Source organism: Amorphoplanes digitatis, assembly GCF_014205335.1.
Lineage (GTDB): Bacteria > Actinomycetota > Actinomycetes > Mycobacteriales > Micromonosporaceae > Actinoplanes > Actinoplanes digitatus.
Genome location: NZ_JACHNH010000001.1, coordinates 2,794,559 through 2,850,210, shown reverse-complemented (window position 1 = coordinate 2,850,210; position 55,652 = coordinate 2,794,559). Strand labels below are relative to the sequence as shown.

The following is a 55,652-nucleotide window of genomic DNA, read 5'->3' as shown; positions in this document are numbered from 1 at the left end:
GACGCGGCGGCCCTCGTCCGCGATGCCGCCGTTGAGCACGCCGATCTCCGTCGGCCGCCGGGCCAGCACGTCCTGAAGCATCGACGGCTTGTGCGCGAACGCCTCGCGGATCGCCTCCTCGACCGCCTCGGCGGGGTCGCGGGTGAGCACGATGCCGGCGGCCGCGCAGACCGCCGCGGCCTCCCGGATCAGCACCTCGACCTGGGCACGCAGGGCGGGATCGGTGCACACCTGGCCGACGGTCAGCCCGGTCAGCGCCGACAGCGGGCTGGTGGCCGCGTTGAAGACCACCTTCGTCCACTGCGGACCGCGGGCGTCCGCGACCGCGTGCGTCCGCAGGCCGCCCTCGTTGAGCAGGCGGGCCAGCAGCTCGATCTCGCCGGGCTCCGCCGGCCTCGGCTCGAACGGGCCGAGCCACGAGTCGCCGGGCGCGTCGTAGCGCACGACGCCCGGCCCGGTGACGGCGCCGGCCGTCACGATGGTGCCGCGCATGACCCTGGGCAGGACACCGGCGATGAGCTCCTCGTTGCCGACGCCGTTCTGCACGCTGACCACCGCGGCGTCGGCCAGCGCCTCGCGGGCGGCGGTCACCGCGTCCGCGGTGTGCAGCGACTTGGTCGCCACGATGCCCAGGTGGCAGCGCGGCAGGTCGCTCGCGTGCGTGCGGGCGTGCACCGGCGCGGTGAAGTCCGCCTGGCCGGTCACCCGCAGGCCGTCCCGTTCGATCGCCGCGACGTGCTCGCGCCACGGGTCGGCCGCCCAGACCTCGACGCCGGGCACCCGGGCCAGGTGGGCGGCGTAGAGGCTGCCGATCGCGCCGCAGCCGAGCACCGCGACGCGGACCGGGTCGTCACGCCTCACGGCCCCGCCACCTCGCGGACCAGGGCCGCGCACTCCGCCGGGCCGGCACCACCGACGCCGACGCCCGCCACGGTCCGGCCGTCGTCAAGCAGCGGCACGCCGCCCGCGACGCCGAGGACGGTCACCGGGTTGAGCCGGGTGACCGCGTCGCCGTACCACTGCGCGAGCCGTTCACTGGGCACGCCGAAGCGAGCGGCCGCCGCGGCGGTGCCGAGCGCGATGTCGACGCCGCCGGCCACGGCGCCGTCGGCACGGTCCTGCTGGATCGGATCGCCGCCGCTGTCCACCACGGCGACGCTGATGCTCAGGTTCCGGCGGCGGGCCTCGGCGAGTACCCGGTCGCACAGCTCCCGCGCCCAGGCCAGCTCGGGCTGCCCGGCGGCGGGCGGGGCGGGCTTCATGCCGAGGCTGTCGCCGGGCGACACCACCAGGTCGCCGAAGCGCGCCTGCCAGCGGACCGCGTCGTCGCCGTGCTGCCCCGCGTACGGGATGTCCAGGGCGTACGCGATCAGGAGGTCCTCGGGGTTGGCCGGCTCGCCGTCCGCGCTGAGCGCCTCTGGCGGCACGCCGTGCGGCAGGAACGGGCTGACCGTCGCGCCGGACGCGGCGATGCCGGCCACCACGACGCCGTCCTTGTCACGCACCGGAATCCCACCGGCGCCCGGGAAGGCCGCCTGCGGGCTCACCGCCACGAAGCCGGCCGAGATCGGCGCCGGCAGCGTGGTCATCCGGTGCAGGTGCTCGGTGCTGGTGATCTGCTGGGTCGCGGCGATCCACGCCTTGGAGCGGGCCCGGGCCATGCCGCCGGCGCCGCCGCGGTCGAGGCGCGAGGCGGTGATGAGCGCGCCGCTCGCGCCGACGACCGCGACGCCGCCGCGCAGCCCGAGCTGCTCGCCCTTGTCGACGGCCCGCCGCACCAGCGACCGGGCCTCCGCCAGGGAGAGATCCTGTGGGTGCATCAGGCGCCGACCATGTTGTAGCCGCCGTCGGCGACCAGGTAGCCGCCGGTCATGTGGCTCGCGTCGTCGGTGGCCAGGAAGAGCGCCGTGCCGGCCAGCTCCGCCGGGCCCGGGATGCGGCCCATCGGGGTCAGCTCGCGCAGCTTGTCGCCGCGGCCGGACCGCCAGTCCTCGCGGGCCAGCGTGGCGTCGGTCTCGATGAAGCCAGGCGCGAAGACGTTGACGCGGACCGTCGGCGCGAACGCGTGCGCGTAGGACTTGGTGGCGCCGAGCAGGCCGTACTTCGCGGCAGCGTACTGCGGTGCCCGGGCGCTGCCGCGCACGACGACGGTGGAGCCGATGTTGACGATGCTGCCGTGGCCCTGCTCCAGCATCAGCTTGCCGAACTCGTGGATGCAGGCCATCGTGCCCTTGATGTCGACCGCGAGGACGTGGTCGATCGACTCCTCGGTGATGTCCCGCCAGGACATCTGCTCGCGCGCCACGTCGCCGACGTTGTTCACCAGCGCGTCGACGCCGCCCAGCCGCGCGAACGCCTCGCCGGCCAGCGCGGCGACCTGCGCCCACTCGACGATGTCGGCACGCAGGAGCACGGCCTCCGCGCCGGCCGCGCGGACCCGCTCGGCGGTGGACTCGGCGCCGGCCTTGGAGGAGCGGTAGTGGACGCCGACCGCCCGGGCGCCCTCCTGCGCGGCCCGCACGGCGATCTCCGCGCCGAACCCGGTGCCGGCGCCGGTGACGACCACGGACCGGCCCTCGAAGCGGCGCGGGACGGGCAGGGGTTCCAGTGGCATGGATGGGCCTCCATCTTGTCCGATTTTCGGGGTGACTCTCTCAGACCAGGACCCTGCCGCCGTCGACGTAGAGGACCTGGCCGGTGATGAAGCGCGCGCGGTCCGACGACAGGAACGTCACCGCGTCGGCGATCTCCTCCGGCACGCCGAGCCGGCGGGCCGGTACCAGGCTCTCCAGCGCCTCGCGGTTGCCGTCCCGGTCGAGGTGGTCCCTGGTCAGGCCGGTCTCGATGTATCCCGGCGCCACCGCGTTGACCGTCACGCCGCGTGCCGCCCACTCCCTGGCCATCACCCGCAGGAGCTGGTTGAGCCCGCCCTTGGTGGCCGCGTACGCCGCGTGGTCGGCGTGGGCGAGCAGGCCGGAGACCGAGGACACGAACGTCATCCGGCCGTAGCCGGCCTCGACCATCAGCGCGCCGACCGCCCGGCCCAGCCAGTACGCGGTGGAGAGATTGAGCTCGACGATCGCGCGCCAGTCCTCGTCGCCCAGCTCGAGCACCGGCCGCCGGACGTTGCGCCCGACCGCGTGCACGAAGATCTGGGGCACGCCGGCCAGCCCGGACGCCTCGGCCACCACCTCGCGGCACCGCCGCGCCGACCGCAGGTCGGCGGCGATGGTCCGCACGCTGCCGCCGGCGTCCTTGGCCGCGCGCGACACCGACTCCAGCCGCTCCTCGTCCAGGTCGACGAGCACGACCGGGGCGCCCTGCGCGGCGAGCGCCACCGCACTGGCGCCGCCCAGGCCGCCGGCGCCGACCACGAGCGCCGGGCGGCCCGAGAGCGTCAACCAGTCCATGGCCACCTCACGCTAGTATTCTCGTTCTATGAAAGTCACTATCGAACAAGCTAGACCAGGCGCCCGCTGAGTGTCCAGGCGCGCCGTTGCGGGGCCCTAAGCTGGGCGTCGTCGATGAACACCACTTTCGAGAAGGTGATCCATGGCCGCCAGTCGGCGAAATCCGGCGCCCTCCGCGAGCCCCTCCGCCGCGAACGCAGCGCCGGAGAAGCCCGAGTACCGCGTCGAGGCTCTCGCCAAGGGGCTGCGCCTGCTGAGCCTCTTCGACGAGCAGCGGCCGACCTGGCGGGTGAGCGACCTGGCCACCGCGTCCGGGCTGCCGATGCCGACGGTGTACCGCGTGGTGATGACGCTGACCGCCGAGGGCTACCTCGACCACCTGCCGAACGGGGACTACCGGCCCGGCGTGCGGACGCTGACGCTCGGCGGTGCGGCGCTGCGCAGCCTCGACCTGGTCTCGCTCGCCACGCCGAAGTTGCAGCGCCTCGGCGAGGAGACCGGCGAGACCGTCAACCTGGCGGTGCTCACCGGCGACCGCGTGCTCTACCTGGTCCGGCTGCGCAACTCCGACCTGGTCACGGCCAACATCCAGGTCGGCTCGACGCTGCCGGCGGTGCACACCTCGATCGGCAAGCTCATGCTGGCGCACCTGAGCGAGCCCGAGCTGCAAACGCGGATCACCGAGAGCTCGTTCCCCGCCCAGCACGGCCCGAACGCCAAGGTGTCCCTCGAGGAGCTGAGCCAGGAGCTGACCCGGATCCGCGAGCAGGGCTGGGCGTTGCAGGACGAGGAGCTGGCGCACGGGCTGCGGTCGATGGCCGGGCCGGTGGTGGGCGCCGGCGGCCGGGTGATCGCCGGGATCAACCTCGCGGTGCAGGCCCGGGACTGGTCGACGCAGCGGATCGTGCGCGAGCTCAAACCGGTGCTGCTGGCCACCTGCGCGGAGGTCTCCCAGCTGGTCTCGGCGTCGTGACCGGCCGCCTGGCCCGGCTGGACCCCGCCGCGCTGGACGACGATCAGCGCGCCGTGTACGACGCCGTCACCGGCGGGCCGCGTGCGCGGGGGCCGCAGTTGTTCCGGCTGGTCGGCGCCGACGGCGGCCTCGAGGGGCCGTTCAACGCGTTCCTGCTGCAACCCCGGCTGGGGCTCGCGCTCCAGGCGCTCGGCGCGGCGGTGCGCTACGAGACCGGGCTGGCCGACCGGGCCCGCGAGATCGCCATCCTGGTCGTCTCGGCCGCCTCCGACTCCGCCTTCGAGCGGTACGCGCACGAGGCGGTCGGCCGGCACGCCGGGCTGACCGGCGAGGAGCTGGAGGCCCTGCGCACGGGCCGCTACGAGGCGCTGCCCGCCGGGCCGGAGCGGGTGGTCGCGGAGACCGCGCACGCGCTGGCCACCGGCGGCGACCTGGACGACGAGCAGTACGCCCGCGCCGTCGAGGCGCTCGGCGAGGCGACGCTGTTCGAGGTGCTCACCCTGGTCGGCTACTACCTCGCCCTCGCATTGCAGCTGCGGGTGTTCCGGGTCGGCGTCCCGCGTCCTTGACAGCGGCTTTCACCCGGGGCACGCTTCCGGGTGAAGAAATCCGCTTTCACAATCCGAGAGTCGCAGGTGGTTCCCGATGAAGCTGGTCACCTTCGATGACGGCCGGGTCGGCCGCCTGGACGGCGAGACGGTCATCGCGCTGGCGTGCGGCTCGACCCGGGAGTTCTTCGAGCGCGGCGGCGCGGTCGAGGAGACCGGCGAGCGGCTCGCGCTCTCGGCGGTGCGGCTGCGCGCGCCGATCGTGCCGAAGAAGTTCTTCCACACGGCCGGCAACTTCACCGAGCACCACACCGAGTTGCAGGCGGTGAACTGGTCACACCCCGTACACAAGGGGATCGTGTTCTTCCAGAACGTCGACGCGATCATCGGCCCGGAGGACGCGATCGTCTATCCGGAGGGGCTCACCCGCGAGCTGGACTACGAGCTGGAGCTCGGGATCGTCATCGGGCGCAGCGGGAAGTTCTTCTCGCCGGAGGAGGCCGAGGACCACATCGCCGGATATTTGATCTTCAACGACATCACCGCGCGCGACATCCAGCGGCGCGAGATGCGCTCCGGCGTCTTCTCGTTCTCCAAGGGCATCGACACGTTCTGCCCGATCGGTCCGTGGATCGTGACCAAGGACGAGGTGCCCGACCCGCAGCGGCTGGCGATGCGGCTGCGGGTCAACGGCGAGGTGCGCCAGCAGGGCAACACCTCGCAGATGGTCATCTCGATCCCGCACCTGGTCGCGTACCACTCCGCGCAGGGATACAGCGCCGGCGACATCATCACGACCGGCACGATCTCCGGCGTCGCCGCGGTGCAGAGCGACCCGTTCGCCTTCTACCTGCGGCCCGGCGACGTGGTCGAGGCGGAGATCGAGGGCATCGGCGTGCTGCGCAACCGCGTCGTGCCGTGGAGCGCGGCGCACGACACGCCGCCGTACACGAACGACCTCTACTCCTCGACGGCCGGCTGATGCGCTTCGGCACGCTGCGCGGCCGCTTCGTCCTGGTCTCCCCGGACGGCCGCGCCCTCGACGTGGCGTCCGCCTCCGGCGGCGCGCTGCCGGCGCAGGCCCGGGCCGCGCTGTCCCGGTGGGACGAGGTGCTCTCCTGGGCCGCGACCGCGGACTGGTCCGCGGCGACCGGCGTCACCGACGCCGAGCTCGGCCCGCCGGTGCCCGACCCGCGCCAGGTGTTCGCCGTCGCCCTGAACTACCGCCCGCACGCGGCGGAGGCCGGCTTCGTGGCGCCGGACGAGCCGCTGGTGTTCACCAAGTTTCCGAGCTGCCTCACCGGCCCGGTCACCACGGTCCGGCTGCCCGAGGGCAATGTCGACTGGGAGATCGAGGTGGTGGCGGTGATCGGCCGCGGCGGCCACCGGATACCGCGGTCGGCGGCGTGGGACGCGATCGCGGGCCTCACCTGCGGCCAGGACCTCTCCGAACGGCTCACCCAGCTGCGGGGCGCGCCGGCGCAGTTCGCGCTCGGCAAGTCCTTCCCCGGCTTCGGCCCGACCGGGCCGGTGGCGGTCACCCCGGACGCCTTCCCGGACCGCGACGACATCGGATTCTCCTCGCGGCTCACGTCGGGCACGGCCAGCGAGATCCTGCAGTCCGGCCGCACCTCCGAAATGATCTTCCCCATCGACGACCTGGTGGCGCGGCTCTCCGCGATCTGCACCCTGCTGCCCGGCGACCTGATCTTCACCGGCACGCCGGGCGGCGTGGGAAACCGGCGCACGCCGCCGCGTTTCCTGCGCCCGGGCGAGACCCTGACCAGCCGACTCGACATCGTGGGCGAGCTACGCCAGACCTTCGTCGCCTGAGGCACCCACGCGGGTACGGTATGTGGTGATGAGGGCATATTTCGTCAAGTAACGCAAGGGGGGCCTGGGGCCGCGCGCGAACGGCCGAGAGCCAGCCTGCGCGGGGGGACCGGCCATGTTCCAAATGTCAGCGCATTGGCGCCGTCTGCGACTCGCGATGGCCGGCGGCGCCCATCGCGTGATGTTCTCGTCGACATCCCTGCTGGTCATGGCCGTATTGGTGGTCACCGTGTCGGCGATCGTCGCCGTGATGGCGTCGAGGCAGACGGAGACGCTGGTCTTCGCCATGATGGCGGCGGCCGGACCGTGCCTGGCCGTGGGCTCCGCGAAGCCTCGCGCTGTCGCCGCCGTTTGCGCATACACACTGGTGCTGGCCGTGTGGATCTCCATGGTGACCGGCGGGTTGCCGACCTTCGGCGAGACAAGGCTGCTGGTGCTGATCACCTGCGTCTTCGTGCTGTGCGTCGTCCTGGCGCGTGGCCGGCAGATCGGAGAACAACAGCTGGCCGAGGGCCGGGCGAGGCTGGCGGAGATCGTCCGTTCGTCCGGCGACGCGATCATCACCGGCTCCCTGGACGGCACGATAACCGGATGGAATCCGGCCGCGGAACGGGTCTACGGATACACGGCAAAGGAGGCGATCGGGAACAGTGTCGCGATTGTCGGCGGCCCGGTGGACGAACAGGTACCGCTGGTGCAGTTGGTCCGCAACGGGTGGGCCGGCGACTTCGAGGCCGAGCGCAAACGCAAGGACGGCAGCCCCGTGCCCGTGTCCGTCAGCGTCGCGGGCCTGCGCGACCGCGACGGCGGTCTCTTCGAGGTCTGCGCCACCCACCGGGACCTCACCGGACAGCGAGCGGTGGAGGCCCGCGAACGCCTGCTCAGCGACCGGTCGGCACAGGCCGAACGACTCGAGAGCCTGGGCAAGCTCGCCGGCGGCGTGGCACACGACTTCAACAACCTGCTCTCGATCATCCTCAACTACACCGACTTCGCCATCGAACAGGGCGCCGGGGAAGGCACCGCGCAGGACGACCTCGCCCGGGTACGCGGTGCCGCCGACCGCGCCCGCATGCTCTGCCGCCAGCTACTGATCTTCGCCCGGTCCGAGCCGGCCAACGCCGAGGCCATCGACCTGAACCTGATCCTCGCCGACTCCCGCGACCTGCTCGCCCCGATGCTCGGCGAGCACATCGAGCTGTCCGTGAACCGGGCACAGCAGCCCCTCCTGGTGCACGCCGACCGGACCCAGCTGGACCAGGTCCTGCTCAACCTCATCATCAACGCCCGCGACGCCATGCCACAGGGCGGCGCCATCCTCGTGGAGGTCGGCGACACCGAGATCGACGAGGACCAGGCCGGCGCTCAGCCCGCGATCCGCCCCGGGCACTACGCCGAGCTGCTGGTCCGCGACACCGGCACGGGCATGCCCCCGGAGGTGGCCGCGCACATCTTCGAGCCGTTCTTCACCACCAAGTCCAACGACCGCGGCACCGGCCTGGGCCTGGCCACCGTCTACGGCATCGTCACCAAGGCCGGCGGCGCCATCAACGTCGAGTCCGAACCCGGTGCGGGCACCACCTTCCGGCTGCTGCTCCCGATCGCCGCCGAACCCGCCGGCCGGGACCACGGGGCGCCGCCGGCCCGCCCGCCCGTCGCGCACGGCCAGCACGTGCTCGTCGTCGAGGACGAGGACGGCGTGCGCGATCTCGTCGTGCGCATCCTCAGGGAACACGGCTACACCGTGAGCGCGGCCCGCGACGCCCCGGCGGCACTGGAGCAGGTCGAGCACAAGCGCTTCGACCTGCTCCTCACCGACGTCATCATGCCCAACATGCCCGGCCCGACCCTGGCCGAGCTCATCAGGCAGAGCCAACCCGGGCTGCCCGTGCTCTACATCTCCGGATACACCGAGGACCTGCTGGAAGCCCAGCACGGATTCGGCCACGGGATCGAGCTGATCGAGAAACCGTTCACCGCCGACGAGCTCCTCGACCGCATCCACCGCCTGCTGAGGCCCACCGCAAGACCCGTCGCCGACAGCCTGCCCAACCTCGAGGGTCTCGCCATTCGCCGAGGATGAGGGCGTAGCGGCGCGCGATTGCCCGGCTTCGTCCGGTAACGTCCGGGGCGGCGCGCCTCGCGGATCGAACGCCGATGACGCTGGACAATGGCCGGAGTCGCGGCGGCGCGGCGTCGATGACCGGAGCGGCGATGCTCGAGGACGTAAGGCTGGTGGACCACCACTGCCACAGCGTCGTGCGCGGGCCGCTGGACCGGGCCGGCTTCGAGCTGCTGGCCACCGAGGCCTGTCAGGCCGCGCCGCCCGGATGCACCACGCTCGACTCCCAGCTCGGCTTCGCCGTCCGGCGCTGGTGCGCGCCGCTGCTGGGGCTGGCGCCGCACGCGCCCGCCGACGACTATCTGGCCGAGCGGGCCCGGCTCGGGCCCGCGGAGGTCAACCGCCGGCTGCTGAGCGCCGCGAACGTCGCCACGTTCCTCGTCGACACCGGATTCCGGGCCGGGGAGCTGCTCACCCCGGCCGAGCTGGCCGCGCCGGCCGGGTCCGCCGCCGGCGAGGTGGTCCGGCTGGAGGCCGTCGCCGAGCGGGTCGCCGAGGGCGGGGCGAGCGCCGCGGGCTTCGCCGCCGCGTACGCCGACGCCCTGGCCGCCGCCACCGCGAGCGCGCACGCGGTCAAGTCCGTCCTCGCCTACCGGCACGGGCTGGCCATCGCGCCCGAGCCGCCGTCCGCCGCCGAGGTCCGCGCCGCGGCTGGTCGCTGGCTGCGCCGCGGCCCGGGTGCCGCGCTCGCACGCCTCGACGACCCGGTGCTGCTGCGGCACCTGCTCTGGGCCGGCGTCGAGCGCGGCCTGCCGGTGCAGATCCACACCGGATTCGGCGACTCCGATCTCGACCTGGCCGGCAGCGATCCGGCCCTGCTGACCGGGTTCCTGCGCGCGGTGCAGGGCCGCGGCACCCCGATCATGCTGCTGCACTGCTACCCGTACCACCGGCAGGCCGGCTACCTCGCGCAGGTCTTCCCGCACGTCTACCTCGACGTGGGGCTGGCGGTCAACCACGTCGGCGCGCGGGCCACCGCGGTGATCGCGGAGTCGCTGGAGCTGGCGCCGTTCCACAAGGTTCTCTACTCCTCCGACGCCTTCGGGCTGCCGGAGCTGCACGTGCTCGGCGCCGAGCTGTTCCGGCGAGGGCTCACCGAGGTGCTGGGCGGATGGGTGGCCGCGGGCTCGTGGTCGGCGCCCGACGCCGAGCGGGTGGCATGGATGATCGGCGCGGGAAACGCCGAGCGGGTGTACGGCCTGCGCGGCTGACGGGAGCGGAACATGTTCGGGGACCGGATTCCCGGCGGCGCCGAGGAGGCGACCGGCCGGCTGCACTACGCGGGGGTGCACGGCGTCGTGCTGTCGTACGTCGACACGGCCGGCGTCACGCGGATCAAGACCGTGCCCACCGCCAAGCTGGCACGGGCGGCACGCTGGGGCGTCGGGATGTCGCCGGTCTTCGACGTCTTCCTCGCCGACGACTCGATCACCGCCAGCGAGCAGCTCGGCGGCCCCGACGGCGACCTGCGCCTCGTGCCCGACCTGGACCGGCTGACCGTCCTGGCCGCACAGCCCGGCTGGGCGTGGGCACCGGTCGACCGCTACTCGCAGGACGGCGAACCCTGGCCCGCCTGCCAGCGCGGCTTCGCCCGGGCCATGACCGAGCGCGCCGCCGCGGCCGGGCTGACGTTCAAGGCGGCGATCGAGGTGGAGTGGGCGCTGGGCCGCGGCGGCACCGACGAGTTCGTGCCGGCCTGCGACGGCCCCGCGTACGGCGCGACCCGGCAGATCGAGCTGAGCGACTACTGCCGGGACCTGCTCGCCGCGCTGGACGCACAGGGCGTCGAGGTCGAGCAGCTGCACCCCGAGTACGCCGCCGCGCAGTTCGAGCTCTCCGTCGCCGCCCGCGACCCGGTCGGCGCCGCCGACGACAGCCTGCTGGTGCGCCAGACCGTCCGGGCGGTGGCGCACCGGCACGGCCTGCGCGCGTCGTTCGCCCCGGCGGTGCTGGCCGGCCGGGTGGGCAACGGCGGGCACGTGCACCTGTCCGCGGCGCGCGAGGGCCGCAACCTGTTCAGCGGCGGCACCGGGCCGCACGGGCTGACCGCCGAGGCGGAGGCCGCCACGGCCGGCATCCTCGACCTGCTGCCGGCCCTGCTGGCGATCGGCGCGCCGTCGGTCGCGAGCTACCTGCGGCTGGTGCCCTCGCACTGGGCCGGCGCGTACGCGTGCTGGGGTCACGAGACCCGGGAGGCCGCGCTGCGCCTGGTCACCGGCGACGCCGGGGAACGGGAGTCGGCGGCCAACCTCGAGGTGAAGTGCTTCGACCTGGCGGCGAACCCCTACCTGCTGTTCGGCGCGCTCATCGCCGCCGCGCTCGACGGCATCCGGCGCGGGCTGCGGCTGCCGCCGCCGATGACCGGCGACCCGGCCGGCCTCTCCCCCGACGAGCTGGCCGGGCGCGGCATCCGGCGGCTGCCGACGACGCTGGACGAGGCCGCGCGGGCGCTGTCGCAGGCACAGCCGCTGCGGGACGCGCTGGGCGAGACGCTGACCGGCGCGGTGCTGGCGGTGCGCCGGGCCGAGGCGGAGCGCCTCCGCAACGCCTCCGACGAGGATGTGGCGGCCGCCCTGCGCTGGGTCTACTAGCCCGGAAGAATCTTTTTGAAAATCTTCGGCGGACCTGTCGATCGGGGGCGGGCCGGTTCGTAGCCCTGGTGAGACACCGGCACGCAGCCGGCACTGACACCTACCGGAGGCCACGATGACCACCACGACCGCCACCACCACCCGCGCCGCCGTTTCGGGCCTCGGTGCCCTGACGAGGACCGGCCTCGCCGCCACCGCCGTCGCGAGCATCGCCACCATGGGGGTCGCCGCCGCCGGTCACGCCGCGGGCATCAGCCTCGACGTGAGCGGGGCCCCGATCCCGGTGACCGGATTCGGGACGCTGACGGCGGTGTTCTCGCTTGTCGGCCTGGTCCTCGCCGTCGTGCTGTCCCGCAAGGCCCGGCACCCGCGGCGCGCCTTCGTCCGTACTACGGTGGTGCTGACCGTGCTCTCGCTGGTCCCGGACGTGATCGCGGACGCCGGACCGGCCACCAAGGCCCTGCTCATGGTCACCCACCTGGTCGCCGCCGCGATCGTGATCCCGGCCGTCGCGCGCCGCCTGGCCGCCTGATCCGCACCACCACACCCAACCGGAGGAAGACGTCATGAAGCAGTACATGCTCGCCGTGCACAGCGTCGCGGGAGCGCCGACCAGGTCGGACGCGGACACCCAGATCGCGTACGCGCAGACCGACAAGATCAACAACGAGTTGCAGGCCGCCGGCGCCTGGGTCTTCGGCGGGGGCCTCCTGCCGCCGGAGAGCGCCACCGTCGTCCGGGTCGACGACGGCCGGGCCACCATGACCGACGGGCCGTTCGCCGAGACGAAGGAGCAGCTCGGCGGGTTCTGGGTGATCCAGTGCGCGGACCTGGACGAGGCGCTGGCCTGGGCGGAGAAGTGCGCGCAGGCCTGCATGGAGCCGGTCGAGGTGCGGCCGTTCCAGGGCCTGCCCGAGAACTGACCACATGGACCTGGGACTCGTCTACCGCGAGGAGTACGGCCGCTGCGTCGCGACGCTGGTCCGCCTCCTCGGCGACATCAACCTCGCCGAGGAGGCCGTGCAGGACGCGTTCGCGGTGGCCGTCGAGAAGTGGGAGACGCTCCCGCCGAACCCCGGCGCCTGGATCGTGACCACCGCCCGCAACCGGGCCATCGACCGGCTGCGCCGGGAGTCGACCCGCGAGGCCCGGCACGCGCAGGCGCTGCTGCTGTATCAGAAGGACGAGCCCGGGGAGGTGGGACCGGTGAAGGACGACCAGCTCCGGCTCATCTTCACCTGCTGCCACCCGGCGCTGGCGCCCGACGCGCGCACCGCGCTCACGCTGCGCCTGCTCGCCGGGCTCGAGGTTCCGGAGATCGCCCGGGCGTACCTGGTGCCGGAGCCGACCATCGCGCAGCGGATCGTGCGCGCCAAGAAGAAGATCCGGGACGCGCACATCCCCTACCGGGTGCCCCGCGCCGAGGAGCTGCCGGACCGGCTGCCGCCGGTGCTGACCGTGCTCTACCTGATGTTCAACGAGGGGTACACGGCCACCACGGGAACCCTGATCCGCACGGACCTGTGCGCGGAGGCGATCCGGCTCGCCCGGGAACTCGCCGCGCTGATGCCCGACGAGTTCGAGGCCCTCGGCCTGCTCGCCCTGCTGCTGCTCACCGAGGCGCGCCGGCCGGCCCGGCTCGGCCCGGCCGGCGAGCTGATCCTGCTCGCGGACCAGGACCGCTCGCTGTGGGACCGGGCCCTCATCGCCGAGGGACACGATCTGGTACGCCGCTGCCTGCGCCGCAACCGGCCGGGCCCGTACCAGATCCAGGCCGCGATCAACGCCGTGCACACCGACGGCGCCGCCACCGACTGGTCGCAGGTCCTGGCCCTTTACGACCAGCTCTGGCCCCTGATGCCGACCCCGATCGTCGCGCTCAACCGGGCGGTCGCGGTCGCCGAGGTGCACGGGCCCGCGGTGGCCCTCGCCGTGCTGGACGATGTGGATATTCCGGGCTACCACCGGCTGCCCGCCACCCGGGCCGACCTGCTGGTCAGGCTCGGGCGCGATGCGGAGGCCGCGGCCGCCTACGACCAGGCGATCGCACTGGCCGGCAACGAGACCGAGCGCGACTTCCTGCTGGCCCGCCGGGCCGGGCTCCACCGATGATCAGCCGCCGATGATCAGCGCGGTGCGGTGAGCTCGGCGAGCAGGGCGGCGCGGCCGGCCCGCTCGGCGTCGTCGGCGGCCGGATGCCACGGACAGGCGATGTCCACGGCGACCACCCGGCCGGTCGCCAGCAGCCGGCGGCAGGCGGCGACCACCGCGCTCGCCGGTGGCCCGCCGGGCGCGGGGAAAAGCAGCCCGGGCAGGTCGGCCGGGTCCACCACGTCCACGTCGACGTGCAGCACCAGCGGCCCGTCCGGCACGGTGTCCCCGTCGACCTCGTCCACCGGAATCCGCCGGACGGACCCGGGCGCGGCCAGGAAGTCGGCCTCCGCCGGGTCCAGGTCGCGCGCGTCCACCAGGACGGCACGTTCCGGCGTCACCGGACGCAGCCCAAGCGGCCCGGACCACAGGTCGGAGTGCGCGCCCAGCGCCAGCCGCAGGGACAGCCCGCCCAGGTAGCCCGACGTCGTGGTCTCCAGGGTGTGCAGGTCGCCGTGCGCGTCGAACCAGACGACCGCCGGGTCGGCCCCGCCGCGCTGGGCTCCCGCGAGCGTGCCGGAGAGCACCAGGCAGTCGCCGGACAGCACGGTCGGCACGGCGCCGGACGCCACCACCGGCGCGACCGCGTCGGCGGTCGCCGCGCACAGCGCGGTCAGCCGCTCCCAGCGGCCGGCGTCGGGGAAGTCGGGGTGGACCGTGACGTCCGCCCGCACGTCGATGCCGCCGTCCGGCAGCGGCTCGTCATGGTGGTACGGCACCAGGATCGTCGTCATGGCCCGACCCTAGCGCCGCTACAGCTCGAAGCTGTGCGGTCCATGATGGCCGGACGGCAGCAGGCAGTCGTCCGGAACATCCTCGTCCGTGGCCGTGCGCTCGCAGGGATCGAGCCGGATCAGGTGGCGGTGCCGCGCGTCCCAGCGAAGCCACCACCAGTGATCACCGTCCTCCGCGGCGACGACGAACGCGACGTGGCTGCCCGGGTGCCCGGCGGCAAGCTCGCAGGCGGCGACCGGGACCACGTGGCCCAACCGGTCCGGCAGCCCGTTCAGGGTCGCGTGCTCGGATGCGGTAATGGAGGACTGCCGACCACATTGCGGCCACGTTCGAGCGACGCCGGCGTTTTCGAAACACTCGAACATGCGCAGGGGATACCCGGATTTCGCGCGAGAGAACATCGAAATTTCCGCAAGTAAATACCCACCCGACTGCGCCTTATGCAACGAAGATGCAGAACGGGTGACCCGTCGGATCCGCGAACGCGTACATCGGCTCGGCGTGGCTGCCGGCCTGATCGTGCAGTAGTTCCGCGCCGAGGGCCTTCGCCCTGCCGCGTTGGCGCCGCAGCTCGGCGAGGTCCGGGACCGTGAGGTCGACGTGCGACTGCCACGGGAAGTCGTGCTGCGGCCAGGTCGTGCGGGGCTGGCGGTCGGCCAGCGGCGGCAGCCGATCGACGTGCAGGACGGCGAGCCTCCGCGCTCCGCCGGAGTCCACGAGCACGAGCCATTCGGGATCGTCGGCGGAATCGTCCGCGGGCGGTTCGTCACCGGGCCGGTAGCGCAGCCCGATGAGCCGCCGGTAGAACTCGGCGAGTTCCCGCGGTCTCACGGTCTCGAGAACGGCGTGCAACAGCTGGGGGTACCTCGCCACAGTCACTCCTAAAGGCGGAGTTTACCCGGAATGGACGGTTCCCAAACGTGAAGGCGGATCAATCACTGCCCATATCGATGGCGGCTGGCATGTAGGCGCCGGACATGTCACAGCACCGTGACATCGCATTAACCTCGGCGAAACAGACGACAGCTAGTCAGGCCGGAGGCTGCCATGGGACGGACGCTGGGTCAACACTTCGCCGCGGCGCTGCTCGCCGCCGTCGCCGTCGCCGGCGTGCCCTCGCCCGCCTCGGCGGCCACCCTCGACCAGGTGGCGTCGTTCGGCTCCAACCCGGGCAACCTGGCGATGTACGCCTACCGCCCCGACGGCCTGCCGGCCGGCGCGCCGGCCGTCGTGCTGCTGCACGGCTGCACGCAGAACGCCGCCGGCTACTTCGCCCGGTCCGGCTGGCGGACGTTCGCCGACCGGTGGCGCTTCGCGCTGGTGCTGCCGGAGCAGCGGCCGGGCAACAACGCCAACTCCTGCTTCAACTGGTTCGAGACCGGCGACACCCGCCGGGACGCCGGCGAGGCGCTGTCGGTACGCCAGATGGTCGGCCACGCCGTCGCGGCGTACGGCGTCGACGCGGGCCGGGTCTTCGTGTCGGGCCTGTCCGCGGGCGGCGCGATGAGCGCGGTGATGCTCGCGACCTACCCGGACGTGTTCGCCGCGGGTTCGGTGGTCGCCGGGCTGCCGTACCGCTGCGCGACCTCGCTGAGCACGGCCCTCACCTGCCAGTACGTGCCGCCGAACCGGTCACCCGGGTCCTGGGGCGACCTCGTCCGGGCCGCCTATCCGGGCTACGCCGGGCCGCGGCCGCGGGTGGCAATCTGGCACGGACAGTCGGACTACGCGGTGGCACCGGCGAACGGCGCCGAACTACGCGACCAGTTCACCGACGTGCTCGGCGTCCCCGACCGGCCGACCGCCACCTCGGCGCTACCCGGCGGCACGACGCTCGAGGTGTACGGCACTGACCAGGTCCGGCTCTACCGGATCGCCGGGATGGGGCACGGCCTGCCGGTCGACCCGGGCACCGCGCCCGACCAGTGCGGCACCGCGGCGCCGTACTTCCTGGACACGATCTGCTCGGCGTACCACGACGCCGTCTTCTTCGGCCTCGCCGCCGGGTGACCGGCAGGGCTCCAGGAGGTCAGGTACCGAGGTGTTCCTGGGCCGGAGGAGACCGGCGAGCCGCGGTCTCGTGCTGGTCGGTCTCGGGGTGGTCGACGGTCACGCCATGCCGGTGCAGCAGATCGCGCAGTCGTTCCGCCTGGCGGTGGTGCGCGCCGATCGCGGGCGGCACCGCGAAGCGGCGTCCGCCGATGACCTGCTCGTATGTCGGTTCGTCGCGGGTCCGCCGTGCCCGCGGGTGTGCGTCGAGCAGGCGGGCCACCTCCGGGCGGAGGTGATCGCCGGTGACGCCGATCCCGGCGAGCACCCGCGCGGCGACGCTGCCGGGCTGGGCGGTCAGGGAGAGCAGCAGATGATCGGTACCCACGTAGTGGTGGCCCATCGCGTCGGCCTCGCGCCGCGCCCGGTCGAGGACGGCGCTCGCGGCAGCCGACAAAGGTACGGACTTGCCGGGTACGCCCTGACCGGCGCCGGCGTGGGCCGGCACCCGGCCGCGGAGGTCGTCGAGCGGAACGCCGAGCGCCGCCAGCGCCATCGCGGCCGTGCCGTCGCCCGCGTCGACGACGGCCAGCAGTAGGTGCTCCGTGTCGATCTCCTCCCGGCGCGGCCGCCGGGCGCGGTCGCCGGCCAGCGCCACGACCCGCTGTACGCGGTGGGTGTAGCGCTCGAACGGGTCAGGGCTCACGATGCCGCACCGTACGTGATGCCGGCTCGCTTCACGCGAACAGGGCGCTGCCCCAGTGGTCGTCGGGGCCGGTGACGCCGGGCGGGCAGGCGAAGAGTCCGCTGGAGACGTGGCGGACGTACTCGTTCATCTCGTCCTGGGCGGCGAGGCTGCGCTGGACCGGGATGAACCCGGTGCGCGGGTCGCGCTGGTAGCCGATGAAGAACAGCCCGGCGTTGAGCCGGCCGAGCCCGTCGGATCCGTCGACGAAGTTGTACCCGCGCCGCAGGATCCGGGCGCCCTTGTTGGCGTCGGGGTGGGCGAGCCTGGCGTGGGCGGTGGTGGGGATCAGCGGCTCGCCGTCCGCGCCGACCGCGGTGAAGTCGGGCTCCTCGAACTCGTCGCTGAGGCCGAGGGGCGCGCCGGAGCCCTTGTGCCGGCCGATGATCGTCTCCTGCTCCGCGAGCGGCGAGCGGTCCCACGTCTCGACCAGCATGCGGATCTTGCGGGTGACCAGGTAGGAGCCGCCGGCCATCCAGTCCGGACCGTCGCCGGGCTGCACCCACAGGTGCTCGCGGAGCAGCTCCTCCTGCTCGGCCTTCAGGTTGCGGGTGCCGTCCTTGAAGCCGAACAGGTTGCGCGGGGTGGCCTGGGCGGTGGAGGTCGACGAGGTACGCCCGAAGCCGAGCTGCGACCAGCGGACGCTGACCGTGCCCATGCCGATGCGGGCCAGGTTGCGAATGGCGTGCACCGCGACCTGCGGGTCGTTGGCGCAGGCCTGAATGCCGATGTCGCCGCCGGAGAGCGCCTCGTCGAGGGTGTCGCCGGTGAACCGGGGCAGCGGCTCGAGCGCCGCGGGCCGCCGGGCGGCCAGCCCGAAGCGGTCCCGGCCGTCGGCGCCGCGGAACAGGGTCGGGCCGAAGCCGACGGTGATGGTCAGGGCGCACGGCGGCAGGCCGATCGCCTCGCCGGTGTCGTCCGGCGGCGCCTCGGGGATGCCGGCGACCGCGCCGATCTCGCCGGCGTCCTGGCCGGCGGTCATCCGGGCCGCGGCGGCCGTCCACTCCTTGAGCAGGCGGATCAGCCGGTCGCGGTCCTTGGTGATGACGTCGAACGCGACGAAGTGCAGCCGGTCCTGCGCCGGGGTGACGATGCCGGCCTGGTGCGCACCGGTGAACGCCACCGCGCCGGTGACCGGATCGGGGTTGGCGCCGGCGTTGGCGTCGGCGGTGAAGCGCAGCGCCGCCGCGCCGGTGCCGGCGATCCCGGCGGCGCCCACGCCGGCCAGGGTGAGTGCGCGCCGCCGGGAGATCTTCGCCATTACCCGCTCCTAGGCTTTCTTCTTGGCGACCACGGCGGCCACCTGGCTGATCGGCTCGGCGAGCGCGTTGATGGCGTCCGAGAGTTCCTTGAGGTCGGCCTTGCTGAGCTCGGTGTGCAGCTTCCAGGCGTCGCCGGCGCGGTGCTTGCCGAGGGTGGCGTCGACGTTGGCGAACTCGGTGTCGAGGGTCTTGACCAGCGCCGGGTCGCGCTCCTGGAGGACCGGCCGCAGCGCGGCGATCGCCGCCTTGGAGCCCTCCACGTTGGCGTTGAAGTCCCACAGGTCGGTGTGCGAGTAGCGGTCCTCCTCGCCGGTGATCTTCCCGGCGGCGACCTCGTCGAGCAGGGCCTTGGCGCCGTTGGCCAGCTGCAACGGCGACAGCTTCTCGGCGTTGGCCTTCTGCACGATCTCCTTGACGTCGGTCAGCAGCTGGTCGGCGATCGGGCCGGACTTGGCCGCGCTCCCGTCGATCCAGAGGTCCTTCTCGATGCGGTGGAAGCCGCCGAACTTCAGGCCCTCCTCGGTGACCTCCTCGCGGCCGTCGATGCGCGGGTCGAGGTCACCGAAGATCTCGGCGACCGGCTCGATCCGCTCCCAGTAGGTCCGCGCGATCGGGAAGAGCTCCTTGGCCTTGGCCACGTCGCCGGCCTTGACCGCGGCGACGAACTCGGTGGTGCGTTCCAGCAGCGCGCCGGTCTGGCTCTTCACGTACCGCGAGTAGCTCTCGGTCGCGGCGAGCAGCGCGGCGTCGTCGGTCAGCGGCGCGGCCGAGCCGGCGACGGTGAACTGGCCGCGGATGCCCTTGCCGATCATGCCGGGCTTGCAGGCGGTCTCGTAGGTGCCGGCGGGCAGCTCGACGTGCAGGTTGCGGGACAGGCCCGGCGCGACGTTCTCCACCTCGGCCATCACCCGGTCGCCGGGGGCGTACACGTAGAACTCGGTGACCTTCTGCCCCTTGTTGGTGATGGCGAAGACGCTGGTGCCGGCCTCCGTGGAGGTCCTGGCCACCTCGCAGCTGGTGTCGGTGGCCTGCACGGCGATCGGGCCGCCGGCGGGCGCCGGGGTGTCCTCGCCGGAGCCGCACGCGGCGAGTGACGCGCCGAGCGACCCGGCGGTCACGAGGGCGAGCAGACGGGGGGATCTACGCACGGTGTCTCCTATGGCTGCGGCGAGGATGCCGGGGTGGTGGGCACTGCGGCCGGCCTGCTGCCGGTCGGTCGCAGGAAGAGGAAGAGAACGGGTACGGCGAACGCGACCCAGGCGAGCGCCTCGACGACGCTGGCCGTCGGCGTGATGTTGAAGATGCCGGTGACCAGGGCCGTGTACCAGGCGGACGGGTCGAGCGTGCCGCTGATGTCGTACGCCAGCGTGTTGAGCCCGGGCAGTACGCCGGACTCCTGCAGGTCGTGCACGCCGTACTTGAGGATGCCTGCGGCGACGAGGATGAGCAGCACGCCGGTCACCGTGAAGAAGACGGTGAGGTTGATCCGGACCGCGGTGGCGTACATCAGGTAGCCGAGCAGGACCGCGCTGGCGATCCCGCCGAGCAGCGCGTAGAGCGGGCCGCCGTCGACGCCGGCGCCCTGCACGGCCGAGTAGAAGATCAGTGAGGTCTCGAGGCCCTCGCGGACGACCGCGAGGAACGCCATCACGGCCACCGCGATCGAGCCGACGGCGAGCGCGTCGGCGAGCTTGCCGCGCAGGTCACCGGCGATCGAGCGGGCCGCCCGCCGCATCCAGAAGATCATCCAGGTGACGAAGGCGACGGCCAGGATGGAGGTGATCGCCTCGAAGAGCTCGCGCTGGTCGTAGTCGCGCAGCAGGGTGGTGGAGGTGTAGCTGAGCAGGGCGCCGAAGCCGACCGAGAGCGCGACCGCGGCGGCCACCCCGGCCCAGACCTGGGGAAGACGGTCCTTGCGGTCGGCCTTGACCAGGAACGCGACCAGGATGGTGACCACCAGGGTGGCCTCGAGTCCCTCGCGTAGGCCGATCAGGTAGGTGGCGAGCATGGCTCTCTTTCGTTAAGGCTTGCCTTACCTTGCTCCGACAGACTGTAGATTAGGGATGGCTTGCCTAACTGTCCAGGGGTACCCCGACCGTGTGAAACACTGCGGCTGCGCATGTGAGGGGGAACCACGGTGTTCGATCATTTCGTCTGGTCGGTGGTGATCTGCCCGGTCCTGGTCGTCGTGGCGATCCGCTACCTCGCCGACCGACTGCGGCCCGAGATCGCGGCGACCGTCCTGGCCACCTCCCTGACCGCCGCCGCGGCCGCCTGCCTGGTCACCCTCGCCGCGTTCGCGGTCAAGGCCCTCGCGGAGCTGCCGGCCGCCGGCAGCCTGCTGCGCTTCTCCGCCGGGTACGTGCGCGCCGACACCGCGCGCGAGCCGTGGGTGTCCTGGCTCTGCCTGGCGATGGTGCTCGCCGCTCTGGCCGGCATCGCCCGCGTGTGGCGCGCACACCGCCGCGACACCGCCTACGCCCGCCGCTTCACCACCCTGCCGGCCGTCGACGGCCGGCTCGTCGTCATCGAGGACGACCGGGTCGAGGCGTTCGCGGTGCCCGGCGCGGGCGGCCGGATCGTGGTCACCACGGGCATGCGGGCCGCCCTCGACGACGCGCAGTACGCGGCGCTGCTCGCGCACGAGCGGGCCCATCTGGCGGCACACCACCACCGGCTGGTGCTGCTCGCCCGGCTGTCGGCCGCCGTACACCCGGCCTTCCGCCTGCTCACCCGCAAGTTCGACTACCTCGTCGAGCGCGCCGCCGACGAACGCGCCGCCGCCGAGCTCGACGACCGCCGCGCGGTCGCGGTCGCCATCGGCGCGGCCGCCCTGGTCTCCGACGGCGGGCACGGCAGCCTGCGCATGACGCCGTCGCGGGAGGACCTGCGCCGGGCCGGCGCGGTCCCGCGCCGGGTCGCGTCCCTGCTGGCACCGCGCCGCACCCGTTCGCCGCTGCCGCTGGTGGTCCCGGCCGCGGTCGCGGCGTTCTCGCTCGCCTGGACCGCCGAGTGCGTCTACGACCTGGGTGAGCTGCTGCTCGCCGCGCAGCGGTAGGAACGCGCTAGACGTCGTCGCCGAGCAGCCGGCGCAGCAGCTCCTCGTCGCCCGGCTTCAGCCCGGCCACAAACCGGCGCAGCACCGTCGCCCGGTCCGTCCCGGTGCCGAGCGCGGCGCTCATCCGCTCGGCGGCGACCGAGGCCTCGTCGGTGAGCGGCGCGTACCGGAACGCGCGCCCCTCGCGGTAGCGGGCCACCATCCCCTTGGCGTGCATGCGGGTCAGCACCGTCACCACCGTGCTGTACGACAGCGGCGCCGGCAACCGGTCGAGCACGTCGCGCGGGGTGAGCGGCGAGGCCGCGGAGACGAGCGCGCGCAGCACCTCCGATTCGAGGGCGCCGGCCGGCCGGCGCGCCGAGGTCTCGTCTTCGGGCGGCACCCGGGCAGCATAGCCGCGGGCCCGCCGTCCGCTGTGCCCCGGCGGCTCAGCGCAGGCGGAACAGGACCTCCCCCGCGCGCGGGACGACGAGCGTGTCCGGATCGGTGGCGTAGTCCGCGATGTCGATCGTCGCGGGGTCGAGGTAGCCGAGGTTCACCGCGCGGCAGACCTCCTCCGGGATGCCGGTCGCCAGCGTGACGCGGACCCGCGGCCGCTCCACGCCGGTGTCCGCGTCGTAGGTGCCCGCGCCGCGCAGGTGGGTCGAGTGCGCGAGGACTCCCCAGTGCACGTGCGCGAAGGCGTCCCACTGCTTCACGAAGTAGTCCCGGCAGTGGTAGCCGATCTCGTGGATCTGCGGGTGGCTGGTGGCGATCTCGCGGATGTGCGGCGCGTACAGGATCACCTCGCCGTCGTCGGCGACGATCGGCTCGACCTTGTAGAAGCCCTTGGCGCCGGTCCAGATCTCGTCGTACATCTCCGGTATCAGCGACAGCACCCGGCGATAGGGACGGTCGAGGTAGGTGACGTGGGTGGCGGCGCTGATCTCGGCGGCGCTCGCCCAGGACGAGACGCAGTCGCCGAACGAGATCGAGTGCAGGCCGCTGCCCTCCGCGCTCTCGGCGGTGACCACGCTGAACGCGTACTTCTCGGCGGGTATCAGCGCGGCGCCGTCGTTGATCAGGGCGCGCACGGGGGTGAGCCCGGTCGTTCCGATGATCTCGGCGGAGGTGATCAGCGCGCCGAGCCAGTGCGAGACGTCGATGATCCCCTGGCCGGCCACGCCGGGGAAGAAGTACTTGTTGCCGCCGGACATGCCGACCACCTCGTGCGGCAGCACCGGCCCGACCACCAGGGAGATGTCGTGCTCGACCACCGCGCGGTTGAGCAGCACCTCGACGTCGCCGCTCATCCGGCCGCCGGACAGCTCCTCGATCCGCGATGCCGGGATCGTACCCAGATTCGCGAACGTGGCGGGGTCCCACCACTCGTGGTTGCGCACCTCGACGCCGGGATAGGTGCCGACGTGCGCCGCCAGGGCCTCGGCGCTCATCGCGCCGTGCGTGCCGAGCGCGATCAGCACAGTCAGCCTCGACACCCGGCCGTGCAGCGCCCGGTGCACGGCGCCGACAAGCAGCGGCAGCGGGCACACCCGGGTGGCGTCCGGCACGAGCACGCACACGCTGCGACCGTCGGCGTCGAGGCCGGCGAGCCGCTCCGCGATGAAGTCGGCGACCTCACGGGCGGTGAGCACCCGGTCCGCGCCCCCGATCCGGACCGCCTGGATGGTGGCTGTCATCGGCTGAACATCCTTTCGCACCGGCGCGCTGCGTGTCGGGACTTCACCGTAGGACATTCCCCGGCGGTACGGACGTCGAGTTGTGCGGGCCTGCGGAGTTAGGCTGGGTGCGGCTGCGTGGCGGGAGGTGACGGTGAGCTGGGACATGCCGGGATTCCCACCAGCTCAGGACGTGCGGGCGCTGCTCGACGCCGACCCGCACGGATGCGCACTCGCCCGCTCGGTCCGCGCCGAGGACAACACCATCGTGGACTTCACCCTCGTCTACCTCAACGAGGCCGGCGGCCGGTTCCTGGGCCGTCCGCGGGCGGAGCTGATCGGCCGTACCTACCGGGAGCTGTGGCCCGACACCGTCACCGACGGCACCCTGCCGCTGTACCGGAGGGTCGTGGAGGACCGCGTGCCGGCGGTACGCACGGTGTACTACGACAGGGCGAGCGTCGCGGGGCACTTCGAGTTCCGGATCGTGCCGTTCGGCGACGGGTTCGTCGCCCGGTTCGTCGACCTCACCAAGTTGACCATCGGCCTCGAGACGGAGGGCGGCGCCCGGCTCTACGAGGCGCTCGACGCCGCGTTCGACGGGTTCACCCTGCTGCGCGCCGAACGGGACGGCTCCGGCGCGATCGTGGACTTCGTCTGCGAGTACGTGAATCAGATCGGCGCCAAGCTCGCCGGCAGCAGCGTCGAGGATCTCGTCGGCCGGCGGATCAGTGAGCGGTCGCCGGACGACGCCGGCTTCGATCTCCTCGAGTGCTGCCGCGAGGTCGCCGACGGCGGCCGGGTCTGGCAGCAGCAGCTGACCTCCCGCGCCACCGCCCAGGTCTGGGAGCTCAAGATCGTGCGGCTGGACGTCGGCTTCGTCGCGGTGTCCTACCGGGACATCACCGGGCAGGTGGACCAGCAGGAGCGGCTCGCGCGGAGCACGGCCCAGATCCACGCCGCGGCGGACCGGACCGCGGCGTTGCAGGCCGTCACCGCGGCACTGGTGGCGGCGAGCACCCCGGACGAGGTGTACGCGGCGCTGGAGGCCGTCGTGCGCCCGTCGGCCGGCGGCTCCGGCATCGCGGTCCTGCTGGTCGAGGACGACCGCCTGGTGCTGCGCTACCACGCCGGCTACGAGGACGAGGTGGTGGAGCAGCTGCGCGAGCTGCCGTTGTCACACCCCTACCCCGGCGCCAAGGTCAGCGCCGGCGGCGAGCCGCACTATGTCGGCTCGCCGGCGGAGTTCGTCGAGGCCCAGCCCGACCCGGACGCCGCGGTCTCCGGCGGCAGCCGCGCGGCCTGGGCGTTCCTGCCGCTGAGCACCGGCGGCCAGGTGCTCGGCGCGCTGGTGATCGGCTACGGCCAGCCGCGGGAGTTCGACGACGACGAGCGGGCCAACCTGATGGCGTTCAGCCGGCTGGGCGCACAGGCGCTCCAGCGGGCGCTGCTGTTCCAGGCGCAGCTGTCCCTCGCGGCGGACCTGCAACGCGCGCTGCTGCCCGCCCAGCTACCCCGTCTGAGCGGCGCGCGCCACGCCGTGCGGTACCTGCCGTGGACGCACGGCGCGGACGTCGGCGGCGACTGGTACGACGTCATCCACCTCGGCCCGGACACGGCGGCGCTGGTGATCGGGGACGTCGCCGGCCACAACCCCCGGGCGGCGGCCACGATGGGGCAGCTCCGCAACGCCCTGCGCGCCTACGCCGTCGACGGCCACACCCCGGCCGGGGTGATGCAGCGCGCGAACCAGCTCCTGCTGCGGCTGGCGCCCGACGCGATGGCGACCTGCTGCTACCTGGAGCTGCACCTGGCCGAGGGCACCGCGACCGCGGTGCTCGCCGGGCATCCGCCGCCGGTGCTGCGCGTGGGCGGCGACGCCCGCTGCCTGCGGCTGCGCACCGGGCCGCCGCTGGGCGTACGCGACGCCCGGTATCTCGACTCCAGCTTCCTGCTGCCCGCCGGCGCCGGCCTCGTGCTGTACACCGACGGCCTGGTCGAGGACCGCCGGTACACCCTCGACCAGGGCCTCGCCGACCTGTGCGCCGCGGTGCGCTCGGCGCCGGGCCACGACCCGCAGGTGCTCGCCGACCACATCCTGCATGCGGGCGTCGGGCCCCGTACCCGCAGCGACGACGTCGCGATCCTCACGCTGACCGTCGACGCCGAGCCGCCGCCGGGACCCCGTACCGCACGGCGGATCTTCCGGGGCGAGGCCGCCAGCGTGCCGGCGGCCCGCCGCTTCGCCGGCGACATCCTCGCCGAATGGGGGCAGGCGGCGGTGCGCGAGAACGCCTGCCTGCTCCTCGACGAGGTCATCACGAACGCGATCCAGCACACCGTCGGCGACGTGCGGGTGAGCATGCTGCTGGGGCGGCGGCTGCGCGTCGAGGTCCGCGACGGCAGCCCCCGGCGCCCGGACAAGCGCCCCTTCGACATCGCCGGCGAGACCGGCCGCGGCCTGCACATCGTCGAGCGGCTCGCGACGGCCTGGGGTTCGGAGCCCCTGCGCGGCACCGGCAAGACGGTCTGGTTCGAGCTCGAGCTCGCGACCGCGCCGGAAGGTCGCTGATCGCCCGTTATCCGCACCGCCAGCCGGTAGCCTGGCCTGATGGCGACGGTGACCCGTACGGTGCGCGCTCCGGCCGAGCGGGTCTACGCGATCCTCGCCGACGGCTGGACCTACAGCGACTGGGTCGTGGGCACCGCGCACATCCGCCACGTCGACGCCGCCTGGCCCGAGCCCGGCTCGCGGCTGCACCACAAGGTCGGGCCGTGGCCGCTCTCGATCAAGGACGGGTCGACCGTCACCGCGCTGGACCCGGGACGGATGCTCGCGCTGCGCGCCGGGCTCTGGCCACTCGGTGAGGCCGCCGTCCGCATCACGCTCGAGCCGGGCGGCCGGGGCCAGACGCGGGTGACCATGTACGAGGACTTCCAGGCCGGTCCGCTGCGCTGGGTCCGAAACAAGATCAACGATCTCGTTCTGCACCGGCGCAACGTCGAGGCCCTGCGCCGGCTGGCCGAGCTTGCCGAGCACTCCCGGTCCTGACGGCACCGTGTGGTGCCCGCCGGCCGGCGGGCACCACACGAACATGCCATGGCTCAGCGGGTCTGGCGCGCGGCGTGCTTCGCCTCGTCCGCCGCGTCCTGTGCGGACGACTTCGCCTCGTCACGGGTGGTCGATGCGGCATCCTTGGCCGTCTCCTTCACCTGCCCGACGGCTTCCTGGACCGGACCCGAGAGGTCGTCCTTCATCTCCATCGCCGTCTCCCTGACCTTGTCGGTCAGGTCACCGGTGTTCTCCTTGATCTGCTGTCCCGCGTGCTTCTCGAGCTCCGTCGGCGGGATCAGGGACGCGGCCAGCAGGCCGACGCCGAACGCGATGACACCCGCCGCGATCGGGTTGCCCCGCGCCTGCTGCGCCACCTGGTGCGGTGCCGCCTTCACCGAGTCCACGGCGCCGTGCGCGGCGTCGCCGGCCTTGTCGCCGAGCCGCGACGCCTTGTCCTTGACGGTGCCGGTCGCGCCGCCGCCGTAGCCCGGAGTACCCATGACCTTCTCCTTCACCGCGGACCACCGGCGCTTGGCGACCCGCCTGGGGCTGGTCCTGTCGGCCAGCCGATCCACGTCGCGGGTCAACTCGGCCCGGGTGCTCTCGATCTGTTCCCTCATCCGCTCGGGTTCTTGAGCCATTTCGCATCCTCCTTGAGAGTCTCGACGGTCCGGGTCGGCACCGGCGACACGTCCTTGGCCTTGTTCCGGCCGGTGACGAACAGGACCGCGCCGACGATCACCCAGATCACCGCGACGACGAGGAACGCCCAGCCGTGGTCCATCACATTCGCCAGGCCGAACACCACGGCGAAGCTGAGCAGCAGCACGGCCAGGCAGCCGGCGAAGCCGGCCGCACCGAGCATCCCGGCGGCCTTGCCGGCCTTTGTCGCCTCCTGCTTGAGCTCCACCTTGGCCAGCTCGACCTCCTGCCGGAAGAGCTTCGACAGGTCGTCGCTGATCTCGCCGATGAGCTCGCCGATCGAGGTCTGTCCCGGCTCCGCCTCGTGCTCCGATCGGTACTGGTTCGGCGTGCTCATCAGGGCTTGCCTTCGAATCCGGCCCCGGTGTCGTACCGGGGCTCCTGGGTGTACACCGGCTCGGTCCGCGGTTCGGCGACCACGGTGGGCCGGCCGGTGCCGGTGGCCGCGTACTGCGTGCCGGTCTCGGTGCCGTACGGGTCGTCCGCGGGTGCCGGCGTGGCCGACACGAACGAGTCGGTGCGCGGCTTGGCGTCGGCCGGAGCCTCGGTGGCGTTCAGGACGCCCTTGCCGAGCCGCCCGACGACGAACCCGGAGATCAGCGCGGTCGCCAGGAACGCGCCCGGGCGGCGCCGGGCGAAGTCCTGCACCTCGCGCAGCACGCCCTCGGGGCCGTTGCGGGACAGATAGTCGGCGACCTGGCGCCCGCCGTCGGCGACCCTGGTCACCACGGCGGCGGCGGGACCGTCGGTGCGGTCGGACCGCATCTGGTCGAGCTCGTCGGCCATCCGGCGGATGCCGTCGGCGACCCTGTCGTTCTGCGTGCGCGCCTGGTCGGTGACCCGGCCCTTGACCTCGGACGCGAGGTTGCGCGCCTGGGCGGACGCCTCGCCGGTGACCCGGCGGGCCTGCTCCTTCGCGGTCCCGGCGACGTCCGAGGCCGCGGTTCCGGCCGCGTCGGCGGCCTGGCCAGCGGCCTCCCGCTTCGTCGTCGGCTCGTCCGGTGCCCGTGCGCCGGATGGAACAGCTGTCATGATGTGGCCTCCTCTGTATCGATTCGCCTGACGGCGCGATACCCCCGGCGGAGACCACTACTCCTTGCAGGACGACAATCCTTGCAGGACGACAACAATTTGGCACGAGCCGATGGGCTCCTCGGCGGGTGCGGCGCTCAGGCCGACTCGCGGAACACCAGTTCGGTGTCGAGCACGATCGAGGGCTCGACCGCCTCGCCGCCGGCCATCCGCAGCACCTGCCGGGCCATGGTCCGGCCGATGTCGAGGATGGGCTGGTGGACCGTGGTCAGCGGCGGCTCCGCGCAGCGGGCCACGGCGGTGTCGTCGAACCCGATCACCGCGACGTCCTCGGGCACCCGCCGCCCGGCCCGGCGCAGCGCACGCAGCGCACCGGAGGCCATCAGGTCGGAGGCGACGAAGACCGCGTCGAGGCGCGGCTCGTCCGCCAGCAGCCGGTCCATCGCGGCGCCGCCCGACTCCCGGCCGAAGTCACCGAACGCCACGATCGGCGGCCGCCCGGACTCCGCCATCTCGGCCCGGTAGCCCGCCAGCCGGTCGATCCCGCCGGCGACGTCCTGCGCGCCGGCGATCGTGGCGACGCGGCGCCGGCCGGCGCCCACCAGCCGGCGCACCGCGAGCCGGGCGCCGTCGGCGTTCGCGACGTCGACATGGGCCACCGGGAACCGGTCCGGCGGGCGTCCGTTGACCACCACCGGCACCCCCATCCGGACCAGCCTGCGGGTCAGCGGGTCGGCGCCGAGCGTGGACGCCACCATGACGCCGTCCACGTGCCGGCCGGCGACGGACTGCTCGATGTGGTCCCGGCTCCGCGGCGAGTTGACCATCCGCAGCACGAGTTCCTTGCCGGCCTCGTCCATCTGCTGGCTCACCCCGTGCACGAGCGACGGGAAGTAGGTGTCGTCGGAGAAGCTTCGGCCGGCCGACTCGGTGAGCACCAGCACGTACGAATCCGTCCGCTGGGTCACCAGGCTGCGCGCCGCCAGATTGGGCACGTAACCGATCTCGTCGACGGCGCGCAGCACCGCGGCGCGCTTGTCGACGTCGACCGCCGTCGACCCGTTGACGACCCGGGAGGCCGTGGCCCGGGACACCCCGGCCCGGGTGGCGACCGCCTCCAGCGTGGGTCGGTGCGAACTCCGCGCCTGGTCGACCATCGTGCCTCCTGCAACGCGGGCGCCGGACATCCGGCGCCGGGTACGAAATGTTTACCTCGCGGCCGCCGAAGAGTCGGTCCGAGTCAATGTGCCGGCGCACACCCGTACGCGCGACGGCAATTTAAAGATACCCGCTCGAGCGGCCTCCGGACCGGGTGTGACAATTTTCATCACCGCGTCAAGTTTAGGCGGCGCATTGACCATGAAATTCAGGACTGCGTGTCTGCCCGCATGTTTTCGGATGGCGAAATGAATGCCCGGAACCGCATCCCGGGAAGCACCATCGCGCACGGCTCTGACCTGCGGATGAGTCGAGTATGTTCGAATGATCGGCAGCGTTTGATGAATTCCGCGTTACGAACGAATACCGCGTTGTTTCGGCAGCGCCTGTGGTCGCAGTCACCCTATTTGCCAATGATGGCGGTCTACGCCTAACGTCGTCCCGGTGCCACTCGATGACGTCGGCCAAAAATGATCGCCGTCTCGCCATGCGGAATTCCGGTCGGATACCCACGCAATGTCGCGGGGTGACTCGGGCCATTACCTGAACCTTGGCCTGCGAAAACCTCTTGGAGCCACCATGTCGACAATTGATCCACCGTCCCGCAAGGCCACCGCGTCCGCGCGGCAGGCCTGGCGGCCGCTACAGCGCTCCACCCGCCTCGCCATCTTCGGGGCGCTGCTCGCGACGCTGTTCTATCAGATCTTCCTGCTGAACCCGCAGTACCGCGGGCCGCTCTGGCTGTGGACCGCGATGCTGCTGGCCGAGGGCCTGACCGCGATGCACGCCATCGGCACCTGGTGGACCATCCTGGCCCACGACAACCGCGACGAGCCGGTGGACGTGACGGTGCGGCGCAACCGGCTGCGCGCCGGCGCCGAGGTGCCGGGCATCGACGTGTTCATCACCGCGTACGGCGAGGAGCCCGAGTTGGTCCGGACGACGTTGCGGGCCGCCCGGGACATGACGCTGGAGCACCGGACCTGGGTCCTCGACGACGGCGACAGCGACGCCCTGCGCGGCATCTGCGACGACGAGGGCGTCGGCTATCTGCGCCGCGACGGCGGCCTGCACGCCAAGGCCGGCAACGTCAACGCGGCCCTGGCCCGCACCGCAGGCGAGTACGTGGTGATCTTCGACGCCGACCACGTGCCGGAGCCGAACTTCCTGCTCCAGGTCCTGCCGCACTTCGAGGACCCGGACGTGGCGTTCGTGCAGTCGCCGCAGGCGTACACCAACCAGACGAACCTCGTCTCCACCGGGACGTCGGAGGCGCAGCGCATCTTCTACGAGCTGGTGTGCCCCGGCAAGAACCACTTCAACGCCGCGTTCTGCGTCGGCACCAACGTGATGTTCCGGCGCGCCGCGCTGGACGAGATCGGCGGCATCGCCACCGGCAGCAACTCCGAGGACATCTGGACCTCGCTGGAGCTGCACCGGCGGGGCTGGAGATCCATCTACGTGCCGCAGGTGCTGGCCCGGGGGCTGGCGCCGGTGGACGTGTCGTCGTACTTCAAGCAGCAGCTGCGCTGGGCCAGCGGCGGGTTCGAGGTGATCCTGCGCGGCCGGCTGTTCCGGCGCGCCAACGGCCTGACCGTCGACCAGCGACTGCAATACCTCTTCGTCGGCACGCACTACCTGCTGTCGCTGGCGATGCTCACGTTCATGCTGCTGCCGTCGCTGTACCTGCTGTTCGCGCTGAGCCCGATCCGGGCCGACGGGGTGACCTGGGCGACGCACTACATCCCGTTCCAGGTGATGGTCCTGGTCGTCACCTGGCTCCAGTCCGGCGGCTTCAAGGGCTCGGCCATCGTGGCGAGCATCGGCGCCGCGCCGGTGCACGGCCGGGCACTCTGGGCGACGCTGCGCCGCCGGCCGGCGCGGTGGAGCGTCACCAACCAGGCCGGCGGCGGCACCCGGTCGCTCTGGGCCGTGATGCCGCAGCTCGCCCTGCTCCTGCTCAACGTGACCGGCATCGTCGTCGGCCTCGCCGTCATGGCCGACCCGGCACCGACCTGGTTGTCGGTCGCCTGGGCCACCATGATCGTCCTGATCCTGGGCCGGATGATCGTCGAGTCGGTCACCGGTAGCGACACCGGCACCGCCGGCGTCGCGACCGCCGGCACCGCGGACGTGCCCGCGCACGCGACGGCCCACTGAGCGCGCCACCCATCGGATCCGCTCCATCGTTCAAAGGACCTACCGCCATGACCAGTGTGATCGAACACGACCGTCTCGAAGAATCCGCGCGGCCGGCCGACGAGGCGCACCCGGTCGAACCGGCACGGCGCACCGTCAGGTCGCGGATCCCCGCGGTCCGGACGTTCCTCGTCACCGTTCTGCTGCTGGCCGCCGCGGGCGCCGGTGGCGCGTACGTACTCACCCATCGGCTCGCCGAGAGCGCCTTCGTGACCCTCAACGACGCGGTCCTGACCGCGGACGCGCTCCCGGTCGGCTCCACCGGCCCGGGGGTGGTGACCGAGATCCTGGTCGCTGATCAGACCCGGGTCGCCGCGGGGCAGCCGCTCGCCCGGGTGCGCCTGGCCCCGGATCCGGCGGCGACCTCGCGGCAGCCGCGGGTGGAGACCCTGCGCGCGCCCGTACCCGGAACGGTGTCCAAGGTGGACATCGCGGCGGGCGGCGTGACCGGCGCGGGCCTGCCCGTCATCACCCTGTACGACCACACCAAGCTCAGCTTCGACGTCAAGGCGACCGAGGACGAGCTCCGCGAGCTGCGCCTCGGCATGGCGGCGAAGATCAGCGGCCCGGGCCTGGACCGCCCGGTGCCGGTCACCGTCGACCACGTGGAGGCCCGGATCGGCGCCGACCCGCTGTCCGACGCGCCGCTCACCGAGGAGCAGCGGGCGGTGTACGAACGGCTCACCGTCGTGCTGGTTCCGCGTACCGACACCGTCGACACGGTGAGCACGCTCGTGCCGGGGCTGCGCTTCACGGCCGAGATCGACACCAAGACCGCGGCGGGCCGTACCCCCGCGGTGAACGGAGCGGGATGACCTACCACCTCCGGCGGATCGTGACCGCCGCATGCCTCGTCCCGACGGTGTTGCTCGCCGCGGCCTGCTGGTCGCGCGAGTCCGGCGAGCCGGCGCACGAGCCGGCGCCGGCCGCGACCGGCGCGCTCAGCGAGGGCGCCGCCACGACCCGGCTGGGCCGCCCGGCACCGGGCGGCAAGGCCGGCCTGGCCGAAACCGCCCCGCCGGACATGGTCCCGCAGAAGGGCCCGGTGCAGGCCGGTGAGCCGCTGGCCGGGCAGGCGCTGCCGACCAACCAGTGGTGGACCTCCGCACTGACCGGACCCCTCGAACAGCCGATCTGGGGCCGCCCGCTGGCGATCAAGAACACCGGCGCCGGGCTCGGGGTCAGCGCGGCCGCGCCGGTCGCCTCGCCCAAGGCGGTGATCACGCCGTTCCAGCCGGCGCTGAGCGCCGGCGGCGCGATCTCCACGGTGCGGGTCGTCGGGTACGGCGCCTTCCACGTCGTGCTGCGCGCCGAGCTCCGCGGCGGCGGCACCATGGAGATCACCATGGTGCAGGGCAGTCCGCTGCTGTACCTGGACTTCGGTGACGCCACCCCGTCGCTGACCGCGAGCGCGCCGATCACCCGGACCGGCGCCACCGGCCCGCTGGCCCAGCTCACCATCGCCGGGCAGCGCTGGGACGTGCTGGCACAGGACGGCGCCGGCTGGCAGCAGAAGGGCGACACGCTCAGCGTTGACCGGTCCGGCAAGGGCGCGATCGTGGTCGCCCGGGTGCCGGACGGTGCCGACAACGCACAGTGGACGGCGGCGCTGACCGGGGCCGCCGGTGATCCGGTGATCCGCACAACGTCCCACATGACGCACGACGGCGTCACCGGCACGGTGACGCAGAGCCTGCGCGCCGAGCGGCAGTCCGGCCGGCCCGCGGTCTGGGCGCTCTTGCCGCACCAGCAGGCCGGGCTGGTACCCGGCGGCGGCCTGGAGCCGATGGCCGGCGGGTACGCCGACTCCCTCGGCACGCTCACCGTGGCCCGGGGCGCCAACGTCCGGATCCGGGTACCGATGCCGGGCCTGATCACCGAGCCGCCGGCGGTGCCGCTCTCCGGCGCCGCCCGCGCCGCCGTCCTGGCCGACCTGGACCGGGACCTGGCGGACAAGCCCGCCGCGGCGAGCGGCGGCAGCTACTTCGGCCTGAAGGAGCTGGGCCGCCTGGCGACCATCGCCGAGGTGGCCAAGGGCGTCGGCGCGCTGCCGCAACGGGAGGCGGCCCTGCGCCGGCTGCGCACGGAACTCGTCGACTGGCTGACCTACGGCGGCCCCGGTGACGTCCGGTACCTGGCGTACGAGAAGGTGTGGGGCGGTATCACCGCCGTGCCCGCCGAGTTCGGTAGCGGCGACTACAACGACCACCACTTCCAGTACGGATACCTGGTCCGCGCCGCGGCGGTGCTCGCCGAGTCCGACCCGGCGTTCCTGCGCGACTACGGCGGCGCCGTCGACCTGGTGGCGCGCGACTACAGCGGCACGCTGTCCGGCGACGGCGCGCCCGGCTTCCCGGCGTTCCGCGCGTTCAACGCCTACCTCGGGCACTCGGCGGCGTCCGGGTTCGCCCCGTTCGCCGACGGCAACAACCAGGAGTCGTCGAGCGAGGCGGTGGCCGCGTGGGAGGCGGTGACCCGCTGGGGCATCGTCTCGCGCAACGCGCGGCTGACCACGTACGGGATCACCCATTACGCGCTGGAGGCGGCGACCGCCCGCCGGTACTGGCTGGGTGAGCAGGGGCGGCGCCCGGCCGGTTACGCGCACACCGTCGCCGGGATCGTCTGGGACGCGAAGATCGACTACGCCACCTGGTTCGATCCCAAGCCGGAGTCGATCACGGGCATCCAGCTGCTGCCGCTGACGTTCGGCTCGCTGTACCGCGGCGACCCGGAGAAGGCGGCGGCCCGCTCGGCCGAGCTGGCCCGGGACATCGGCGGCGCTCCCCGGGTGTGGGGCGACCTGTTCGCGGCCGACCTGGCCGTCGCGGACCCCGGGGCGGCCCGGCGCCTGCTCACCCCGGAACTGTCCCGGGAGGAGAGCACGAGCCGCGCGATGGTGCGCTACTGGGTGGAGCTGCTGGCCACGTACGGTCCGCCGCAGCCCGCCGTGGTCGCGGACGGCCCGTACGGCCTCGCGTTCGGCAACGCCGACGAGCCGCACCTGCTGGCCGTCAACCCGACCGCGGCACCCCGGACGGTGACTTTCCGCAGGAACGGCGACGTCGTCGCGGTCGTGGTCGTCGATCCGGGACAGAGCATCGTCCGGCAACCATGACGCGGTGACGGCGCGGGCGGCGGGCGATACCGGCTCGCCGCCCGCGCCGTGCGCGCCTCAGGAGGCGCCGAGGATGTTCTGGATGCCCGCCACCGCGGCGCCGCGTGCCCAGTCGTTGAAGGTGAGCGGGGTGGTGATGATGTCGAGGGTGCACCGCTGACTCTCGTGCGGGCCCGGCCGTAGCCGGTCGGCGAGCACCTCGTTCATGGCCGGCGTGCCGGCGAGGTCGGCGACGTCCTCGCCGGCGAGGACGACGCAGGTCGTCTGGAGCGCACCGGCGAACGTGGCGATGAGGTGCCCGAGCGCGTGCGCGGCGCCGTCCAGCAGCCGGTCGGCCGCGCGGTCACCGGCGGCCCGGGCCCGGATCAGGTCGCCGAAGGTGACGGGGCGGCCCGCGGCGGCCGAGGCGTGCCGCTCGATGTCCTCGCGGTTGAGGAAGGCCGCGGCACAGCCCCGGTGGCCGAGCGTGCACTCGGGTCCCCGGGTGTCGACGGGCGCGTGGGCGAGCAGGTGGCCGTTGTCGATGAGCTCCTCGACGGCGACGCCCTCGCGCACCACGCCGAAGCCGAGGCCCGCGCCGACGGTGATCACGCCGAAGGTGGAGTGGGTCCGGCCGGCACCGAACCACAACTGTTCGCGGGCCAGGGCGGCGACGTCGTTGGCGATCGTGACGGGCAGGCCGGTGCGTTGCCGCAGCGGTCCGGCGAGGTCGACGTCGCGCCAGCCCAGGAACGTGCCCTCGCGCACCACCGAACGATCCGCGACGACGCCGCCGAGCGAGACACCGAGGCCGTCCACCGAGGGAACCCGCCGGGCCAGCCGGCCGGCCAGCTGCGCGATCACCTTCACGGTCCCCGCGACGGACACCGCGCCGTCCGCACCGGGTACGGGCAGCGCCGCGCGTCCGGAGTGCTTCACGTTGCCGAACATGTCGCACACCACGCCGTACGCGGTGTCGGCCGTGACCTTGCAGCCGACGACGTGGCGGGCGCCGGGCACCGCGGTCAGGACCTGCCGCGGCCGGCCGACGACCGCCTCGGGCACGAGGGTCTCGGAGGCGATGCCCCCTTGGATCAGGGCGCGGGCGGCGCGCGATGTCGACGCGTACGAGAGGTTGAGGCGCTCGCCCAGGTCGCCCCTTGTCGCCGGGCCGTGCGTGAGCAGGTGGCGGGCCACGGCGAGCTCTCCCGCCGACAGTGCACTGTCCGCCGGGGACCGTTCCGGCCTCTCACCGATCACCACGCCGCCAGTTTACGGGTGGCCCTTGTCACACCCATCGACGTGGAGTTATTTTCAATCTGGTTGTAAATAGCTCGGCAGCGCATCTGCACCGGGTGGTTTCCGACGCCGATGCGGCGAAGGAGACACGATGACGACCACCACCACCCGGCCGGCGAGATCCAGCCCCCGCAGGCGCGACGACACGCGCCTGGCCCTGCTCTTCATCCTTCCCGCGCTGATCGGCTTCCTCGTCTTCATGGTGTGGCCGACCCTGCGCGGGATCTATCTCAGCTTCACCAGGTTCAACCTGCTGACCCCGCCGGAGTTCAACGGCCTGGACAACTACGTCCGCATGGTCCAGGACCCGGTGTTCTGGAACTCCATGCGGGTGACCGTCTACTACGTCATCGTCAACATCGCGCTACAGACCGCCGTCGCGCTGGTCATCGCGGTGATGATGCAGCGGCTGACCCGCCGGACCTGGCTGCGCGGCATCGTGCTGACGCCGTACCTGGTGTCGAACGTGGTCGCCGCGATGGTCTTCCTCTGGATCCTCGACTACCAGCTCGGCATCGGGAACACGCTCATCGCGGCCATCGGGCTCGACCGCGTCCCGTTCCTGTCCTCGGAGGCCTGGGTCATCCCCACCATCGCGGTCATCAACGTCTGGCGGCACGTCGGCTACACCGCCCTGCTCATCTTCGCCGGGCTGCAGACCATCCCCGAGACCATGTACGAGGCCGGCCGGATGGACGGCGCGGGCGAGGTCCGGATGTTCCGCAGCATCACCGTGCCGCTGCTGCGCCCCGTCCTGGCGCTGGTTCTGATCATCACCGTGGTCGGCTCGTTCCAGGTCTTCGACACCGTCGCCATCACCACCCGCGGCGGGCCGGTCGACTCGTCCCGGGTGCTCCAGTACTACATCTACGACGTCGCGTTCGGCCGCTTCCAGTTCGGCTACGCCTCGGCGATGTCGGTGGCGCTGCTGCTCGTGCTCGTGATCATCACGTTCATCCAGTACCGGGTCACCCGGGCCGACACGTCCGACCTCAGCTGAGGAGGAACCATGGCCATCGACACCGCTCCCCCGGCCACCACGGTCGGCCCGGCGGACCAGGCACGCACCGTCGAACCGCCGGAACCGCGCAGGTTCGGCCTCGGCCGGGCGCTCGCCTGGGCCTTCATGATCCTGATCATCCTGGCCAGCCTCTTCCCCTTCTACTGGATGCTGCGCACCGCCCTGTCCAGCAACAACGCCCTCTATGCAGGCAGCGACAACCTGCTGCCGGTGCAACCGTCGCTGGGCGGCTTCGAGCGGGTCCTCGGCATGCAGACCGGCCAGGAGGCGATCGACGCCGGCGGCGCCGGGCAGCCGATCAACTTCTGGCGCTACCTGTTCAACTCGGTGGTCGTGTCCACGCTGGTCACCGCCGGGCAGGTGTTCTTCTCGGCGATGGCCGCGTACGCCTTCGCCCGCCTACAGTGGCGGCACCGGGAGAAGTGGTTCGCGTTCTTCCTCGGCGGCCTGATGATCCCGGCGATCTTCACGCTGCTGCCCAACTTCGTGCTCATCAAGCAGCTCGGCCTGGTGGACACGCTGCTGGGCATCGCCCTGCCCAGCATGCTCATGACACCGTTCGCGGTGTTCTTCCTCCGCCAGTTCTTCCTGGGCATCTCCCGGGAGGTGGAGGAGGCGGCGCTGATCGACGGCGCCTCGAAGGTCCGGGTGTTCTTCCGGCTCATCCTGCCGATGTCCTCGGCGCCGATCGCCACGCTGGCGATCCTCACCTACATCTCCGTCTGGAACGAGTACTTCTGGGCCCTGATGGTCAGCTACACCGACCGGTCGCGGGTGCTCACCGTCGCCCTCGGGGTGTTCAAGTCGCAGACACCGCAGACCGGTCCGGACTGGTCCGGGCTCATGGCGGCCACCCTCATCGCGGCCCTGCCGATGCTGCTGCTGTTCATGGTCTTCGCGAAACGCATCGTCAACTCCATCGGCTTCAGCGGGATCAAGTGAGGAGAGCCGCATGTTCAGGCACCTGAGGACCGGCGCCGCGGCACTCACGCTCGGCCTGCTGACCGCCTGCGGCGGCGCCGGGGCGGGCGGCACCGCCGGCGTCATCGAGTACTGGCTCTGGGACTCCGGGCAGCAACCGGGCTACCAGAAGTGCGCCGACGCGTTCCAGCGGCAGAACCCCGGCCTGCGGATCAACATCTCCCAGTACGGCTGGGACACCTACTGGACCAAGCTGACCGCCGGGTTCATCGCCGACACCGCGCCGGACGTCTTCACCGACCACCTGGCCAAGTTCGCGCAGTACGTCGACCTCGAGGTGCTGCGCCCGCTGGACGGCCTGGCGCCCACCAGCGACATCGACGACAACGACTACCAGCAGGGGCTGGCACAGCTCTGGAAGGGCCAGGACGGCAAGCGCTACGGCAGCCCGAAGGACTGGGACACCGTCGCCGTCTTCTACGACCGGGCGGCGCTGCGCGACGCCGGCACCGACCCCGCCGAGCTGGGGAACCTGACCTGGAATCCGCGGGACGGCGGCACGTTCGAGCGGCTCGTCGCGCACCTGACCATCGACGCCAACGGCGTGCGCGGCGACGAACCCGGGTTCGACAAGGACCACGTCCGGATCCACGGCCTGGCCTCCGAGGGCGCCGGCGGTGGCGGCTGGGGACAGACCCAGTGGTCGGCGTTCACCGGCAGCGCCGGCTGGAAGGTCACCGACAAGAATCCCTGGGGCACCCGCTTCAACCTCGACCAGCCCGCCTTCCAGGACACCCTCACCTGGTACTTCGGGCTCGCCCGCAAGGGCTACATGCCCACGTACGCCGAGATCGGCGGCAGCAACGCCATCGGCACCGACAAGCAGATCCAGTCCGGCATCGCCGCCATGGGCATCAGCGGATCGTGGATGATCTCCACGTTCAGCAAGCTCACCGACGCCGCCGGCAAGAAGCTGGACATCGGCATCGCCCCGACGCCGATCGGCCCCAGCGGGGCGCGGGCGTCCATGTTCAACGGCCTCGCCGACTCCGTCACCACCCTCTCCAAGCAGCCGGAGAACGCCGCCAAGTGGGTGAAGTTCATGTCCGGCGCGGAGTGCCAGAAGATCATCGGCGAGTCCGGAGTGGTCTTCCCCGCGCGGCCGGAGGCGACCGAGCTGGCCATCGCCTTCAACAAGAAGGAGCGCGGCCTCGACGTCACGCCCTTCACCGACCAGGTCACCGACAAGACCACCTTCCTGTTCCCGGTGACCACGAACGCCGCCGACATCACGGCGCTGATGGCGCCCCGGCTCGACGCCGTCTACATCGGCAGCGAACCCGTCAGCTCGCTCACCCGGCTCAACGACCAGCTCAACGACCTGTTCAAGGTCGCGCAGTGACCGCACCGCTGCACTGGCGTGCCGACGGGGTGAGCCTGGTGCTGGACTGCGCCGGTCCGCTCCTGCCCCGGGTACTGCACTGGGGCGCCGATCTCACCGAACGCCCGCCCGGGGAGCTCGCCGCCCTGGCCCTCGCCGCGACACCCCAGCGGGTCTCCGACAACGTCGACGCGCCCCGGCCGGTGAGCGTGCTGCCGGAGCAGTCGGCGGGCTGGGTCGGCACGCCCGGGCTGACCGGGCACCGCGACGGCGCCGCGTTCTCCACCGCCTTCGCCGTCGAACGCCGGGCGGAGGAGCCCGCGCCGGCGCCGGGCGGGCGGCGGCTCGCGGTCGTCGCGCGCGACGCCGCGGCGCGGCTGTCGCTGCTGCTGGAGATCGAGATGACCGGCTCCGGGCTGGTACGGCAGCGCGTCACGGTCACCAACGAGGACCGGGACACGACGTTCCTGCTCGACGGCGTGCTGCCCACCCTTCCGGTGCCGAACCAGGCGACGGAGGTCCTGGACTTCACCGGGCGGCACCTGCGGGAACGCATCCCGCAGCGGCAGCCGTTCACCGTCGGCACCCGGCTGCGGGAGAACCGGCGCGGCCGCACCGGCGCCGACGCGTCGATCGTGCTCGCGGCGGGAACGGCCGGCTTCGGCTTCTCCGGCGGCGAGGTGTGGGGCGTACACGTGGCGTGGAGCGGAAACCATCGCACGCTCGCCGAGCGGACCCCGACCGGGTTCGCGCTGCTCGGCGGCGGCGAACTGCTGCTCGCCGGCGAGGTGCGGCTGGCGCCCGGCGAGTCGTACGCGGGTCCCTGGCTCTACGGCTCGTACGGCAACGGACTCGACGAGTTCTCCGCCCGGTTCCACCGCTACCTGCGCAGCCGGCCACGGCATCCGCGATCCCCGCGCCCGGTGATCGTCAACACCTGGGAGGCGGTCTACTTCGACCACGACCTGACCCGGCTCACCAACCTGGCGGACGCCGCCGCGGCGGTCGGCGCCGAGCGGTTCGTGCTCGACGACGGCTGGTTCCGGCATCGCCGCGACGACCGCGCCGGGCTCGGCGACTGGTACGTCGACGAGGCGGTCTGGCCCAAGGGCCTGCACCCGCTCGTCGACCACGTCCGCGGGCTCGGCATGGAGTTCGGCCTCTGGGTCGAGCCGGAGATGGTCAACCCGGACTCCGACCTCGCCCGGGCACACCCGGAATGGATCATGGCGACGGGCGGGCGGCTGCCCCCGGAGGCCCGCGGCCAGCAGGTTCTCGACCTCGGCCACCCCGGCGCGTACGCCTACCTCGCCGAGCGCCTGGACGCGCTGCTGTCGGAGTACGAGATCGGATACCTCAAGTGGGACCACAACCGGGACCTGATCGAGGCCGGCCACGCGCCCAGCGGGCAGGCCGGGGTGCACGTGCAGACGCTGCGGCTGTACCGGCTCCTCGACGAGCTGCGCGCCCGGCACCCGGGCGTGGAGATCGAGTCCTGTGCCTCCGGCGGCGCCCGGGTGGACCTGGGGATACTGGAGCGCACCGACCGCGTCTGGTCCAGCGACTGCAACGACGCGCTGGAACGACAGCTGATCCAGCGGTGGACCGCGACGCTGCTGCCGCCGGAGCTGATCGGCGCGCACGTGGGTCCCACGGTCTCGCACACCACCGGGCGGGTGCACACGCTCGACTTCCGGGCCGGGACGGCGTTGTTCGGCCACTTCGGCATCGAATGGGACCTCACCCGGGCCGGCGACGCCGACCGCGACCGGCTCGCCGCCTGGGTCCGGCTCTACAAGCGACTGCGCGGCCTGCTGCACAGCGGCACCGTCGTGCGCTCGGACCACCCCGGCGAGTCGCTGCTGGTGCACGGGGTGGTGGCCGAGGACCGCGCGGAGGCGGTGTACGCACTTGTCGCCACGGCGACCGCGGTGTGCTCACCGCCCGGGCGCGTGCGCCTGCCCGGCCTGGAACCCGAATCGGCGTACCGCGTCGCGCCGCTGCCGCCCGGCGACCGGCCGCAGGGACCCGTCAACGAGCCGCCGGGCTGGTGGGCCGGCGGCGTCGAGCTGAGCGGCCGGACGCTCGCCGTCGCCGGGATACAGGCGCCCGCGCTGTTCCCCGAGCGCCTGGTCCTGGTCCACGCCGGCCGGCTCGTCAGCCGAGCCCGCCGGCTTCCCGCGGGGTCGCCGTAGCCGGTGCGGCCGCGTGGCGGGGCGGCACACTACCTGCGGCTGCCTCACCTGCGTCGGAGAGCGCGGCCTTCGCCTTGCGCTGCGCCTGCTGGACGGTGGGGTGGCTGGTCGCCCTGCGTGCGGTCCCGGCGATCTGCTCGAACCTCTCCCGCCCGGCCCGGGTGCCGAGCACGTAGCCGACGGCGAATCCGGCGGCGAGCTTCACGATCCTCATGCGTTCTCCCTCTATGCGTGCGGGGGTGCTCAGGCGGGCCATTCGCCCGTCGCTCTGCGGACGCCGGCGGCGCCGGCCCGCTCGACGGTGGCCTTGACCGCCGCGAAGATCGCGCCCTGTAGCGCGGCCGCGACGAGGATCTCGCCCCAGCCACGATCCTCGTCGGTGGCGTTCGGCGCGTCGTCGTCGTTGCCAGCCAGCTTCCACGTCTGCTTGAACAGCAGGCCGGCCAGCGCACCCGCGGCGGCGCCGGCGAGCCACCCGACCGGCCGATACGCGATCTTGGTCGTCTTCCTTGTCATGACTGCCTCCGGTGAATCCGTCGCCGGCCGCCGTTCGACGGCCCGTCCGGCACGACGGGCCGGCGCGGCGCCCGGCGGGCGCCGTACCAGGCCGTGCCCTGCTGCAGGTCGCCGGTGTCCGGGACCGGCCTTTCGATGTCCGCCTTGCTGGACACTTCCGGTCCTCCTCCAGATTTGTTCGCACCTGTCCTGTTCCCGCGCATGCCGGCGCCAAACAGCGATCCCGGCCGATGCGTTTCGTTTGCCGCGCTCCGGACCGGGCACCTGGAACCTGAACCCGATGGGCTCAACCCCCTCGTTCCCGGAGGTACAACGATGAAGTTCGTGCTGAAGAAGACATCCAGTGGGCAGTTCCGCTTCAACCTCGTCGCCAGCAACGGCCAGGTCGTCGCGACCAGCGAGTCATACACCCGCAAGGGCTCGGCGCTCGACACGATCACGTCGATCCAGCAGCGCGCGGGGTCGGCAACGGTCGACGACACCACCGCCGAATAGTCCGCCGCGCGGCGCGGGACCGGCCCGATGGCGTGAATGAACGCCCGGGTCAGGTTAGCGACGTTCCCGGTGCGGGCAAAGCAGGCGGATACGACTCGATCGTGAGGAGACAGACATGACGACGACCAACTACACCAGCGGTGTTGTGCCGGGCGACACCCGATCGGAGATCGAACGGAACCGTGCCGGGCTCGGCGACACCGTCACCGCGCTCGCCGCCAGGGCGCATCCCCGGGAACGCGTCCGCGGTGCCCTGTCGCAGGTTCGGGAGCGGGCGCCGCGGGCCGTCCGTGGCCGGCCCGCGCGGGTGACGGCGGGCGTGGCGGGCGCGCTCACCGCCGCCGGTGCCGTGGCCGTTTTCCTCCGCCGCCGTCGCGCGGCGAAGGCCCGGGCGGCGCGCAACCGCTGGCTGCCCGGCTTCCTGCGCCGCTGAGCCCGGTAGCGACGACACGGCCGGCGTTGCGCAGATGTGCAACGCCGGCCGGCGTGCGCCTTGCCCCCGGGGGTCCGGCTGCGCAAGTGTGCAACCAGCGCACCGCGACCGGTTACGCGGGCATTGCTGGGAGGACCCATGCGGGACGGGCAACGAACCATGGAGTTGGGGCAGCGGGCGCCCGTGCTGCCGGCGCTCGGCCGCTGGGGGCTGTCCCCGCACGCGGACCTGATCTACCGGAGCCTCGCGCTGGCCGGTCCGGCCACCCGGCAGCAGCTGGCCGGCAGGCTCGGCGTGGTGGTGCCCCGGGTCGACCGCGCGCTCGAAGAACTGGTCGGCGCCGGCGCGGTGCACCCGGCCCGGCGCGACGACGGCCGGTGGAGCGCGGTCGCCGCCGACCTGGTGCTGTCCCGGATGCACCGGCTGCGGGCACCGGTGCGGATCAGCGACCAGCACCGGCGGCACCTGGCCGTGGTCGCCGGCCTGCACCTGGACAGCCTGCCCCCGGTCACCGTGCAACGGTTGCCCAGCCGGGCCGCGGCCCGGTCCCGGATCGCCGATCTGGTGGCCGCCGAGCGGCACGAGCACCTCGCCATCAACACCGAGGACGTCATCACCGCGGACGCGGCCGCCGCCGCCAGCCCGCTCGACCGGGCGCTGGTTGCCCGCGGCGTCCGGCTGCGCACGCTGGGCCTGATACCGCGCGACGGCAGGCAGGACCCGCCGTTCGTCAACGGCGGCGAGCACCGGCAGGCCGCGGCGCTGCCGCTCAAGCTCATGGTGTTCGACCGCCGCAGCGCGCTGTTCCCGGTCGACCCGGTCAGGTTCGACGAGGGTGCCGTCGAGATCGACGACCCGGACGCCATCGCCCACCTCACCCAGCTCTTCTACCGGATCTGGAACACCGCTCAGGACCCACGCGGCCGGGAGGAACCACCGATCGTGCTCACCGCCCGCGAACAGAAGATCGTGGCATTGCTCGCCGCCGGCCTGAGCGAGGAGGCGGCGGCCGCCGATCTCGGCCTCAGCCGCCGCACCGTCGTCTACGCCGTGCGCGCGCTGATGGACCGCCTGGGCGTGGAGAACCGCTTCCAGCTCGCCCTGGTGCTCGGCGCCGCACGCGCGGTGCCGCTCCCGTCGGCGGTTCCCGTCGATCCGGCCTGAGTTGCCTGCTAGCTGCCGCCGCGTTGCCTGGCACCGGCGGCACCGGCCCTGACACGCTGACCGGCATGGATACGAGTGCGCGGAATCCGTGGATCGTCGGCCGCCACAGCGCCGGCCCCGCCGGGCTGCGGCTGATCTGCGTGCCGCAGGCGGGCGCCGGGGCGGGCGCGTTCGCCGGCTGGCGGCGGCACCTGCCCGCCGGCGTCGAGCTGGCGCCGGTCGAGCTGCCCGGCCGCGGCACCCGGCAGGACGAGCCGTTGCCGCCCGAGGTGGCCACGCTGGCCGACGACCTGTTCCAGGGCCTGCGGCCGGAGCTGTCGATGCCGTACGTCCTGGTCGGGCACAGCCTCGGCGGGTCGCTCGCGTACGAGGTGGCGCGCCGGGTCGAGGCGCACGGCCTGCGGGCGCCCCTCGCCCTTGTCGTCTCCGGCTCGCGGGCGCCGCACGTCGCCTCGCTGCGCACCATGTCCGACAAGGACGAACCGGCCCTGCGCGGATGGCTGACCGCGAACGGCGGGCTCCCGGCCGAGCTGCTGGACTATCCGAGCTTCCTCGAGACGATCCTCCAGGCCGTCCGGGCCGACCTGCGGTACGCCGAGTCGTACCTGGTCACCGACCCGCCGGCGCTGCGCTGCCCGCTGCACGTCTTCGGCGGGCTGGACGACGACATCACGCCCCCGGACCAGCTCGGACACTGGCGACGCTGCGCGGCCGGTGCGTTCAGCGTGACCACGATGCGGGGCGGCCACTCGTTCCCGCACGCCGACCCCGGCGCCATGCTCGCCGCGATCCGCGGCCTGCTTCCCGGCGTGCTGCCCACCGACCGGCGGTGACGTCCGGCCGGTGGGCCACGGTCAGAAGCAGGTACCGCAGCCGTTCGTGGTGTCCCCGTCGGACTGCATGACCATCGGGTAGTCGGCGCCGATGTATGCCTCCAGGACCACGTCCTTGTTAACCAGCGGCGCGCTGACGGCAAGCGGCTGGACGGTGGAGTATGCGGTCATCCCCGATCCGACGACCCGGACCTGATAGCAGGACACCCGCACGTTCTCGCCGGCCAGCAGGCAGACCCCGTACTCGCCGGCGACGGCGCGCACCGCCGCCACCCGGTACGCCCGGACCGGCGCCGGGCCGAATAGCCGTACCAGGTAGCCGGGCGCGGTGCCGGCGGACACGCCCGCCGGGTAGACGGCGAACCGGATCCCGCCGTCCGCCGCGGTCGGGGCGCAGGCGGTGGCCTGCCCGTCGAGCAGGATGTAGTACTGGTTCCTGGTCGTGCTCGGCGCCAGCCGGTCGCTGGTCGCGCAGGACGCCAGGGTGAAGGGCACCGGCGGCGGATCCGCGTGCGCGGCGCTCGCGGGAGCCAGCACGACCACGAGGACCGCCACGAGAGCGATCGAACTGCGCACCTTGGACCACATCACGATTCCTCCTCCTCGGTTCGGGGCTTGGTGGGTGGCGCGATCGCGTACGCGGCGCCGAGGACAAGGGCGAGCTGGAACCGGTTCTCCACGCCGAGGCGGTCCATGACGGCGCGCAGCGTGTAGGAGACGGTGCGGCGGCTGAGCCCCAGCTCGGCCGCCACCGCCTCCTCGCTCAGGCCGGCCGCCAGCAGCGTCACGATGCTCTGCTCCCGCGGGGTCAGCACCATCGGCGGTCACCGTAGCCTCGGCGCACGCTGGACCTGCCCGTCTGTCTCGATGTCTGTGCTCGCCCCACATTGCCGCACCAGTAAGCCACGGGCCCGGTTCCGTCGCCAGACCTTGTCCGGCGGCGGTTGCACACTTGCGCAACCGCCCTCCGCCGGCGGTGCGCAACTGCGCAGAGGATCGCCCCGCGATCTCGACACCACACCCGGCGATGGCGTCAGGTAGGCGGCGAAGGGAAGGTGGTCGAGGTGATCAGCAACCGGTTGCTACGCCTGCGCCTCCAGCGTGGACTCACCCAGGAGGAGCTGTCGGAGCTCTCCGGGATCAGCGTGCGCACCATCCGGAACCTGGAACGCGGCCAGATACAGGCGCCGCGCCGCAGCTCGATCGAGATGCTCCTGAACGCCCTCGGCCCGGAGCCGAGTGCCGGGCCAGGCCGGCCGGCGCTGGGCGTCGCCGTCGAGTGGACCCGGCTCGCCGAGTCCGGCGGGCTGGTCTGGCGCGGTGCCCGGCCGCCGCGCACCTCGCTGATCGGGCGCGACACCGACGCCGCGGAGCTGACGAGCCGGGTCGCCGTCAACCGCGTGGTGGTGGTCACCGGCCCCGGCGGGGTGGGCAAGTCGCGGATCGCGCTCGCGGTGGCCGGGCAGCTGGGCCACCGGTTCCCGGACGGCGTGTTCGTCGCCGAGCTGGGCCGGATCCCGGCCGAGCGCGATCGCCCGCTGGACTCCACGATGGAGCTTCTGGCGAACACCGTCGGCGAGCTGCTCGGCGCCGACCCGGAGGCGACCGGCCGGCACCGGCTCCTGGTCCTCGACCATGCCGAGCACCTGCCGGAGGCCACGACGCGGCTGGTGGAGCGGCTGCTCGGCGAGGACGCCGAGCTGCACATAGTGATCACCACGCGGCGCCCGCCGCGGCTGCCCGACGCCTGCATCTGGGACATCGAGCCGCTGCCCGAGCCGGCGGCGGCCGAGCTGGTCATCGACCGGGTCCGGGCCGGCTGCCCGAGCCTTGACCTGTCCGGCGAGGCGGCGCGGGTCGCCCAGCTGTGCCGGTACCTCGACGGGCTGCCCCGGCTCATCGAGTTCGCGGCGCACCGGCTGCGGATGGTGTCGCTGCCCACGCTGCTCGCCGGCGGGCAGGCGGTGCTGCTGCTCGGCCAGGACGACTTCGCGGGGCTGCCGCACCAGCGGACCCTCGCGGCGAGCCTGCGCTGGAGCCTGGACCTGCTGGACGAGCGGCACCGCGCGGTCCTGCACCGGCTGGCCCGGCTGCCCGGGCCGGTCGCGGTCGAGGGCGAGTTCGGCACGGTGGAGGCGATGGGTATCCTCGCCGACCTGGTCGACTCCTCGCTGCTGCTCGTCGACCGGTCCGGCCCGTACCGGTACTGGGTGCCGTCGCACCTGCGGGCGTTCGTCGCCGCGGGCGGGCTGTCCGAGCCGGACGCGGCGGTGCGGCGCGCCGGTTGACGGCGGGCCTCAGCCGGCGGGCAGCGCGGCGACCAGCTCGATCCGGGCGAGTCGCAGCTCGCCGGCGGCCGGGAATCCGCGCAGGTGACGCCGCAGCCGCCCGGCGTCCAGCCCGGGAGAGCGCGGCACGACGTACGCGACCGGTTCCCCGGCGCCGACGGTGACCACCACGTCGGCGACCGCCGGGTGGCTCGCCAGGCGCCGCTCGACGTCCAGGGCGTTCAGGGCCCGGCCCGCCCGGCGCAGCACGCCGCGCAGCGGTCCGCGCGGCCGCAGCGAGCCCGCGCGGTCGACCCAGCCGAGGTCTCCGGTCGCCGGCCTGTCGGCGACCACGATCTCCCCCGGTACGCAGCGCGGCAGCCGGCGCCCGTTCGGGCCGCGGATCTCGACGGCCGCGCCCGGCGCGAACCGGGTCAGCGCCGGGGCGAGGTGGCCCGTGAGCTCCGCCGCGGTGATCTCGCCCATGGCGACGGTACCGCCGGTGCCGGGTGCGTATTCGGCGTGCAGGCGCACCCCGGCGCGGACCAGCGCGCCCAGCTCGGCCGCGGGCAGCAGCTCGTCGACCGGCACGACGACGTCCCGCAGCGCGGTCGGCGGGCCGGTGGCCAGCAGGCGCCGCGCGAACCGGTAGGGCGCGACGACGGTGGTGACACCCCGGACGCCCGGCGGTAGCTGGAGCGTCCCGCCGGCCGCCCAGGTGAGCAGGGCCGCGCGCCAGAATCCGGGCGAGCCGGGGTCGGCCAGGGTCCGCACCGGCGCGAGCATCGCCGCCTGCCAGCGCAGGACGGCGGCCGGCACGTCGCAGGCGCCGGGCGCGGGGCTCAGGCCGAGCGCACGGGCCAGCCCGGGCAGATCGACCTCGCCCTCGACGGTGAAGCCCGACAGTTCGCCGTAGGTGAGCGTGCCGCACGGCCCGGCCACCGCCGCGACCCGCGGGTCGATCTCCGGGCCGTCCGGGCACCCGCGCCACGGCGTCGTCGCCACGCGGGTCGCCCGGCGGCGCCGCCGGTCCGGCCCGGACATCGGCTCGTCCGGCGGCTTCGCGCTGGGCGGACGGTCCGGGCCGGACAACGGCCGGTCCGGCGGCCTCGCGCTGGGCGGACGGTCCGGCGGCCTCGCGCTGGGCGGACGGTCCGGGCCGGACAGTGGCCGGTCCGGGGCGGCGAGCACGGCCGCGGTGGTCTCCCGGAACAGGGCGGCCATCTCGTCCGCCGCGGCGGAGTCCAGCGACGCGCCCGCGTGGTCGAACCGCAGGACCAGGTGGTCGCCCGCGTCGCGGGCCTGGATCGCACACGCGAAGGTCGGCGCGGTGTTGGGGGCGACGAAGTCCCAGGCGACATCGAGGCCGGGCACCTCGGGCAGCTCGGCCGGCAGCCGGAGCCAGGACAGCGAGAGTTGGGCGAAGAGTGCCCGCGCGCCGGCCGACCAGGGCCGGCCGGCGGCGAGCTCGCGGAACGGCACCCGCCGGTACCGTTTGATGGTCGCGCCCGCGGCGGCCGACGCGGCGAGCAGCGACCGGAACGTGGCGGCCCGCGGCAGGTCGAGCGCCACCGGCACGACGTTGACTGCCGGGCCGATCAGGTCCCGCGTCCCGGCGGTGCTCACGTCGACCGGCACGCTGAGCACCGCGCGCTCGTTGCCGTAGGCGTGCAACTGGGCGGCCAGCACCGCGAGCAGGCCGCCGAACAACGTGGTCCCGCCGTCGGCGGCGAGCCCGGCGAGACGCCGCCGCTGCTCGGCGCCGACCGTGAACTCCGGCGCCGCGCGCAGGCAAGCCGGGGCCGAGGGCGCCGCGCGCAGCGACGCCGCGGCCGAGGGCGCCGCGCCCAGCGACGCCGCGGCCGAGGGCGCCGCGCCGGACGGGTGCTCGGCGAGTGGCAGCACGAGCGGCGGGCAGTCCGGCACGATGCCGGCCCAGTAGCCGGCCGCCTCGCCGATCAGCTCCGCGGACTCGCCGGGCCAGGACGGGGACGGCACCGGCGGCGGATCGAACGGCAGGCCGGCCGACAGCGCGCGCAGGGCGCCGGTGAACTCCCGGGCGAAGACGAATTTCGACCGGCCGTCGAAGCAGATGTGGTGCACCACCACGAGCAGGGTCCGCCGGCCGGGCCCGTGCCGCAGCAGCGTGAACGCGATCGGCGGCTCCGCGGTCAGGTCGAAGGCCAGCTTGCCGGACGTGGCCCGCCAGGCGCGCACCGCGGCCCGTTCGCCGCCCGGTGGGCAGGGCAGCGGCACCATCTCGTATGCGATGCCGGCGTCCGCCGGCCGCGGCGACAGCGCCGGCCGGCCGCCGGTGACGGCCACCAGCGTGCGCAGCGCCGGGTGCCGGCCGACGATCGCCCGGCAGGCCCGGGCGACGACCTCCTCGGCGAGGTCGCCCGCGATGGTCGCGGCGAAGTAGCCGGTGTTGCTGAAGCCGGTCCGCAGCTGCTCCTCGTACCAGATGGCCAGCTGCCCCGGCGACAGCGGCGGGCCGGTCACCGCGCCAGCCCGAGCTCGCCCACGATGTCCCGCACGCCCGGCAGGTCGAGGGCGCCGACGCTGTCGGCCAGCGCGAGGGTGTGCCGGGCGGACCGGCGGATCACCGCGCGCACCGCCGGCTCGGCGTAGCAGTCCGCGACCACGTCGGCGGCGACCGGTGCCGGAAGTCCGGCCGCGATCAGCGACCGCCGGATCGTGGCGACGTCCGGGCGCAGGCAGTCGTCGATCAGATGCGGCAGGGCGCGGGCCACCGCGACGCGCTGACCGGCGGTCAGGTGCGTCCAGGTCTCCCGGAAGAAGCGCACGAAGAACGCGTGGTGGTGTGCCTCGTCCCGGGCGTGGTCGCCGACCACGTCGCGCACCACCCGGTAGACGGTGGGGTCGCGCGGCAGGTCGGCAAGCGTCGCGGTCACCACCGTCTCGAACACGGCGACCTGTAGCAGCCGCCCGAGGCGCGGATGCTCCGGGAAGAAGCGGTGGGCGGTGTGGTCCAGCCGGTCGAGGCGCGGGCGGAAGTCGTACGGCAGGGACGCGACGCCGGTGGCCCGCTCGATCTGCTGGACGACGTCCAGGTTGAACATGGCGTGGTAGCCCTCGTCGCAATAGATCTTGAACGCGTCGAGGCGGGTCTGCGGGGCGATGGCGTAGTCGGCCTCGTCGTTGGCCACCATCGCCACTCCCCGGTTCACCACCTTGGTCTCGAGGTGGACGGTGTACAGCAGGTACTGGTAGAGGTGGCGGGCGACGAGCGCGTCCCGCGCGGCGGGCGCCAGTGCGACGACCGCCTCGTGCCCCAGATAGGGGATCTCCTTCTCGGGGAACAGCACGAGCCCGCGCTCGCGGTCCTCGTGCAGGATGCGCCGCCGCTGCCCGCGGACGGCCGCGTCGTCGTACCAGCCGCGCATCGGGTCGCTCATCGCCGCTCCCCCGCCATGAGCCCGGCCAGCCGGGCGGCCACCGCGCGTACCGAGGGCGGCCGGAGCAGGGTGTGGTGGTCGCCGGCGACCGGTACCACGGTCAGGTCCGGCGCCAGCGGTTGCCAGCCGGCGACGATCCGCTCCGGTAGCCCGGCCGGGTTGTCCGTGCCGGTGAAGAGCCACGCCGGCACCGCCAGCGGCACCGGCTCGTGCCCGGCCACCAGGTCGAGCAGGTCCGCCCAGCCGCCCAGCAGCCGCGCCGCGTCCGGCGCGGGCAGGTCACGCAGCGCGGCGGCGTCCACGCCGTAGCCGGCCAGCAGCGCGGCGGCACCGGCGGAGTCCGGCTCGCCGGGCAGCGCCCGCAGGCGGTCCGCGCCGGCGGTGACCTCCGCGCGGTCCGCGCTGGTGCGGACGGCCACTGAGTCCAGCAGCGCGAGCCCGGCCACCCGGCGCCCGCGCGCCACGAGCTGGGCCGCCATCTCGTACGCCACGACGCCGCCCACCGACCAGCCGGCGAGCACCAGCTCGCCCTCGGGCAGCAACTCGTCAAGCGCTGCGGCGTGCCGCCGGGCGAGCGCCGTCAGCGACCCGTCCGGCGGGTGGGTGCCGGGCGGGTTCTCGCAGCCGGCGACGCATCCGCCGGCGGGCAGCTCCCGGACCAGGTCGCGATAGCAGGACACCGTCCCGCCGACCGGATGGACCAGCACGATCGCGGGCCCGCGGTCGCCCTCGCGCAGCAGGTGGACGCCGCCGGTCGCCACCGGGCGGCCGAGCTCGACGGCGAGCTCGGCCACGGTCGGCAGCGCGATCAGCCGGCCGAGCGGAACGCCGCGGCCGAACTCCTCGGATATCCGCGCGGCCAGCCGGACGGCCAGCAGCGAATGCCCGCCCAGGTCGAAGAAGCTCTGCTCGGCGCCCACCTCGCCGGCGCCGAGCACCTCGGCGAACAACCTGCTCAGCGTGCGCTCGGCGGGGGTCGCGGCGGGGCGGCCCACCGGTGGAACGCCCGCGGGGGCGGGCAGGGCCCGGTGGTCGAGCTTGCCGTTCGGGGTGAGCGGCAGCGCGCCGAGGCGGACGAAGGCGGACGGCACGAGCTGCCGATGCAGGCGGTCGGCGAGGTGGGTGCGCAGCTCACGGTCGGTGACGGTGCCGCTCGTGACTATGTACGCGACAAGCCGGGTGTCGTCGCCGGCGATCACCGCGGCCGCGCCGACCCGGTCGTGCCCGGTGAGCGCCGCCTCCACCTCACCCGGCTCCACCCGGACGCCGCGGATCTTCAGCTGGGTGTCCGACCGCCCCTGGTACTCCAGCAGGCCGGCGTGGTTCCACCGGCCGAGGTCGCCGGACCGGTACATCCGGGCTCCGGGCGGCCCGAACGGGTCGGCGACGAACCGCTCCGCGGTCGGGCCCGCGAGACCGAGGTAGCCGCGGGCGACCAGGTCGCCGCCGAGGTACAGCTCGCCCGTCACGCCGGCCGGCTGGGGCCGCAGCCGCCGGTCGAGGACGTAGACCCGGCCGCCGGCGACCGGCCGTCCGATCGGTACCGGCCCCTCGGGGGTCGGCTGCCCGGGTGCCAGCCGATACGCCGCGCAGCCCACCGTGGTCTCGGTCGGCCCGTACTCGTTGATCACCGCGGCGCCGGGATGCCGCGCGCGCCAGTCGCGCAGCTGCTCGCCGCGCAGCGCCTCGCCGCCGACGACCAGGTCGACGGTCGGCGCGTCCCGGCCGGAGGCGGCCAGCAGCGGCAGGTGACTCGGTGTGATCTTGAGGAAGGACGGCGGGGTACCCGCACCGTCGAGGTCGCCGACGCGCACGGTGCCGCCGGTCACGAGCGGGGTGAGCAGCCCGGTGACGGTCAGGTCGAACGACGCCGGTGACGGTACGAGCGCGTCGCCGTGCACGCCGGGATAGGCCTCGGCGGCGTACCGCAGGTAGCGGGCCAGCGACCGGTGCTGCACCACGACGCCCTTGGGCCGGCCGGTCGACCCGGAGGTGAGGATGACGTAGGCGGCGTTGTCCACCGAGAGCGGCGCGCGCCGTTCCTCGTCGCGGACATCGCCGTCGTCCGGGCCGCCCGGGCCATCCGGGACGTCGGTCAGGACGAGGGCGGGGCGTACCTCGGCGACCACGCGGCGGACAACGGCCGGATCGACCGGCACGTAGGCGCCACCGGCCTTGCTGACGGCCAGCAGCGCGACGACCAGGTCGATCGACGGTGGCAGGGCGAGCACCACGCGGTCCTCCGGGCCGACGCCGCGGGCGATCAACCACCGGGCCAGCCGGTTGGCGCGCCGGTTCAGCTCCCGGTAGGACACGGCGGCGGTGCCGTGCCGGACGGCGGTCGCGCCGGGCGTCCGCGCGACCTGCCGCTCCACCATCCGCGGCAGCGTTGCCGGGCTGTGCCGGCAGCCGGGCGGGCTGCCGCCGGACAGCAGCGCCCGCCGCTCCGCCGGGCCGAGCAGTTCGAGATCGCCGACCCTCCGGAGCGGGTCGGCGCTCACCTCCCGCAGGACCCGCGCGAGCCGGTCGCGCAGCGCCTCGGCGGTGGCCCGGTCGTAAAGGCCGGTGGCGTACTCGATCCCGCCGCGGATGCCGGCGGGCGCGCCGTCCCGGTCGTGGAACTCCTGAAGGTTCAGCGACAGGTCGAACTTGGCCGATCCGCTGTCGGTCCGGCCGAGCACGGTCGGCACCCCGGGCAGCGGCAGGTCGCCCGCCACCTCGCGCTGGACGCTGAGCATGACGTCGAACAGCGGTTGGCGGCCGGGCGACCGCACCGGGTTGACCGCGTCGACCACCAGGTCGAACGGCAGGTCCTGGTGTGCGTACCCGGCCAGCGCGGTGTCACGCACCCGGCCGAGCAGGTCGGCGAAGGCCGGGTCACCGGTCAGGTCGGTCCGCAGCACCAGGGTGTTCACGAAGTAGCCGACCAGGTCGTCGAGGGCCTCGTCGGCGCGGCCCGCGCTGGGCACGCCGATCGGGATGTCCTCGCCCGCGCCCATGCGGCACAGCAGCGCCGCCAGCGCGCCGTGCAGCACCATGATCACTGTGCTGTCGTGGCGACGGGCCAGCGCCGCGACGGCGCGGTGCAGGCCGGCGTCCCAGTCGACCTCCACGGTGGCCCCGCGGTACGAGGCCGCGGCGGGCCGCGGCCGGTCGGCGGGCAGCGCCGGTGCCGCCGGCAGGCCGGACAGCGCCGACCGCCAGTAGGCCGCCTGCCGCCCGGCCAGGCTCGCCGGGTCGGCGACGTCGCCGAGGCGCTCGCGCTGCCACCGGGTGTAGTCGGCGTACCGCACCGGCAGCGGCGGCCAGTCCGGTGCGGCGCCGGCGCGCCGGGCCCGGTAGGCGCGGCCCAGGTCACGGCCCAGCGGACCGAGCGACCGGCCGTCGGCGGCGATGTGGTGCAGCAGCAACAGGAGCACGTCGACACCGCCCGGCAGGGCGAACAGCCGGGCCCGGATCGGGGCGTGAGCGGCCAGGTCGAACGCGAACCGGGCCGCGCCGGCGAGCAGGCCCGTCAGGCGGTCCTCGTCCGTCGCGGTGACCGGCAGGTCCGGCGCCGCTTGATCCGGGCGTAGGACGACCTGGCACGGCTCGCCGCCGGCCTCCCGGACGACGGTCCGCAGTGGCTCGTGGCGGGTGACGACGTCGACGAGCGCGGCGCGCAGCGCGGCCCGGTCGACACCGGACGGGAAGCGGAGCACCAGCGGCACGTTGTAGGCTGGGTCCGGGCCCGCCAGCCGGTGCAGGTACCAGAGCCCGCGCTGGGCGTCGGAGAGCGGCACCGGCCCGGAGTCCGGCCGGCGCGTCGGCGGTTCGCCTGCGGACCGCAGCCGCCCGGCCAGGCCGGCCGCGGTCGGCTCCTCGAACAGGTCGCGCAGCGAGAGTTCGGCGCGCAGGCCGGCGCGGACCCGGCCGATCAGCCGCCCGGCGAGCAGCGAGTGCCCGCCCAGGTCGAAGAAGTCGTCGCCGGGCTCGACGCCGTCGACGCCGAGCACCTCGCCGAACAGCTCGCAGAGGCGCCGTTCGACCGGGCCGTCGCCGGCGGGACGGCGCGGGCGCGGCGCGGGCGGCGGCGATGCCGGCGGCGGCAGGGGCAGGTCGGCCAGCGTGCGGTCCGGATCGGCGACCATCGCGGCGAGCAGTCGCGGGAAGGCGGCGGCCAGCCCCTCGACGGTCGCGCGGCGGAACCGGCCGGTGTCGTAGGCCAGGTCGCCGTGGAGCACCCCGCCCTCGTGCACGAGGGTCAGGGTCAGGTCGAAGTGCGCGGCAGGCCAGTCGAACGGCAGCGGCTCGACGGCCAGCCCGTCCAGGGTCCAGTCCTGCTCGACCTTGACCCGCTGGTAGACCAGCGCCGCCTGGAACAACGGGTTGCGGGTGGCCTCGCGGACCGGCCGGACCGCGGCGACGACGGCCTCGAACGGCGCGTCCCGGTGCTGCGCGGCCTCGAGCACCGTACGCCGGACCGACCTGAGCAGGCCGCGGACGTTCTGCGCCGGGTCGACCTCGCAGTCAAGGACGACGGTGTTCTGGAAGAAGCCGACCGTCTCGGCGTACGCCGGGTCGCCGCGGCCGCCCATCGGGGTGCCGACCGCGAGCCGGTTCTGCCCGGTCCAGCCGTGCAGCAGCGCGGTGAGCGCCGCGTGGAACAGCATGAACGGCGAGATCCGCTGCGCCGCGCAGAACGCACCGAGCCGCCCGGCGACGGCCGGGTCGACGGCGATCGGCACCCGGTCACCGTGGAACAGCCGCCCGGCCGGTTCGACGTCGTCGTGCGGCAGCAGGCCGGGCGGCCGCCCGCCGAGCCGGGCACGCCAGTAGTCCATCGCGGCCGGGTCGGGCCCGCCTTGCAGGCTCCGGCAGCAGTCGGCGTACTCCCGGCCCGGCGGGACCGCGCGCAGTGCCGCCGGGTCGCGGTAGGCGGTCCGCAGATCCCGGGCCAGCACGCCGGCCGACACCTCGTCGAGCACGAGGTGGTGGAAGGCGAACATCACCGCGTGGTCGCCGGATGCGGCGGGCACCACGTCCACCCGCCACAGCGGTCCCCGCCGCAGATCGAACGGCTCGGCCGCGGCGGCCACGACCGCGCGGGAGGCCGCCGCGAGATCCGGCGCCGGGCCGGCCGCCCAGCGCACCGGCACCCGGGGCGCGCCGGGCCCGGCGCGCACCACCTGGACGGGCTCGCCGTCGCGCTCCTCGAACGTGGTACGCAGCGCCTGATGCCGCGCGGTCAGCGCGTCGACCGCGTCCTGGAGGGCGGCGCGGCGCAGCGGGCCGCGGACCCGCAGCGCGATCGGTACGTGGTAGGCGGCGCTCCCGGTGTCGAGGCTGTGCAGCAGGTAGATGCCGCGCTGCGCCGGGGCCAGCGGCACCGTCATCGTCGTCATCGGACCAGC

At 73.5% G+C, this 55,652-nt stretch carries 53 protein-coding genes (2 of these 53 running past the window's edge); 26 read left to right on the top strand and 27 right to left on the bottom strand.

What is annotated here, in order from left to right; translation table 11 throughout:
* The 4 genes in view from BJ971_RS12240 to BJ971_RS12225 are tightly spaced (at most 40 nt apart) and all read right to left on the bottom strand, a layout consistent with a single transcriptional unit that may run on beyond the window.
* Positions 1 to 861: the 5' portion of a ketopantoate reductase family protein gene (locus BJ971_RS12240; RefSeq protein WP_184992614.1), read on the bottom strand. The gene continues 75 nt to the left of window position 1, outside the view; the window shows 861 of its 936 coding nt (coding positions 1–861); it begins with the start codon at positions 859 to 861; its stop codon lies off the left edge, out of view.
* Positions 858 to 1,820 (bottom strand): GlcG/HbpS family heme-binding protein, encoded by a 963-nt coding sequence (locus tag BJ971_RS12235; RefSeq protein WP_184992612.1) that lies wholly within the window; start codon positions 1,818 to 1,820, stop codon positions 858 to 860. Before BJ971_RS12235 ends, BJ971_RS12240 begins: the two co-directional genes overlap by 4 nt.
* The gene (locus BJ971_RS12230) at positions 1,820 to 2,614 is read right to left on the bottom strand and encodes an SDR family NAD(P)-dependent oxidoreductase (protein WP_239087123.1); all 795 of its coding nucleotides are present in this window, start codon (positions 2,612 to 2,614) and stop codon (positions 1,820 to 1,822) included. The genes BJ971_RS12235 and BJ971_RS12230 overlap by 1 nt, the downstream gene beginning before the upstream one ends.
* Positions 2,615 to 2,654: 40 nt before the next feature.
* Positions 2,655 to 3,410, bottom strand: coding sequence for an SDR family NAD(P)-dependent oxidoreductase (locus tag BJ971_RS12225; protein WP_184992610.1), 756 nt, complete (start codon positions 3,408 to 3,410; stop codon positions 2,655 to 2,657).
* 142 nt (positions 3,411 to 3,552) lie between these two features.
* On the opposite strand from BJ971_RS12225, the gene BJ971_RS12220 reads away from it, so the two are divergent.
* The 10 genes from BJ971_RS12220 (at position 3,553) to BJ971_RS12175 (ending at position 13,589) form a co-directional block, all read left to right on the top strand.
* The gene (locus BJ971_RS12220) at positions 3,553 to 4,383 is read left to right on the top strand and encodes an IclR family transcriptional regulator (protein WP_184992608.1); all 831 of its coding nucleotides are present in this window, start codon (positions 3,553 to 3,555) and stop codon (positions 4,381 to 4,383) included.
* Positions 4,380 to 4,952, top strand: coding sequence for a carboxymuconolactone decarboxylase family protein (locus tag BJ971_RS12215; protein ID WP_239087122.1), 573 nt, complete (start codon positions 4,380 to 4,382; stop codon positions 4,950 to 4,952). Before BJ971_RS12220 ends, BJ971_RS12215 begins: the two co-directional genes overlap by 4 nt.
* 76 nt (positions 4,953 to 5,028) lie before the next feature.
* Complete coding sequence (locus tag BJ971_RS12210) at positions 5,029 to 5,913, top strand: fumarylacetoacetate hydrolase family protein (RefSeq protein WP_184992606.1); 885 nt, start codon at positions 5,029 to 5,031, stop codon at positions 5,911 to 5,913.
* The gene (locus BJ971_RS12205) at positions 5,913 to 6,764 is read left to right on the top strand and encodes a fumarylacetoacetate hydrolase family protein (protein WP_184992604.1); all 852 of its coding nucleotides are present in this window, start codon (positions 5,913 to 5,915) and stop codon (positions 6,762 to 6,764) included. Before BJ971_RS12210 ends, BJ971_RS12205 begins: the two co-directional genes overlap by 1 nt.
* Positions 6,765 to 6,945: 181 nt before the next feature.
* Positions 6,946 to 8,847, top strand: coding sequence for an ATP-binding protein (locus BJ971_RS12200; RefSeq protein ID WP_184992602.1), 1,902 nt, complete (start codon positions 6,946 to 6,948; stop codon positions 8,845 to 8,847).
* Between the two features lie 74 nt (positions 8,848 to 8,921).
* Positions 8,922 to 10,097: an amidohydrolase family protein gene (locus tag BJ971_RS12195; RefSeq protein ID WP_239087121.1), complete on the top strand. Its 1,176-nt coding sequence runs from the start codon at positions 8,922 to 8,924 to the stop codon at positions 10,095 to 10,097.
* 12 nt (positions 10,098 to 10,109) lie between these two features.
* A complete protein-coding gene (locus BJ971_RS12190) occupies positions 10,110 to 11,477 on the top strand; it encodes a glutamine synthetase family protein (RefSeq protein WP_184992600.1) in 1,368 nt (455 codons plus the stop codon).
* 115 nt (positions 11,478 to 11,592) lie between these two features.
* Positions 11,593 to 12,009, top strand: a complete 417-nt coding sequence (locus BJ971_RS12185) for a DUF6069 family protein (RefSeq protein ID WP_184992598.1) — start codon at positions 11,593 to 11,595, stop codon at positions 12,007 to 12,009.
* Between the two features lie 34 nt (positions 12,010 to 12,043).
* A complete protein-coding gene (locus BJ971_RS12180) occupies positions 12,044 to 12,400 on the top strand; it encodes a YciI family protein (RefSeq protein WP_184992596.1) in 357 nt (118 codons plus the stop codon).
* A 4-nt stretch (positions 12,401 to 12,404) separates the two neighbouring features.
* Positions 12,405 to 13,589, top strand: coding sequence for an RNA polymerase sigma factor (locus tag BJ971_RS12175; RefSeq protein WP_184992594.1), 1,185 nt, complete (start codon positions 12,405 to 12,407; stop codon positions 13,587 to 13,589).
* A 14-nt stretch (positions 13,590 to 13,603) separates the two neighbouring features.
* Here BJ971_RS12175 and BJ971_RS12170 read toward each other — a convergent pair whose 3' ends face one another.
* The 3 genes from BJ971_RS12170 to BJ971_RS12160 all read right to left on the bottom strand — a co-directional run bounded on the left by BJ971_RS12170 (position 13,604) and on the right by BJ971_RS12160 (position 15,236).
* Positions 13,604 to 14,362 carry an arginase family protein gene (locus tag BJ971_RS12170; protein WP_184992592.1) on the bottom strand — a complete coding sequence of 253 codons (759 nt, stop codon included), beginning with the start codon at positions 14,360 to 14,362 and terminating at the stop codon, positions 13,604 to 13,606.
* Between the two features lie 18 nt (positions 14,363 to 14,380).
* Positions 14,381 to 14,608 (bottom strand): hypothetical protein, encoded by a 228-nt coding sequence (locus BJ971_RS12165; RefSeq protein ID WP_184992590.1) that lies wholly within the window; start codon positions 14,606 to 14,608, stop codon positions 14,381 to 14,383.
* Between the two features lie 193 nt (positions 14,609 to 14,801).
* Complete coding sequence (locus BJ971_RS12160) at positions 14,802 to 15,236, bottom strand: VOC family protein (RefSeq protein WP_184992588.1); 435 nt, start codon at positions 15,234 to 15,236, stop codon at positions 14,802 to 14,804.
* A gap of 174 nt (positions 15,237 to 15,410) precedes the next feature.
* On the opposite strand from BJ971_RS12160, the gene BJ971_RS12155 reads away from it, so the two are divergent.
* Complete coding sequence (locus BJ971_RS12155; RefSeq protein ID WP_184992586.1) at positions 15,411 to 16,373, top strand: extracellular catalytic domain type 1 short-chain-length polyhydroxyalkanoate depolymerase; 963 nt, start codon at positions 15,411 to 15,413, stop codon at positions 16,371 to 16,373.
* A gap of 19 nt (positions 16,374 to 16,392) precedes the next feature.
* Here the strand turns inward: BJ971_RS12155 and BJ971_RS12150 are convergent, their stop codons facing one another.
* Genes BJ971_RS12150 through efeU form a run of 4 tightly spaced genes read right to left on the bottom strand, consistent with a single transcriptional unit; the run spans position 16,393 to position 20,367 of the window.
* On the bottom strand, positions 16,393 to 17,058 hold the full coding sequence (locus tag BJ971_RS12150) for a Clp protease N-terminal domain-containing protein (RefSeq protein ID WP_184992584.1): 666 nt from the start codon (positions 17,056 to 17,058) through the stop codon (positions 16,393 to 16,395).
* Positions 17,059 to 17,089: 31 nt separating this feature from the next.
* Complete coding sequence (efeB, locus tag BJ971_RS12145) at positions 17,090 to 18,358, bottom strand: iron uptake transporter deferrochelatase/peroxidase subunit (RefSeq protein WP_184992582.1); 1,269 nt, start codon at positions 18,356 to 18,358, stop codon at positions 17,090 to 17,092.
* 9 nt (positions 18,359 to 18,367) lie between these two features.
* Positions 18,368 to 19,507, bottom strand: a complete 1,140-nt coding sequence (gene efeO, locus BJ971_RS12140) for an iron uptake system protein EfeO (RefSeq protein WP_184992580.1) — start codon at positions 19,505 to 19,507, stop codon at positions 18,368 to 18,370.
* Positions 19,508 to 19,515: 8 nt separating this feature from the next.
* On the bottom strand, positions 19,516 to 20,367 hold the full coding sequence (gene efeU, locus BJ971_RS12135) for an iron uptake transporter permease EfeU (RefSeq protein ID WP_184992578.1): 852 nt from the start codon (positions 20,365 to 20,367) through the stop codon (positions 19,516 to 19,518).
* Between the two features lie 129 nt (positions 20,368 to 20,496).
* On the opposite strand from efeU, the gene BJ971_RS12130 reads away from it, so the two are divergent.
* Positions 20,497 to 21,417, top strand: coding sequence for a M48 family metalloprotease (locus BJ971_RS12130; protein WP_184992575.1), 921 nt, complete (start codon positions 20,497 to 20,499; stop codon positions 21,415 to 21,417).
* Between the two features lie 7 nt (positions 21,418 to 21,424).
* Here BJ971_RS12130 and BJ971_RS12125 read toward each other — a convergent pair whose 3' ends face one another.
* A complete protein-coding gene (locus BJ971_RS12125; protein WP_184992574.1) occupies positions 21,425 to 21,799 on the bottom strand; it encodes a BlaI/MecI/CopY family transcriptional regulator in 375 nt (124 codons plus the stop codon).
* 46 nt (positions 21,800 to 21,845) lie between these two features.
* Positions 21,846 to 23,096, bottom strand: coding sequence for a lactate racemase domain-containing protein (locus BJ971_RS12120; protein ID WP_184992572.1), 1,251 nt, complete (start codon positions 23,094 to 23,096; stop codon positions 21,846 to 21,848).
* Between the two features lie 133 nt (positions 23,097 to 23,229).
* Here BJ971_RS12120 and BJ971_RS12115 point away from each other — a divergent pair, with 133 nt between their 5' ends.
* Complete coding sequence (locus tag BJ971_RS12115; protein WP_184992570.1) at positions 23,230 to 25,647, top strand: SpoIIE family protein phosphatase; 2,418 nt, start codon at positions 23,230 to 23,232, stop codon at positions 25,645 to 25,647.
* Positions 25,648 to 25,686: 39 nt separating this feature from the next.
* Positions 25,687 to 26,127, top strand: a complete 441-nt coding sequence (locus BJ971_RS12110; RefSeq protein ID WP_184992568.1) for an SRPBCC family protein — start codon at positions 25,687 to 25,689, stop codon at positions 26,125 to 26,127.
* Positions 26,128 to 26,180: 53 nt separating this feature from the next.
* Here BJ971_RS12110 and BJ971_RS12105 read toward each other — a convergent pair whose 3' ends face one another.
* The 4 genes from BJ971_RS12105 to BJ971_RS12090 all read right to left on the bottom strand — a co-directional run bounded on the left by BJ971_RS12105 (position 26,181) and on the right by BJ971_RS12090 (position 29,021).
* Positions 26,181 to 26,771 (bottom strand): DUF3618 domain-containing protein, encoded by a 591-nt coding sequence (locus tag BJ971_RS12105; RefSeq protein WP_184992565.1) that lies wholly within the window; start codon positions 26,769 to 26,771, stop codon positions 26,181 to 26,183.
* Positions 26,747 to 27,169, bottom strand: a complete 423-nt coding sequence (locus BJ971_RS12100) for a phage holin family protein (protein WP_184992563.1) — start codon at positions 27,167 to 27,169, stop codon at positions 26,747 to 26,749. Before BJ971_RS12100 ends, BJ971_RS12105 begins: the two co-directional genes overlap by 25 nt.
* Positions 27,169 to 27,864 (bottom strand): hypothetical protein, encoded by a 696-nt coding sequence (locus BJ971_RS12095; protein ID WP_184992561.1) that lies wholly within the window; start codon positions 27,862 to 27,864, stop codon positions 27,169 to 27,171. The genes BJ971_RS12100 and BJ971_RS12095 overlap by 1 nt, the downstream gene beginning before the upstream one ends.
* A 137-nt stretch (positions 27,865 to 28,001) precedes the next feature.
* Complete coding sequence (locus tag BJ971_RS12090) at positions 28,002 to 29,021, bottom strand: LacI family DNA-binding transcriptional regulator (protein ID WP_184992559.1); 1,020 nt, start codon at positions 29,019 to 29,021, stop codon at positions 28,002 to 28,004.
* Between the two features lie 580 nt (positions 29,022 to 29,601).
* Between BJ971_RS12090 and BJ971_RS12085 the strand changes: the two genes are divergently transcribed.
* Genes BJ971_RS12085 through BJ971_RS12075 form a run of 3 tightly spaced genes read left to right on the top strand, consistent with a single transcriptional unit; the run spans position 29,602 to position 34,336 of the window.
* Positions 29,602 to 31,182, top strand: a complete 1,581-nt coding sequence (locus BJ971_RS12085) for a glycosyltransferase family 2 protein (protein ID WP_184992557.1) — start codon at positions 29,602 to 29,604, stop codon at positions 31,180 to 31,182.
* A 47-nt stretch (positions 31,183 to 31,229) separates the two neighbouring features.
* Complete coding sequence (locus BJ971_RS12080) at positions 31,230 to 32,036, top strand: biotin/lipoyl attachment domain-containing protein (protein ID WP_184992555.1); 807 nt, start codon at positions 31,230 to 31,232, stop codon at positions 32,034 to 32,036.
* Positions 32,033 to 34,336: a glycosyl hydrolase gene (locus tag BJ971_RS12075; RefSeq protein WP_184992553.1), complete on the top strand. Its 2,304-nt coding sequence runs from the start codon at positions 32,033 to 32,035 to the stop codon at positions 34,334 to 34,336. Before BJ971_RS12080 ends, BJ971_RS12075 begins: the two co-directional genes overlap by 4 nt.
* Positions 34,337 to 34,393: 57 nt before the next feature.
* On the opposite strand, the gene BJ971_RS12070 is transcribed toward BJ971_RS12075, so the two are convergent.
* On the bottom strand, positions 34,394 to 35,578 hold the full coding sequence (locus BJ971_RS12070; protein ID WP_184992551.1) for an ROK family transcriptional regulator: 1,185 nt from the start codon (positions 35,576 to 35,578) through the stop codon (positions 34,394 to 34,396).
* Positions 35,579 to 35,705: 127 nt separating this feature from the next.
* On the opposite strand from BJ971_RS12070, the gene BJ971_RS12065 reads away from it, so the two are divergent.
* From BJ971_RS12065 to BJ971_RS12050, 4 genes are read left to right on the top strand one after another with little or no spacing between them, the layout of a single operon-like run.
* A complete protein-coding gene (locus BJ971_RS12065; protein WP_184992549.1) occupies positions 35,706 to 36,614 on the top strand; it encodes a carbohydrate ABC transporter permease in 909 nt (302 codons plus the stop codon).
* Positions 36,615 to 36,623: 9 nt separating this feature from the next.
* A complete protein-coding gene (locus tag BJ971_RS12060; RefSeq protein ID WP_184992547.1) occupies positions 36,624 to 37,577 on the top strand; it encodes a carbohydrate ABC transporter permease in 954 nt (317 codons plus the stop codon).
* A gap of 10 nt (positions 37,578 to 37,587) precedes the next feature.
* Complete coding sequence (locus BJ971_RS12055; protein WP_184992545.1) at positions 37,588 to 38,958, top strand: ABC transporter substrate-binding protein; 1,371 nt, start codon at positions 37,588 to 37,590, stop codon at positions 38,956 to 38,958.
* Positions 38,955 to 41,132, top strand: a complete 2,178-nt coding sequence (locus BJ971_RS12050; RefSeq protein WP_239087120.1) for an alpha-galactosidase — start codon at positions 38,955 to 38,957, stop codon at positions 41,130 to 41,132. The genes BJ971_RS12055 and BJ971_RS12050 overlap by 4 nt, the downstream gene beginning before the upstream one ends.
* Here the strand turns inward: BJ971_RS12050 and BJ971_RS12045 are convergent.
* The 3 genes from BJ971_RS12045 to BJ971_RS12035 are packed head-to-tail and all read right to left on the bottom strand — an operon-like array spanning position 41,095 to position 41,803.
* A complete protein-coding gene (locus BJ971_RS12045; protein WP_184992543.1) occupies positions 41,095 to 41,346 on the bottom strand; it encodes a hypothetical protein in 252 nt (83 codons plus the stop codon). The two genes, BJ971_RS12050 and BJ971_RS12045, sit on opposite strands and share 38 nt — an antisense overlap.
* 29 nt (positions 41,347 to 41,375) lie before the next feature.
* The gene (locus tag BJ971_RS12040; protein ID WP_184992541.1) at positions 41,376 to 41,648 is read right to left on the bottom strand and encodes a DUF4235 domain-containing protein; all 273 of its coding nucleotides are present in this window, start codon (positions 41,646 to 41,648) and stop codon (positions 41,376 to 41,378) included.
* The gene (locus BJ971_RS12035; protein WP_184992539.1) at positions 41,645 to 41,803 is read right to left on the bottom strand and encodes a hypothetical protein; all 159 of its coding nucleotides are present in this window, start codon (positions 41,801 to 41,803) and stop codon (positions 41,645 to 41,647) included. The genes BJ971_RS12040 and BJ971_RS12035 overlap by 4 nt, the downstream gene beginning before the upstream one ends.
* A gap of 160 nt (positions 41,804 to 41,963) precedes the next feature.
* Between BJ971_RS12035 and BJ971_RS12030 the strand changes: the two genes are divergently transcribed.
* From BJ971_RS12030 to BJ971_RS12015, 4 genes are all read left to right on the top strand, one after another.
* Positions 41,964 to 42,143, top strand: a complete 180-nt coding sequence (locus tag BJ971_RS12030; protein WP_184992537.1) for a YegP family protein — start codon at positions 41,964 to 41,966, stop codon at positions 42,141 to 42,143.
* 115 nt (positions 42,144 to 42,258) lie between these two features.
* Positions 42,259 to 42,576: a DUF3618 domain-containing protein gene (locus BJ971_RS12025; RefSeq protein ID WP_184992535.1), complete on the top strand. Its 318-nt coding sequence runs from the start codon at positions 42,259 to 42,261 to the stop codon at positions 42,574 to 42,576.
* A gap of 138 nt (positions 42,577 to 42,714) precedes the next feature.
* The gene (locus BJ971_RS12020; protein ID WP_184992533.1) at positions 42,715 to 43,740 is read left to right on the top strand and encodes a helix-turn-helix transcriptional regulator; all 1,026 of its coding nucleotides are present in this window, start codon (positions 42,715 to 42,717) and stop codon (positions 43,738 to 43,740) included.
* 65 nt (positions 43,741 to 43,805) lie between these two features.
* Positions 43,806 to 44,573 (top strand): thioesterase II family protein, encoded by a 768-nt coding sequence (locus BJ971_RS12015; protein ID WP_184992531.1) that lies wholly within the window; start codon positions 43,806 to 43,808, stop codon positions 44,571 to 44,573.
* 21 nt (positions 44,574 to 44,594) lie between these two features.
* On the opposite strand, the gene BJ971_RS12010 is transcribed toward BJ971_RS12015, so the two are convergent.
* Entirely contained in the window at positions 44,595 to 45,164 is a 570-nt protein-coding gene (locus tag BJ971_RS12010; protein ID WP_184992529.1) for a hypothetical protein, read from the bottom strand.
* A complete protein-coding gene (locus tag BJ971_RS12005) occupies positions 45,161 to 45,391 on the bottom strand; it encodes a helix-turn-helix domain-containing protein (protein WP_184992527.1) in 231 nt (76 codons plus the stop codon). The genes BJ971_RS12010 and BJ971_RS12005 overlap by 4 nt, the downstream gene beginning before the upstream one ends.
* 246 nt (positions 45,392 to 45,637) lie before the next feature.
* Between BJ971_RS12005 and BJ971_RS12000 the strand changes: the two genes are divergently transcribed.
* Positions 45,638 to 46,861, top strand: coding sequence for a helix-turn-helix domain-containing protein (locus tag BJ971_RS12000; RefSeq protein WP_184992525.1), 1,224 nt, complete (start codon positions 45,638 to 45,640; stop codon positions 46,859 to 46,861).
* A 9-nt stretch (positions 46,862 to 46,870) separates the two neighbouring features.
* On the opposite strand, the gene BJ971_RS11995 is transcribed toward BJ971_RS12000, so the two are convergent.
* The 4 genes in view from BJ971_RS11995 to asnB are tightly spaced (each overlapping or abutting the next) and all read right to left on the bottom strand, a layout consistent with a single transcriptional unit that may run on beyond the window.
* Complete coding sequence (locus BJ971_RS11995; RefSeq protein WP_184992523.1) at positions 46,871 to 49,342, bottom strand: condensation domain-containing protein; 2,472 nt, start codon at positions 49,340 to 49,342, stop codon at positions 46,871 to 46,873.
* A complete protein-coding gene (locus BJ971_RS11990) occupies positions 49,339 to 50,259 on the bottom strand; it encodes a diiron oxygenase (protein ID WP_184992521.1) in 921 nt (306 codons plus the stop codon). The genes BJ971_RS11995 and BJ971_RS11990 overlap by 4 nt, the downstream gene beginning before the upstream one ends.
* Positions 50,256 to 55,643 (bottom strand): non-ribosomal peptide synthetase, encoded by a 5,388-nt coding sequence (locus BJ971_RS11985; protein ID WP_184992519.1) that lies wholly within the window; start codon positions 55,641 to 55,643, stop codon positions 50,256 to 50,258. The genes BJ971_RS11990 and BJ971_RS11985 overlap by 4 nt, the downstream gene beginning before the upstream one ends.
* Positions 55,640 to 55,652, bottom strand: the end of a protein-coding gene (asnB, locus tag BJ971_RS11980; protein WP_184992517.1) for an asparagine synthase (glutamine-hydrolyzing). Its footprint extends 1,829 nt past the window's final position; only the last 13 of its 1,842 coding nucleotides appear in the window; its start codon lies beyond the right edge, outside the window; it ends in the stop codon at positions 55,640 to 55,642. The genes BJ971_RS11985 and asnB overlap by 4 nt, the downstream gene beginning before the upstream one ends.

Excerpts from the sequence above, each read along its gene's own strand:
- BJ971_RS12225 (WP_184992610.1), bottom strand. The coding sequence starts at position 3,410 with ATGGACTGGTTGACGCTCTCGGGCCGCCCGGCGCTCGTGGTCGGCGCC.
- BJ971_RS12200 (WP_184992602.1), top strand. The coding sequence starts at position 6,946 with ATGTTCTCGTCGACATCCCTGCTGGTCATGGCCGTATTGGTGGTCACC.
- efeB (WP_184992582.1), bottom strand. The coding sequence starts at position 18,358 with ATGGCGAAGATCTCCCGGCGGCGCGCACTCACCCTGGCCGGCGTGGGC.
- BJ971_RS12190 (WP_184992600.1), top strand. The coding sequence starts at position 10,110 with ATGTTCGGGGACCGGATTCCCGGCGGCGCCGAGGAGGCGACCGGCCGG.
- BJ971_RS11985 (WP_184992519.1), bottom strand. The coding sequence starts at position 55,643 with ATGACGACGATGACGGTGCCGCTGGCCCCGGCGCAGCGCGGCATCTAC.
- BJ971_RS12025 (WP_184992535.1), top strand. The coding sequence starts at position 42,259 with ATGACGACGACCAACTACACCAGCGGTGTTGTGCCGGGCGACACCCGA.
- BJ971_RS12230 (WP_239087123.1), bottom strand. The coding sequence starts at position 2,614 with ATGCCACTGGAACCCCTGCCCGTCCCGCGCCGCTTCGAGGGCCGGTCC.
- BJ971_RS12180 (WP_184992596.1), top strand. The coding sequence starts at position 12,044 with ATGAAGCAGTACATGCTCGCCGTGCACAGCGTCGCGGGAGCGCCGACC.
- BJ971_RS12040 (WP_184992541.1), bottom strand. The coding sequence starts at position 41,648 with ATGACAAGGAAGACGACCAAGATCGCGTATCGGCCGGTCGGGTGGCTC.
- BJ971_RS12045 (WP_184992543.1), bottom strand. The coding sequence starts at position 41,346 with ATGAGGATCGTGAAGCTCGCCGCCGGATTCGCCGTCGGCTACGTGCTC.
- BJ971_RS12015 (WP_184992531.1), top strand. The coding sequence starts at position 43,806 with ATGGATACGAGTGCGCGGAATCCGTGGATCGTCGGCCGCCACAGCGCC.
- BJ971_RS12210 (WP_184992606.1), top strand. The coding sequence starts at position 5,029 with ATGAAGCTGGTCACCTTCGATGACGGCCGGGTCGGCCGCCTGGACGGC.
- BJ971_RS12170 (WP_184992592.1), bottom strand. The coding sequence starts at position 14,362 with ATGACGACGATCCTGGTGCCGTACCACCATGACGAGCCGCTGCCGGAC.
- BJ971_RS12060 (WP_184992547.1), top strand. The coding sequence starts at position 36,624 with ATGGCCATCGACACCGCTCCCCCGGCCACCACGGTCGGCCCGGCGGAC.
- BJ971_RS12080 (WP_184992555.1), top strand. The coding sequence starts at position 31,230 with ATGACCAGTGTGATCGAACACGACCGTCTCGAAGAATCCGCGCGGCCG.
- BJ971_RS12235 (WP_184992612.1), bottom strand. The coding sequence starts at position 1,820 with ATGCACCCACAGGATCTCTCCCTGGCGGAGGCCCGGTCGCTGGTGCGG.
- BJ971_RS12220 (WP_184992608.1), top strand. The coding sequence starts at position 3,553 with ATGGCCGCCAGTCGGCGAAATCCGGCGCCCTCCGCGAGCCCCTCCGCC.
- BJ971_RS12110 (WP_184992568.1), top strand. The coding sequence starts at position 25,687 with ATGGCGACGGTGACCCGTACGGTGCGCGCTCCGGCCGAGCGGGTCTAC.
- BJ971_RS12105 (WP_184992565.1), bottom strand. The coding sequence starts at position 26,771 with ATGGCTCAAGAACCCGAGCGGATGAGGGAACAGATCGAGAGCACCCGG.
- BJ971_RS12005 (WP_184992527.1), bottom strand. The coding sequence starts at position 45,391 with ATGGTGCTGACCCCGCGGGAGCAGAGCATCGTGACGCTGCTGGCGGCC.
- BJ971_RS12185 (WP_184992598.1), top strand. The coding sequence starts at position 11,593 with ATGACCACCACGACCGCCACCACCACCCGCGCCGCCGTTTCGGGCCTC.
- BJ971_RS12155 (WP_184992586.1), top strand. The coding sequence starts at position 15,411 with ATGGGACGGACGCTGGGTCAACACTTCGCCGCGGCGCTGCTCGCCGCC.
- BJ971_RS12175 (WP_184992594.1), top strand. The coding sequence starts at position 12,405 with ATGGACCTGGGACTCGTCTACCGCGAGGAGTACGGCCGCTGCGTCGCG.
- BJ971_RS12205 (WP_184992604.1), top strand. The coding sequence starts at position 5,913 with ATGCGCTTCGGCACGCTGCGCGGCCGCTTCGTCCTGGTCTCCCCGGAC.
- BJ971_RS11990 (WP_184992521.1), bottom strand. The coding sequence starts at position 50,259 with ATGAGCGACCCGATGCGCGGCTGGTACGACGACGCGGCCGTCCGCGGG.
- BJ971_RS12085 (WP_184992557.1), top strand. The coding sequence starts at position 29,602 with ATGTCGACAATTGATCCACCGTCCCGCAAGGCCACCGCGTCCGCGCGG.
- BJ971_RS12075 (WP_184992553.1), top strand. The coding sequence starts at position 32,033 with ATGACCTACCACCTCCGGCGGATCGTGACCGCCGCATGCCTCGTCCCG.
- BJ971_RS12020 (WP_184992533.1), top strand. The coding sequence starts at position 42,715 with ATGCGGGACGGGCAACGAACCATGGAGTTGGGGCAGCGGGCGCCCGTG.
- BJ971_RS12095 (WP_184992561.1), bottom strand. The coding sequence starts at position 27,864 with ATGACAGCTGTTCCATCCGGCGCACGGGCACCGGACGAGCCGACGACG.
- BJ971_RS12065 (WP_184992549.1), top strand. The coding sequence starts at position 35,706 with ATGACGACCACCACCACCCGGCCGGCGAGATCCAGCCCCCGCAGGCGC.
- BJ971_RS12100 (WP_184992563.1), bottom strand. The coding sequence starts at position 27,169 with ATGAGCACGCCGAACCAGTACCGATCGGAGCACGAGGCGGAGCCGGGA.
- BJ971_RS12195 (WP_239087121.1), top strand. The coding sequence starts at position 8,922 with ATGACGCTGGACAATGGCCGGAGTCGCGGCGGCGCGGCGTCGATGACC.
- efeU (WP_184992578.1), bottom strand. The coding sequence starts at position 20,367 with ATGCTCGCCACCTACCTGATCGGCCTACGCGAGGGACTCGAGGCCACC.
- BJ971_RS12055 (WP_184992545.1), top strand. The coding sequence starts at position 37,588 with ATGTTCAGGCACCTGAGGACCGGCGCCGCGGCACTCACGCTCGGCCTG.
- BJ971_RS12030 (WP_184992537.1), top strand. The coding sequence starts at position 41,964 with ATGAAGTTCGTGCTGAAGAAGACATCCAGTGGGCAGTTCCGCTTCAAC.
- BJ971_RS12090 (WP_184992559.1), bottom strand. The coding sequence starts at position 29,021 with ATGGTCGACCAGGCGCGGAGTTCGCACCGACCCACGCTGGAGGCGGTC.
- BJ971_RS12120 (WP_184992572.1), bottom strand. The coding sequence starts at position 23,096 with ATGACAGCCACCATCCAGGCGGTCCGGATCGGGGGCGCGGACCGGGTG.